Here is a 57,671-nt window from a genome sequence, read left to right on the forward strand (position 1 = left end):
TGACGTCAGGGACAGACCTCTGGTCTGTGCCGGTTCAGCCGCTGTAAGGGCCTCAAGCAGCACTGGGGCCTGGCGACGACACGCCACCGCATCAGCCAACTCGAGCCAACACGATGGGATCTCGCCGCCACTGCGGCCATGCACCACCAAGCGAAGAGCTGATCGCTGGAGAGAGCCGGGTTTCCGTAACAACCGCCACGGATCAAAACGAGCAGGCGCTGATGAAGTCAGACCGAAGCGATGAACACCTTCTGCATCATGCCCAGACAACGCCCACGGCCGAACGCCATCTCCCACCGCAGGCGTCACGAGCGGCCAACACCCAAGAGACGGTCGGAGCTCGATCGCGACCTGGCGGCGATGGCAAAAGTCTGGTGGATGATCCGCCAGGGCGCCGTGCGCATGCTTGGTGAAATCGGTCGTCAATACTGACCAGGACCCCCATGAATTGGGCGCTGCCATGCAGCCAGAAAGCGCCGCACTCACGTGTAGCGAAACAGACAAAATCGCGGGCTCGCACCCATTAGTCGTTTGGTGAGATCCGCTACCGAACGTCGCACCAGTCAGCCGCTAAAACCCCCCTGCAGCGCGCCTTTCCTTTTGAAGTGCTGCCCAACACGTCCTCAAAGAGACGTTTGCACTTCACCCGTCGATCCATGACCGTCAGCGCAGCCACCAGGGACTACCTGGAAGGGAAAAAGCTCAACAAAATCGAGCAGAATAAAGCCGAAAAGGATGGCCTTCTGGTTGGCAGCGAGATTGAACATTTCGCCCAAATCGGCTGGGAGCAAGTCGACGAAACCGATCTGCAATTGCGTCTGAAGTGGTACGGCATGTTCTGGCGCCCGAAAACACCAGGCAAGTTCATGCTGCGCCTGAGGGTGCCGAATGGTGTGCTGAGCAGCGATCAGCTGCGCGTTGTCGCTTCGATTGTGGAGCGCTACGGAGACAATGGCAGCTGTGACATCACCACACGTCAGAATCTGCAGCTGCGCGGAGTGCTGCTTTCTGATCTACCTGAAATTCTGAAACGCCTTCAGGAAGCCGGACTCAGCACGATTCAATCTGGGTTTGACAACCCTCGCAATGTCACCGGCAACCCACTCGCTGGCATCGATCCCACCGAAATCGTTGACACACGCCCATACACCCAAGCACTCAACGACTTTCTCACCAACCACGCCAAAGGGAACAGCAATTACTCCAACCTTCCTCGCAAATGGAATACGGCTGTCGCCGGGTCGAAGGATAATTTTCTACTTCACAACGACATCGTCTTCCATCCAGTCGAGCACAACGGCGAACTTGGCTTCGGGGTTTGGATCGGCGGCATCCTCTCCTCCCAGATGAATGCTTATGCCATCCCCCTCAACGCCTGGGTGAAGCCGGATCAGATCTGCGCCATGACCGATGCGGTGATCAGCATCTGGCGTGACAACGGCGAGCGCGACAAGCGTCCGAAAGGGCGTTTCCGCCTCTATCTCGACGCGGTGGGACTGGACGCCTTCCGGGCGATGGTGGAGGCGCGCTTCGGAGCTCTCACACCGGATCCCGGTTCGGTGTTGGATGCCGAACCACGCTCCCACTACGGCGTCCATCCCCAGAAACAAGAGGGATTCCACTTCGCCGGTCTGCACGTGCCCGTGGGCCGACTCACAGCGGATGACCTGCAGGATCTCGCCAGCGCCAGCCTCCGCTATGGCAACGGTGAGGTGCGACTCACAGAGGATCAGAACGTGATCCTTGTGGGCATCCCTACCGAACAGATCGGCGCCCTGGAATCAGACCCGATCGTGCAGCGCTTCCCTCTGGCTCCAGGCACCCTTGCGGCCGGCACCGTCTCTTGCACTGGCAACACCTACTGCGGTTTTGCCCTCACCAACACCAAGGATCAGGCCCTGGAAGCAGCCCGACGTCTCGACGCCGAGCTGGAACTTCCCGCCGAGCTGAAAATCCATTGGACAGGATGTCCGAATACCTGTGGCCAGGCCTACATGGGTGCCATTGGCCTCACAGGAACCAAAGCCAAGAACAGTCAGGGCGAGATGGGCGAGGGCTACACCCTGACCCTGGGGGGATCGCAGGGAGCGAATCCACAGATCGGCGAACTACACCGCAAGGCGATTCCGGCCGAGGAGATCCACTCGGTGCTCCGGGAGGTGCTGATCGAACAGTTCGGAGCCAAACCGCGCTCCTGAACCCAACTCCCTGAAGCAACGGCATCCGTGGCGCTGACCTTTTGAAGCCATGGATCAGGACCCATTCATCACCGTTCAATCTCACCCCTCCAGATCATGAGCACCTCACGCGATCTGTTCTCCCGCCTCGTCAATTGGTTCAGCACCAGCGGTCGGGATCGAGCACCGATCCTGCGTCCCGCCCATCAGCGCGACCTGTTTTCCAAGTTGATGAATCGCATCAGCGGCTGAGCTTGCTGCATCCCACAACATCCCCCAGAGAGATCAACGCCATGAGTGCCACTGCCTCACAAATGGACTATGTCCTGCCCAATGAACTCGTCGACGGCATGATTGCTGCCGGCGGCAAGAAAGCAGCTGTCAGCGTCAAGAACCTGCTGATTCGTGGTTTCTATTCCGGCGCGATTCTCGGCCTGGCCGTGATCCTTGCCCTCACCGTGGCAGCCCAGAGCAAGATGCCCTTCCTCGGCTCCCTGCTCTTCCCCTTTGGATTTGCCAGCATCGTGCTCTTTGGCATGGAACTGGTCACCGGCAACTTCGCCCTGTTGCCGATGTCCACCTGGGCGGGACGCAGCACCTGGAGCGCCACCTTCCGCAACTGGTTCTGGGTGTGGATTGGCAACTTCATCGGCACGGCCGTGGTGGCGCTGATCATGTGGGCCAGCCTCACCAGCGCCGGTCACGTGGCACCTTTAGCCGCCGCTGACGGCGGCAAGGGCTGGCAGGTGGTCGCCGCAACGATCATCAAACTCAACAAGCTGAATGTGGTCACCAAATACGAGGCCCTCGGCAGCACCGGACTCTTCCTCGCTTTCCTGCGCGGCGTGGTGGCGAACTGGTTGGTTTGCCTTGGCGTGACGATGGCCCTGGTGAGCAAGAGCGTGCCTGGAAAACTGTTGGCCTGCTGGCTACCGATCACCGCCTTCCAAACGATGGGTATGGAGCACATCGTGGTGAATCAATTCCTGCATACCGCTGGACCGCTGCTCGGCTCTGGGGTCAGCTTCGGTCAGGTCATCGTTTGGAACTGGATCCCAGTCACCCTGGGCAACATCGTCGGTGGCATGGTGTTCATCGGCATGCTCTTTTACAGCACCCATCGCACTCCTGTCGCGGATGTGCTGCCTCAGGAGCATGACGAGAAGCTCGAGCGGGAGCTCGCCGCCGAACTGGGGGCACGCTGATCCGAATGGCTGCCCGTGCAATTGATGAGGCCGCCCTCTGGGAGCGGCTGTCGCAATCGCGGAGGGTTCCTCTGGAACCCGACTGGCTGGGGGAGGCTTACTCCCCTGGCCTTTCGTCTTCACTCTGCAGTGCGATCAGTGAACAGCTCGGCATGCTCGGGCCGCGGGGATGGCCCGTGATCGAGGCGTTGATCCGCAGGCATGGCAACCGGCCGGATCTGGTGCACGCCGCTGGCCTGTGTCATCAGGCCCCCGCGCGCGACTGGCTGCTGAGTCAATTACGCGAGAAGGACTCTGACGCCGAATGCCCGGATCTCCCCCTGCTCGAAGCGCTCAGCTGCTGGGGAGCCGAACTCACGCTGACGGAACTGGAGCGAATCCTGGAAGCAGCCCCACAGGCCACGCGGCTAGCGGGTCTTGAGCTCCTGCGCTTCAAGGCCCATCAACTGAATGCCCACACGCTGCTTCAGCTGTGCGCTCCAGCCCTGGCCGATTGGCGGGACCCAGTCACCATTGCGGCGATCCGTCTCTTGCAGCGCCGAGATGAGCCCTGCATCAGCGATGCCCTCGCTGGCTTATGCCGCACGGGATCCGATGCCGCCGCCGCCGCTGCCCTCAAAGCTCTCGGCTGCATGGCCACCCCCCGAAGCCAGGAACTGCTGGGCACTCTGGTCGTCGAGTTATCGAGACCCCAGCGGCGAGACTTGGCCATGCGTCAGTTGCAGCAGCAATTTCGCAATCGGTAAAACAAGCCATAAAAAAGGGTCCGATCAAGTCGGACCCTGGCTTAGAGCTATCTCAATCCACAAGAAGATTGATCACCATTTTTTGTATGGGAGAAATTTGCCGCACATCGTGATCTTGACACGATCACCCTTGGGGTCCTCGACCTTATCAACATCAAGAGTGAAGTCAATCGCACTCATAATGCCGTCGCCAAACTTCTCTTGAATCACGTCTTTTAGAGGCATGCCATAAACCTGCATGATCTCGTAAAAGCGATAGATCAGCGGATCGGTTGGAATCACAGGATCAAGGCTGCCCTTGGTGGGGTAGTCCTGCAGAGCAGCGGTGATCGCAGGATCCAGGGAGAGCAAGGAAGCCAACTTGGCGGCTTCCTCCGCGGATGCTGTGGCCTGACCATAAAAAAGAGATGCAATCCACACCTCATCGAGACCCATAGCTGCCTCGAGGTCAGCAAAAGTCATGCCCTTCGCTTTTTTGGCAGCCATCAGGGTGGCCGTGACCGTGGCCTGAGATGGCGAGGCCAGTGAAGGAGTCAGAGCTGATGCGGTCATGCTGAAACAAATAATGGGAACTGCCTTAAGAACAGCATCTCCTGTGAGACGTCTCAGCAGCTCAATGAGCCTCTCCGAATCGGGAGCATCCAACTGAAGCATCGACTACAGAATCAAAGGATTTTGACCAGGATTTGGCAGCCGTTTTAACAGATTATTGGCAGCAATCCTTGCACTATGAATGCACCAATAAATCATGATGTCATGGCATTCGTCCGCCGCACACTCACGACAAGCTGGTCGACTATGGCCGCGACCATGAACAAGATCTGGAGACCAAGAGCAGCTAGCTCAAAGCAAAGCTTCCCCAACTTGATCGTTGAACGCCTCTATTACGCCGAGGGACGCCAGCATCCGGACCATCCCCTCCATGGCCTGCAAATCGGCCTTGCCCGTTGGTAGCGGTTGTTACCTCCAGAGGGTGAGGCAATCAAGAACGATCGCTCCATGACGGGCTTTCCACCGTGCCTCAGTCGGCCACCAGCACCCCTGAGCTCCGCCAACGCTTCAAAGAGCTGCTGCGCAAAGTTGGCAGCGGTGAGCACACCAGTCGTGGCTTGAGCCGCGGGGAAGCCGATGAAGCCCTCACTCTGATGCTTCAAGGGCATGCATCGGACACGCAAATCGGTGCCTTCCTGATCGCCCACAGGATCCGTCGTCCAGAACCCCAAGAACTGGCAGGGATGGTGGACACCTACCGACGCCTGGGCCCGCAACTGACCAGCGTGTCGGCTCAGCCAAAGCCGGTCTGCTTTGGCATGCCGTTCGATGGACGCACCCGCACAGCACCTCTGTACCCCCTGACCGCTCTGGTGCTCTGCGCTGCCGGTCAGCCGGTGGTCCTCCAAGCTGGCGCTCGCATGCCGGTGAAGTACGGCGTCACAGCCCTGGAACTGTTCCAAGGTCTGGGCCTGGATCTCCAGGGGCTGCCCCTGAACGCTGTGGCCTCTGGCTTCCAGCACCATGGCCTCGCCCTTATCCACCAGCCCGACCACTTCCCCCTCGCCGACAGCCTGATCCGTCATCGGGACGACCTGGGCAAACGACCACCGGTGGCCAGTGCCGAACTGCTCTGGACTGCCCACCACGGCGACCACCTGTTCGTGAGTGGTTTTGTGCACCCACCCACCGAAAGCCGCGCCTGGGAAACCCTGAGCCTGCTGGGGGAAGAGGATGTGATCACGGTGAAAGGGCTTGAAGGCAGCACAGACCTGCCGATCAGCCGGGCCTGCATCACGGCCCGCATGCGCCGCACAAAACCAGCGGAGCGGATGATCCTTCATCCGCGCGATCACGGTTGTTTCGGCCCCGACCAGGAGTGGACGAACCGGGAAGCCTGGACGGAGCAGGCCCACGCAGCCCTCCGCGGTGCTGGCCCTCTGGCGGCAGCCCTGCGCTGGAATGCCGGTTGCTACCTCTGGTTCTGCGGTGTCAGTGCAAGCCTCAGTGCCGGCCTGGAGCGCGCGGAACAGTGCTTGCAGAATGCAGAGGGCCAAACCATGCTCGAGTCTCTGATCCGTTGGCGCTCTGCTGTAGGAGGGTGAGATCCTCCGCAGCGCCCAGCCTTGCGTCGGCCTCCCGTTCCCACCCTGCTCAGCGCCTTTCTGACGCTGCTCAATGACCGGCTGGGTGAAAGCATCGTGTTTCCGCTCCTGCCGTTTCTGCTGGCGGGATTCAATGCCGATGGACGCACCCTGGGTTTGCTCGCCGGCAGCTATGCGCTCGCGCAGTTCACCGTCACACCGCTGATCGGCGCCCTGAGTGATCGCTTCGGTCGAAGGCCCGTGATCGCCACCTGTGTGAGCGGTTCGGTCTTAGGGCTCGGTTTGTTCGCGATCACGGTGAGCCTCGACTGGCCGATCGGATCGACCCTGCCGCTGATGCTTCTGTTCGCAGCGCGGCTGATCGATGGCATGAGTGGCGGCACTGCAGCCACGGCAGGAGCCGTGCTTGCGGATGTGACCCCACCGGAACGCCGAGCTCAGGCCTTCGGTCTGATCGGCGTGGCCTTCGGACTCGGTTTCATCATCGGACCGTTTCTCGGAGGGCAGCTGGCCCGCATCTCAGTCACCCTGCCGGTGTGGGTGGCCACAGGCTTCGCCGTGCTCAACCTGGTGGTGGTTCTACTGCTGCTGCCGGAGACCCACGCCCGTGATGCCCGCCGGGCAATGCCGCGAAAACGGGATCTCAACCCCTTTGCTCAGATCGCCAAGGTGATGGGCAACCCAGCGGTGGGACGTCTCTGTCTGAGCTTCTTTCTGTTCTTCCTGGCCTTTAACGGCTTCACGGCCATCCTGGTTCTCTACTTCAAGCAGCGGTTCAACTGGGGCCCTGAGCTGGCCACCACTGCTTTTCTGATCGTCGGAGTGGTCGCCACACTGGTGCAAGGCGGCCTGATCGGACCTCTGGTGAAACGACTCGGTGAGTGGCGTCTCACCCTGATCGGACTCGGACTGGTGATTGCAGGCTGCCTGCTGATTCCCGCCACGGATCCTGAGCAAGCCCAAGTCGGAGTGTTCAGTGCCGTGGCGATTCTGGCCACCGGCACAGGTCTGGTGACGCCAAGCTTGCGCAGCCTGGTGTCTCGACGCCTGGACAGCGAGGGCCAGGGTGCTGCTCTAGGCAGCCTTCAGGCTCTGCAGAGTCTGGGCAGTTTTCTCGGCCCCCCCGTGGCCGGACTCAGCTACGACTTGGTCGGTGCCGCCAGCCCTTTCCTGGGCGGTGCCATGGTCCTTGCCCTGGTCATCCTGCTGGTCAGCGGCAGCCCCCTACCCCGAAACACAGACCTGAACACAAGCTCTCCAGAACACAGTCGGGGCAAAGCGTGATTGCTACGTTGCGCGGGCAGCAGCCGCCTCTCCAGGCCCACCCATGTCCGCTCATCACCTGGCCCCGGAGCACTACATCAACCGGGAACTGAGCTGGATCGCCTTCAACGAACGAGTGCTGGAACTCGCCCTCGATGAACGAACACCCCTTCTGGAGCAGGCAAAATTCAGCGCGATTTTCAGCAACAACCTCGACGAATTCTTCATGGTGCGAGTCGCCTCCCTGAAGAGTCAGGTGGAGGCTGGTATCAGCAAACGCAGTGAGGATGGACTGACTCCCCTTGAGCAGCTGCATAAGATCCGCGAACGGCTGACGCCGGTCTTAGAGCAGCAACAAAAGCATTACCGCAGTCGACTGAAATCACAGCTGCGCGAGCATGGCGCCCACCTGCTCGATTACGAGCAGCTGAACAAGAAACAGCGCCTCTGGATCGACAACTTCTTCCAGACAGCAATCTTTCCGGTGCTCACGCCGCTGGCCGTGGATCCGGCCCATCCCTTCCCCTTCGTCAGCAACCTGAGCCTCAACGTCGCCGCCCTGATCCTCGATCCCCAGTCAGGCCAACGCCAACTGGCCAGGGTGAAGGTGCCCCAAAAGATCCTGCCCCGGTTCGTTGCGATCCCTACCGATCTCAGCGATTTGGAGCGTGAGCCCCTCCACACCGCCGTGCCCTTAGAGCAGGTGGTGGCCTTCAACCTCAGCCTTCTCTTCCCTGGCATGAAGATCGAAGGTCATTATTTCTTCCGCGTCACTCGAGACGCCGACTTGGAACTGCGTGATCTCGAGGCCGACGATCTCATGATCGCGATCGAGCAGGGCTTGCGCAAACGACGCATGGGTGGAGAGGTGGTACGCCTCGAGGTGGCCGATGAAATGCCCCAGGACGTAATCGACATGCTGATGGAAGGCATGTCTGTAGAAGAGGAAGACCTGTATCGAATCGGTGGTCCCCTGGGCCTCGATGACCTCTTTGGTCTGCTGGCAATCCCCCTGCCTCAACTCAAAGATCAGGGCCACAGCGGCCAGACCCCAGCGATTCTGTCCCGGGCCCAGCGCAGCATGCTCGAGGACGGCTCGATCAAGGAAGAGGAATTTGAAAGCATCTTCTCGGTGATCCGTCGGCGTGATGTGCTGCTGCACCACCCCTACGACCTGTTCTCCACCTCCGTGGAGGAATTCATCAATCAGGCCGCTGATGATCCACTGGTGATGGGGATCAAGATGACCCTCTATCGCACCTCCAAGGATTCACCGATCATCGCCGCCCTCATCCGTGCAGCCGAAAACGGAAAGCAGGTGATGGCTTTGGTGGAGCTGAAGGCCCGCTTCGATGAAGACAACAACATCCAGTGGGCCAAACACCTGGAGCGATGCGGCGTCCATGTGGTGTACGGGGTGATCGGCCTCAAAACCCACACCAAGATCGTGCTGGTCGTGCGCAAGGAGAAGGAGCGCCTGCGCAGCTACGTGCACATCGGTACTGGCAACTACAACTCCAAGACCTCGAAGCTTTACACCGATGTGGGGCTTCTCTCTGCCCGTCCGGAACTGGGCCAGGATCTGGTGGAACTATTCAACTATCTGACGGGCTTCTCGAAACAGCAAAGTTTCCGTCGCCTGCTCGTAGCCCCAGTGTCCCTGCGCAAGGGGATGGAACAACTGATTCGCCGGGAGATCGATCACGCCCGCGAGGGTCGCACCGGTCACATTCGGGCCAAGATGAATTCACTTGTGGATCCGGAGTTCGTCGCACTTCTCTATGAAGCCTCCCAAGCAGGGGTGCGCATTGAACTCATCATTCGCGGCATGTGCTGCCTACTTCCTGGACGAGAAGGTCTCAGTGAAACAATCAGTGTGGTGAGCATCCTGGGCCGCTTCCTCGAGCACTCCCGGATTTTCTGGTTCGCCAATGGCGGTGAGCCCGAGGTATTCATCGGCAGTGCGGATTGGATGCCCCGCAACCTCGACCGCAGGGTGGAGGCGGTGACCCCTGTCGAGGAGCCAGCCCTGCGCGAGCAACTGGAGCGCCTGCTCGCTCTCTACCTGGCGGACAACCAGGGTGCCTGGGACATGCAGAGCGATGGCAGTTTCCAGCGCCGCTTCGCCGACACTGAAAGCTGCAACTCCCAGCTGCAACTGATCGATCGTTGGCGGCAGGGAGTTCCCTCCGAAACAGCGCTCAAAGAAGCCAATGCAAACGATTCTTGATCTTCGTTACGACTGCTACAACATTGGCTGACAAAATAATCAGTTTCCTACAGGGAACAGAGGTCGCTTGAATTCAATATCTGCATCGCCAACAGAAGTGAGACGGCCAAGTATCAAACTCGTTCGAATGTCCTGAAAAGCTTCCAATTCATACAACGCACCCTCAGCTCATAGTGCTAAATTGCGCGCAAATCTAATCTCAGGAGGCCAGGGTGATGGGGATCCCTCTGGAATCTGCCGAAGGAGCACATCGCGCTTCTTCGTCAGAACCTGTATTGCCGAACACATCGCGTGTTCGCAATGCTGATCGTGCATCCAAACCAGCCCAAGGATCACGTCAGTCCCGCCAGGGCGGACGACTGTCCACTGATTCCATTGGCTATTACCTGAGCAGCATCGGCAGGATTCCTCTGCTCACGGCCGCCGAAGAAATCGAGCTTGCACACCACGTGCAGTCCATGAAGCAGCTGCTCGAGCTGCCTGAGCAAGAGCGCAGCCCACGCCAGAAGCATCAGATCCGCATGGGCAAACGCGCCCGGGATCGCATGATGGCGGCCAACCTGCGCCTCGTGGTGAGCGTCGCCAAGAAATACCAAAATCAGGGCCTGGAACTGCTGGACCTGGTTCAGGAAGGGGCGATCGGCTTAGAGCGGGCTGTCGACAAGTTCGATCCCGCCATGGGTTACAAATTTTCCACCTATGCCTACTGGTGGATCCGTCAAGGGATGACCCGGGCCATCGACAACAGCGCCCGCACCATTCGCCTGCCCATCCACATCAGCGAGAAGCTCTCGAAGATGCGGCGCATCTCCCGTGAGCTCTCCCATCGTTTCGGTCGCCAGCCCAATCGCCTAGAGCTGGCCCATGCCATGGGGATCGAACCACAGGATCTGGAAGACCTGATCGCCCAAAGCGCCCCCTGCGCCTCTCTCGACGCTCACGCCCGCGGCGAAGAAGATCGCAGCACCCTCGGTGAACTGATTCCCGATCCCAATGGCAGCGAGCCGATGGAGGGAATGGACCGCAGCATCCAGAAGGAGCATCTGGGCGGCTGGCTCTCCCAGCTGAATGAGCGGGAGCAGAAGATTCTCCGCCTTCGCTTTGGCCTTGATGGCCAAGAGCCCCTGACCCTTGCAGAGATTGGTCGTCAGATCAGCGTGTCCCGTGAACGGGTGCGCCAACTGGAGGCCAAGGCCATTCTCAAGCTGCGGCTCATGACCAACCACCAGCAGGCGGCCTGATTACACCCCTGCCCCTGCTGGTGATCGCCGCCTGGCTGGCCTGCGTGCTCGGCATGGCAGTGGTCGCCCGCAGGCTCTGGCCGGAGCGTCGAGAGCTGAGCCGGAAGATCGTGCACATCGGCACCGGTCCAGTCGTCCCTCTGGCCTGGTGGCTCGGGATTACGGCGGCCGTCGCGATTCCCATCGCACTGCTGGCCACCCTGGTGGCCTTGATCAATCACCGCTGGCGACTGCTGCCGGCCGTCGAGGACATCGAGCGCCACAGCTACGGCACCGTCGCCTATGGCCTTTCCATCAGCGTGCTGCTCATTGCGTTCTGGCCTGACCATGCCGATGCCGTCTGCGCCGGTGTGCTGGTGATGGCTTGCGCCGATGGTCTTGCCGGATTAATCGGTCGCGGCATTCCCTCCGCCAGTTGGCGTCTGTGGGGTCAGCGCAAGTCGATACTCGGAACCCTCACGATGGCCCTGGTCAGCCTGTTGGTGCTGATCGTGCTGGCAGCACTGACCTCGCCGTCTCCACCGCTAACCAGTTTGTTGATCATCGCGGGGCTGGCCACAGTGCTTGAACAACTCAGCTGGTGGGGCATCGACAACTTTTCTGTACCAGTGACTGTGGCCATCTGCTGGTGGAGCCTGAATCCCTAAACCCGCAACAGCCTCTCCCAGTGACGCTGCCAGTCCCCGTGGCTTCCAAGACCCACCACGAGCAGCTGTTCCCTAGGAAGCCGTTGCAATCCCGCCTGCCAGCTCGTGATTTGCTCTGCTTTCTCCATCCACAACGCCATCACATGGCCTTGGAGCCGGTCAGCATCCCAGTGCTGTTGAACAGCCATCCACTGCGTCCACTGCAACAAAGCGTCCAACTGGATCGGGCGAAAGCCCTTGAGTAACAACCCAGTTTCCTGCTCGAGCTCAAACAGACGCAGTGAATCCCCGAAACCAAAGAAGTGAAGAAACACCATAGGCCTCAGCTTCCCTAAGAGGTTTCCTCAACCTAGGCAATACGCAACGATGCGAAGTTCAGCCTGAACGAATTATTTAACTGGCGTACATCAACGAATTAATGATCAACAATCTTGGCACTCTCACGAGGAGAGTGCCAAAGGGCGACCTGCGGCCACCGCTGCTGCCAAACCATCAAGAAGTTGCTCTGTGGTGTCGATGCTGATGCAGGCATCTGTGACGCTCTGCCCGTAAGTCATGGCCGAACGGTCGGCATTGAGCTTCTGGCTGCCCTCCACGAGATGGCTTTCCAGCATCACGCCCATCAACTGGCCTGAACCCTGTCGCACCTGATCAGCAACTGCTGAGAGCACCTCTCCCTGACGACGGAAATCCTTGTTGGAATTGCCATGACTGCAATCCACCATCAAGCGGGCGGGGAGTCCGGCCTGCACCAGAGCCGCAGACGCCTCCTGCACAGCCTCCAGGTGGTAGTTCGTGCCCCGGCTGCCCCCACGCAGCACGAGATGACCGTCAGGATTTCCGGTGGTACTCACGATCGAGGCATGACCCTGACCGTTGATCCCGAGGAAATGGTGGGGCCTCGAGGCGGCCTGAATCGCATGGATTGCAATCGTGGCACTGCCATCGGTGCTGTTCTTGTAACCGACTGGCATCGAAAGGCCTGAAGCCATCTCCCGGTGGGTCTGACTTTCCGTCGTGCGTGCGCCAATCGCCGTCCAACTGATCAGATCAGCGATGTACTGGGGGACCACAGGGTCCAGCAGTTCCGTGGCTGCCGGCATACCGTCGCGGGACAGATCCAGCAGCAGCGAGCGTGCCATCCGCAAGCCTGTGTTGATGTCGTAGGAGCCATCGAGGTGCGGGTCATTGATCAACCCCTTCCAGCCAACGGTGGTGCGCGGCTTCTCGAAATACACCCGCATCACCACCTCCAACTGGTCGGCATGACGCTCCCGCAGAGGCGCAAGACGGCGGGCATACTCCCGGGCCGCGTCAACATCGTGAACCGAACAAGGGCCCACGATCACCAGCAGCCGCTGGTCCTCGCCCCGCAGGATTGCCTGGATACGTCCACGGGCCGCTGCAACCGTCTGGGTCGCCGCCGCATCGGTGGGCAAATCAGCGTGAAGCAGAGAGGGAGCCACAAGGGGGCGGGTCTCCACCACATGCAAATCGGAGGTGGTGGTGCTCATACCCCGCGCCGAGAAAAACCCAGATTACGGACAATCCCGGCAGCATCCGACACCAGGTCCGTTCACCCCAACAAGAAGAATGGATGCCAAGACCGCTGCCTGAGCCATCGCCATGCTGAGTGCCTACCGAGCCGCCGCCGCCGAACGCACCGCCCAGGGGATCCCTGCCCTGCCCCTAACAGCGGAGCAAACCCAGGCTCTCACCGGCCTACTCGAGGCACCCCCCGCAGGAGAGGAGAAGGAGCTGCTGCACCTGCTCAGTGAGCGCATCCCACCCGGCGTGGATGAGGCCGCCTACGTCAAAGCCTCCTGGCTCAGCGCGGTGGCCCAGGGCTCAGCCAGCAGTCCGCTGGTGACACCCCTTGAAGCCGTTCGCCTGCTGGGAACGATGGTCGGTGGCTACAACGTGGCAGCCCTGATCGAGCTGCTGCAGCACAGCGACAGCAGCCTGGCCGCCTGTGCCGCTGAGGGCCTGAGCCGCACCCTGCTCGTCTACGACGCTTACAACGAAGTGATGGAGCTTGCTGGCTCCAACCGCTTTGCCAAGCAAGTCGTTGACAGCTGGGCCGCCGCCGACTGGTTCACCTGCCGACCCCCCCTGGCAGAGGAGATCACTGTCACGGTGTTCAAGGTGGAAGGCGAAACCAACACCGACGACCTCTCTCCAGCGACCCACGCCACCACTCGACCAGACATCCCGCTGCACGCCCTGGCGATGCTGGAAACCAGGGATCCGGAAGGCCTGAGCACGATCGAGACGCTCAAGGCCAAGGGACACCCGGTGAGTTACGTGGGCGATGTGGTCGGCACCGGCAGCTCCCGCAAGAGCGCCATCAACTCCGTGCTCTGGCACACCGGCAACGACATCCCCCATGTGCCAAACAAGCGCGCCGGTGGGGTGATCCTGGGCGGAAAGATCGCCCCGATCTTTTTCAACACAGCCGAAGACTCGGGTGCTCTGCCGATCGAATGCGACGTCACCGCCCTCAACACCGGCGATGTGATCACGATCCGACCCCATGCAGGCACGATCGAGCGGGCGGCCGGGGAAGCCAATGCCGGTGAGATCATCGCCCGCTTCGAACTCAAGCCGAGCACGATCACTGATGAGGTGCGCGCCGGTGGGCGTATCCCCCTGATGATTGGTCGCGCGCTCACCGACAAGGTGCGCAACCAGCTCGGTCTGCCCCCGTCCGACCTGTTCATCCGTCCATCGGCACCGGTGGACTCCGGCAAAGGCTTCACCCTGGCCCAGAAGATGGTGGGCAAGGCCTGCGGCCTGCAGGGCGTGCGCCCAGGCACCAGCTGCGAGCCACTGATGACCACCGTGGGCAGTCAGGACACAACGGGTCCGATGACTCGCGACGAAATGAAGGAGCTGGCCTGCCTGGGCTTCTCCGCTGATCTGGTGATGCAGAGCTTCTGCCATACCGCCGCCTATCCCAAACCGGTGGATCTCCAGACCCAAAAGGAGCTGCCCGACTTCTTTGCCCAGCGGGGCGGCGTTGCCCTGCGCCCCGGCGACGGCATCATCCACAGCTGGCTCAACCGGATGCTTCTGCCCGACACCGTCGGCACCGGCGGTGACAGCCACACCCGCTTCCCTCTAGGAATCTCTTTCCCGGCCGGTTCCGGTCTAGTGGCCTTCGCCGCGGCCATCGGCGCCATGCCGCTCGACATGCCCGAATCCGTGCTGGTGCGCTTCAGTGGCTCCCTTCAGCCGGGGGTGACCCTGCGCGATGTCGTGAACGCAATCCCCTGGGTGGCAATCCAGAAGGGCCTGCTCACCGTGGAGAAAGCCAACAAGAAAAACCTGTTCAACGGCCGGATCATGGAAATCGAGGGTCTGCCCGATCTGAAGCTTGAGCAGGCCTTCGAACTCACCGATGCCTCGGCGGAGCGCTCCTGTGCCGGCTGCACGATCAAGCTCTCGGAGGCAACGGTCAGCGAATACCTCCGCAGCAACGTGGCGCTGCTTAAAAACATGATCGCCCGGGGCTACAGCGACGCCCGAACCCTGGCCCGTCGCATCAAGGCGATGGAAGCCTGGTTGGCCGATCCCCAGCTGCTGAGCGCCGACAGCGATGCCGAGTATGCCGAGGTGCTCGAGATCAACCTTGATGAGCTCACCGAACCCGTGGTCGCCTGCCCCAACGATCCCGACAACGTGAAGCTGCTCAGCGAGGTGGCCGGCGATGCCGTGCAGGAGGTGTTCATCGGATCCTGCATGACCAACATCGGCCACTACCGCGCCGCGGCCAAGGTGCTGGAGGGAGCCGGTCAAAACAAGGCGCGCCTCTGGGTATGTCCGCCCACCCGTATGGATGAGGACATGCTGAAACAAGAGGGCTATTACGCCACCTTCGAGGCAGCCGGCAGCCGCATGGAAATGCCCGGTTGTTCACTCTGCATGGGCAACCAGGCCCGTGTGGACGACAACACCACGGTGTTCTCCACCAGCACCCGCAACTTCAACAATCGACTGGGCAAAGGCGCCCAGGTGTATCTAGGCAGCGCCGAACTGGCCGCGGTCTGCGCCCAACTGGGCCGCATCCCAACCGCAGATGAATACCGCAACATCGCCGCCGAAAAGATCGATCCTCTCTCCACTGAGCTTTACCGCTACCTGAACTTTGACCAGATCTCTGGCTTCGAAGACGAAGGGCGTGTCGTGAGTGCCGACGACGAAGCGAAGGTGCTAGCGGGGGCTTGATCCCCCTGCTGGCACCCGCCTTGGTAGAACGCACCGCATGGTTGTTCTGAGCGAACCGAAGCAACGGCGGCACCAGCTGGGTTCCAGTCGCAGCATCCGCCGATTACTGGAGCGGCGCTGGTGGGTCGTGGTTCTGGCCTTGATGCTCACCGGGCTCGGGGCCGCTCTGACCGGGGTGCTGTTCAAGGCGGGTATCAAGCTTCTGGGCAGCTGGCGACTGGAGCTTCTGGCCGACCTGCCCGCCTGGGCGGTCCTCCCAGGCCTCGGCGCCGTCGGCGGCCTGATCTCAGGCCTGATGGTTGCCAATCTGGCGCCGGCCGCCGGCGGATCCGGCATCACCCACATCATGGGCTTCCTCAAACATCGGGCCGTACCGATGGGCCTGCAGGTGGGATTAGTGAAGCTGATCGCAGGCATCGTGGCGATCGGCAGCGGTTTTCCCCTTGGCCCCGAAGGCCCCTCCGTGCAAATGGGGGGATCGGTCGCCTGGCAAATGGCCCGATGGCTCAAGGCCCCGGTGGCCTTCCGACGCGTGATCGTGGCCGCCGGCGGTGGGGCCGGTATCGCAGCGGTGTTTAGCGCCCCGATCGGCGGCTTTGTCTACGCAGTGGAGGAACTGCTGCATTCCGCCCGCCCGGTGGTGCTGCTGCTGGTGATCGTGACCACCTTCTGGGCCGATGCCTGGGCCGACGTCCTTGGCCTGGCCGGACTCAGTCCCAGCAGCGGAGGGCTTGACGCCACCGAAGGCTTTCAACTCGAACGGGAGTACACGCCTCTGGTGAATTTTCTACCGATCGATCTTGGTTATCTGATCGCGCTGGGGGTGGTCGTCGGAGTGCTCGCAGAGCTGTATTGCCGCTATGTGCTCGCCATGCAACGCAAAGGCAACGCCTGGTTTGGAGACCGGCTTGTGCTGCGCATGGTGATCAGTGGCGGAGTGCTCGGAAGCGTGTATGCCTTTCTGCCTGAACCCTTTCACAACCTGGAGGGCCTCCAGCATCTGATCGCCGATGGCAGCGCCGACATCCCGATGGCGCTTGGGACCTTCACCGTGTTGTTCTTCAGCACAGGGCTGGCAGCCGCCTCTGGAGCTCCTGGCGGCCTGTTCTTTCCCATGCTCACCCTGGGAGGGTCCATTGGCCTGGCCTGCGGTATCTGGGTGGAAGCGCTCACTGGGCATGTGCCCAGCACTTACGTCTTTGCCGGCATGGGCGCCTTCGTGGCCAGCTGCTCGCGCACGCCGATCACAGCGATGTTTCTGGCCTTCGCGCTCACCAAAGATCTTCTGATCCTCAAGCCAATTCTGGTGGCCTGCCTGGCCAGCTTTCTGATCGCGCGGCTCTTTGATCACCGCTCGATCTACGAACGCCAACTGGGAATGGAACTGCAGGTGGAGGACCACCTGGCCGCTAAACGAGAGCGCCGAGGCGGCATCCACCACGCCTGGGATGGGTCGGTCCGACGCCGGGCCTTTCAGCCTCCCCCACCACCGCAGCCTGCGATTCAACCTTCAGATGACCCTGCAGGATGATGGGGTATCCCGGACGCCCTCCTGAACCAGGAAACCCTGCTGTTTGATCCGGCAGTGCCGGAACCAGGCGCCCTGCGGACGGTGCTGGCCTTTCCGAGCACCTACACGGTGGGCATCACCAGCCTCGGTTATCAGATCGTCTGGGCCACCCTGGCGATGCGCCCCGATCTGGACGTCCGCCGCCTGTTCACCGATCAGGGAGATCCACCGCACCGACACTGCGACCTCTTTGGTCTTTCCCTGAGCTGGGAGCTAGACGGACCGGTGCTGCTCGATCTGCTCGAACAGCAGCGGATTCCTATCTGGAGTGCTGATCGCAGCGACAACGATCCGCTGGTGTTCGGCGGTGGGCCGGTGCTCACCGCCAACCCAGAGCCCCTGGCGCCTTTTTTTGATGTGGTGCTGCTTGGTGATGGAGAGGAGCTACTGCCAGCCTTCATCGATGCGCTCCAGAGCGTGAGAGATCAACCCCGGGCGCAACAGCTGCGCCACCTGGCCCGGATCCCAGGCATCTACGTGCCTGCGCTCTATGCACCCCGCTACGACCCGGATGGCTGCCTGCGGTCGATCGAGCCGATCGAAGCAGACTGCCCCGAGCGAATCGCCAAACAGACCTGGCGGGGCAACAGCCTCAGCCACTCCACGGTGATTACACCGGAAGCGGCCTGGCCAGACATTCACATGGTGGAGGTGGTACGTAGCTGTCCGGAACTGTGTCGCTTCTGCCTCGCCAGCTACCTGACCCTGCCCTTCCGCACCCCCTCCTTGGATGACGGCCTGATTCCAGCTGTGGAGAAAGGACTCACCGCCACCCGACGCCTAGGACTTCTCGGCGCCTCCGTCACCCAACACCCCCAGTTCAGCGAACTGCTGCATTGGCTTGGCCAAGACCGCTTCGAGGATCTGCGCGTCAGCGTCAGTTCAGTGCGGGCCGCCACGGTGACACCGGATCTCGCCCAGGGGCTAGCCCGTCGTGGCAGTAAGTCGCTCACGATCGCGATCGAAAGCGGCAGTGAACGGATGCGCGGAGTCGTGAATAAGAAACTGAGCACCAGCGAAATCGAAGCAGCAGCGCGGCATGCCAAGCAGGGAGGCCTGAGCGGTCTCAAGCTCTATGGCATGGTCGGGCTACCAGCTGAAGAGGAGAGCGATGTGGAAGACACCGCCTCTCTGCTGCTGGATCTCAAGAAAGCCACTCCGGGGCTGCGCCTGACCCTGGGTGTCAGCACCTTCGTCCCGAAGGCGCACACCCCTTTCCAGTGGCAAGGCGTGCGACCGGAGGCTGAAAAACGACTCAAGCTTCTGGCGAAACGGCTCAAGCCAAAGGGGATTGAGCTGCGACCGGAAAGCTACGGATGGAGCGTGATTCAAGCCCTGCTCTCCCGCAGCGATCGTCGGCTCGCTCCGGTGATCGCCGCCGTGCGCGGGTCGCAGGACAGCCTGGGGGGTTGGAAGAAGGCCTACCGGGCAGCACGGGCAGGGGAGCTGCCATCAACCACCAGCGCTGGAGTCACCCTGCCCGTTCCCCCGCCCTGGGAGCAGGTGGTTCATGACGTTTGGGATGAACAGATGGTTCTGCCCTGGACCCATCTCGACGCCCCCCTCAGCGCGTCGACCCTGGCGGCCCATCAGCGGCAGGCACTGGATCTGGCCTAAGCATCATCCGCAACCCGGCCAGCAGAATCCAGCCGGCGATGTTGAGCCGACTGTCAAAGAACGGCATATCGGTGCCATGCAGCACCACCAGGATCAAGACCGACGCCCACCAGGCCCGATCGAAGAGGGTGCGCAGCCCCCTCCGAAGACTGGTGATCAACAGAGCCAAAACAAAACCGATGAGGAGCATGGCCACCGGTAGGCCATGGCTCAGAGCGAGCTCCAGGGGAAGGTTGTGGGCATGGCCGTGCCACTTGCCGGTCCGCAAGGGGTAGAGAACGGAGAAGGCAGCTGCCCCCCAGCCCAGCCAGGGACGTTCCCCGATCAGCTGCAAAGCAACTCCCCATTGACTGAGACGGGTGGAAGCCAGCGCCCGCTCCGCCGCATGGCGACTATCGGTGAGCCGAGACCAGATCGCTTCAGGCACAAGGGCCCGGGCCGGCTGCTGAAACGCTGATGGCACCCCTGGCAGCACAGCCAGCAGCAGTGGAAACAGAGCCAGCAGCAACAGCGGTAGCAACCAGAACCAGCTCTGAGCTCCCAGCACGATTGGAACAGCCAGCACCAACGCTCCCCAGGCATTACGGGAATCGGTGAGCAGCAGAGCGGCCACCTGGGCGGTCGCGAGGAGGATGGCCAGGGCCCGCCGCTCTGGTTTCAACCCCGGCTGCACAAAAGCTGCAAGCGCAAAGGGCCAGACCAAAGCCAGCCAAGCCCCGGCGATATTGGCGTAATCGAACAACCCGGACAGACGTCCGCTCGGTTCACCCCCCGGGGTCACAAACCAGATGATCAGGCCGTTGAACAACTGCCAAGGACCCTGCCAACCCCACCAGATCTGGCCCAGACCGGTCACGAGCACTGGCACGGTTCCCGCCACCAGCCAAAGGGCGGTACGCCGGCGTCCGCCGGTATCGGAGACATAGGGCTGAAAGCCCCAGAACCCCCAGAAGAAAGGAAGCCAATTGGCAAGTCCAGCCCAGGCCAGCGGTCCTGAATAGGCGCGCAAACATCCGCTGACCATCAGCACCGCGGCCAGGATCAGGGGCAGCGTCCAGGGATCGCTCCAGCCGTTGCGCTCCCGACGCAGACTGCCGATCAGCAGCGCTGGGAAGAGCAGCAGGCTCCCTAACAGCGCAGAGGAAGGCAGCAGAACAACACCCAACTGAAAGAGCAGCCAGCCGCTGGGGGCTGCCTGCCGCGGCCGCTCAGTGGCCAAGGCTCTCACCAGAACACGGACCGGACTCACGCGAACACCGCAGTGCGGCCGCGATAGACCATCACCTGACGACGCAGATGCAGTCGCAGCGCCCTGGCGAGAGCCAGGCGTTCGGTATCACGACCCTTGCGGATCAGATCCTCCACCTCATCGCGATGGCTCACATGCGCGATGGTTTGCTCGATGATCGGGCCGTCATCGAGATCTTCGGTGACGTAGTGAGCCGTGGCGCCGATCAGCTTCACACCTCGCTCCCAGGCCCGGTGGTAGGGCTGAGCACCCTTGAACGCGGGCAGGAAGGAATGGTGAATGTTGATGACGGTGGGGAACTCGGCAAGGAAGTCTGCACTGAGGACCTGCATGTACTTAGCGAGCACCGCTAGTTCAATCCGATGCTCCTGAAGCAGCGACAAGATCGTCTGTTCTGCCTCGGCTTTGCGCTCCTTCTCCACAGGAACACACAGGAACGGCACACCGAAGTCCTTGCAGAGGGGCTCAAGATCGGGATGGTTGGCGATCACCAGGGGCACCTGCATCGGCAGCTCGCCGCTTCGGGCACGCCAGAGCAGATCCAAGAGACAGTGACTCTGCTTGCTGGCAAAGATCGCCACCCGGGGATGCTCATCAGAAAAGTGAAGCTGCGCCTCACCACCGAGGCGTTCTGCCAGGGCCGCAGCCGCCGGTGCAATCGCCTGGCGCGGTAACCCGAAACCGTCCAGCCCCCATTCAATCCGGCTGAGAAAGAGGCCTGCACCGGCATCGGTGTGGTGATCGGCGTGGCGAATGTTGCCGCCATTGGCCGCGACCCATCCAGCCAACTCGCTCACCAGGGCCGGTCGATCCGGACAGATCACCTGAAGAATCACCGATGGGGATGACACGGCTCACCAACGTGGAAGCATCGATTCTGACCCTGTGCGATCACGGTTAAAGTCCTCGGGTCTTCCCTGGAATCCCAATGCTGAGCGCCATGCGTCGCCTCGCTGCGTTCTGCCTCTGCCTCGTCCTCTGCTTTGGCCTTGCGGCCTGCAGCGGCGGCGCGAAGGCCAAGCCCGCCACCATCAGCCCCGAGGAGATGGCCGTGATCCGCCGTCAGGCAGAGGGATTCACCAGTGCCCAGGAGCGACTGCCTGAACTGGCAGCGCTCGTGAACAAGCGCGACTGGACCTTCACCCGCAACCTGATCCATGGGCCCATGCAGGAAGTCGGCCGCGAAATGCTGTACATCAATCAGCGTCTGCTGCCAGGCGACCGGGCAGAAGCCAATGAGCTGGCTACGTCCCTTAAGGACGCCCTGGCGAACCTTGACGAAGCAGCCCGACTCCAGGACGGTGTGAAGCTCCAGAAGGCCTATGTGGAAGTCGCCACCGGCTTCTCCAACTACGCCAAGGTGATCCCCGCCCAAGCCCTCAGCTGAGCGCCTCAGTCACTGTCATCGGAGCCGGAGCCGTTGGGGCCGGCTGCGCCTGGCGCCTCGCCAAGGCCGGTCATTCCGTCACCCTGATCGATCCCAGCCTCAGCTCTCCACCCCCCTCCGGAGAGCGTTCAGGTCCGCTCGACAGCGGCACCGTCGCGTCCCTGGGAATCCTGATGGGACTGGTCTTCAGGCGATCCAGTGGTCGCGCCTGGCGCCTGCGGCGACGCAGCATGGAACTCTGGCCGCAATGGGCAGAGGAGCTCGGTGACCAAGAGCAGCCACTTCAGCTCCAGACACCTTTGGTGCAAGTGGCCGCCACCGAAGAAGAAGGCTTGCGGATGCAAGCGCTTGCCAAGGAGCGTCAGAGTTCAGGGCTGCGTTTCCTTAGCCAGGAGCACCTGCAGCGGCATCATCCCGACTGGCCTGGCGGAGAGCATGGAGCCCTCCACTCCGTCCAGGATGGACGCATTGATCCCCTAGCGCTCCTGAAGGCCCTGCGGAAGCAGCTGACTCGGCTCGATGTGACCCTGATCAGCGAAGCGGTGACGAGAATCCGCCGCGCTCAACCATCGCCTGCGCTGATCGGGAAACCCTGGACTCTGGAGCTTCAAAGCAGTGGGTTGCTCGAAGCCGAGCAGGTGGTGGTCTGCAGTGCCCTGGCCGCCCAACCGTTACTGGCAGAACTGGGCCATCAGCGTGCGATGGAACCGGTCCTAGGCCAAGTGCTGGACCTGGAGCTGGCGGAAGCAAGCGCACCCTGCTCCCCCTGGCCGGCAGTGCTGGTCTGCCAGGGCATCAATCTGGTGCGGCAGGGTGCATCGGCGAACGGTCGTCAACGACTTTGGCTGGGAGCAACCCTGGAGCCAGGAACCCAGGCCGATCCGCAAGCCCTGAATCAACTGCTCTCCCTGCAAGGCCAGGCTCCCGCCTGGTTGCAGCGGGCAACCGTCGTCCAGCACTGGCAAGGGCTTCGAGCCCGACCGATCGATCGGCCTGCACCACTCCTGGAGGTGCTCGAACCAGGCCTGATCCTGGCCAGTGGCCACTACCGAAACGGTGTGCTGCTGGCTCCGGCAACAGCGGAGTGGGTCTGCGAACAGATCACAACCCGATGATGACAAGAGCCTTACAGGCTCTTAAAAGCCAACCCGAAAAGGTCTGCATAGGGTCCGGTTATGGAGTGTTGCTCCATGCCTCTTTGCCCTTGGTGTCCATGCAATCCACACCCTTGCGCCGCGCTCTGACCGCCGCTGCTGGCGTGACTGCCACCTTCGCCCTCGCCTCCTGTTCCTTCGGTGGCAGTGGCGGAGGTGATCAGGTCAAAGGCAACCTCAACGGCGCCGGTGCCTCCTTCCCAGCAGCCATCTACACCCGTTGGTTCCAGGAGCTGGCCCCCCAGGGCGTGAACGTGAACTACCAGTCGGTCGGATCCGGCGCCGGTGTGCGGCAATTCACCGCGGGCACCGTGGACTTCGGTGCTTCCGACAAACCAATGAAAGCGGAGGAGATTGCCCAGGTGAAGCGGGGTGTGCTGCAAATCCCGATGACCGCTGGTGCCATTGCCGTGGCTTACAACCTCAAGGGCTGCGACCTGAAACTGAGCCAAGAGCAGTTGGCTGGCATCTTCCTGGGCAAGATCAGCAACTTCAAGGAGCTCGGTTGCGCCGATCAGGCCATCACCGTGGTGCGCCGTTCCGATGGATCCGGCACCACCTACAACTTCACCAAGCACCTCTCCGCCATTAGTGAAGCCTGGAAGAACGGCCCAGGTGCAAACAAATCGATCAAATGGCCCACGGGTGTCGGGGCCAAAGGCAATGAAGGGGTGGCAGCCCAGCTGAACCAGATCCAGGGCGGCATCGGCTATGTGGAATCGGCCTATGTGAAGGGCAATCTGCAAGCTGCCGCTCTCACCAATGCCTCTGGCGAGCTGGTGAAGCCCACCAACGAGACCGAAAGCCTGGCTCTCGATTCCATCGATCTCGGCCCCGATCTGATCGGTGGTAATCCCAATCCACCCAAGGGTTACCCGATCGTCACCTTCACTTGGATCCTGGCTTACAAAACCGGGAATGCCGACAAGACCGATCGCCTGAAGAAGACCTTCGACTTCATGCTCTCGGACACAGCCCAGAGCCAGGCCCCATCCCTCGGTTATGTGAGCCTGCCCGCAGGGGTCGTGGAGAAGGCCAAGGCTGCTGTGTCTGAGATCAGCCAGTGATCCTCTGAAACCGATCCGTCTGATGCGTCAGACAGCAAAAAGGGGGCCTTAGGGCCCCCTTTCTTGATGGCGCAGATCGAGCGAACGACGCTCAGGCGGCAATCACTTCGATTCAGTGAATTCCGCGTCAATCACATCGTCACCAGCATCGCTGCTGGATCCGGCGGCACCGGCAGCACCATCAGCACCTGGGGCTGCAGCGCCATCAGCACCGGCCTGCTGGTAAACGGAGGCACCCAAGGCATAGAGCTCCTGCTGCAGTTGCTCCAGCAGAGACTTCATCGCGTCGAAGTCCTCCTTCTCGGTGGCCTCCTTGAGCTGGGTGCGCTTCTCCTCCACCTTGGCCTTAGCGGCATCGTCAACCTTGTCACCGAGTTCGCCCAGTTGCTTCTCGGCCTGGTAGACGAGGGTCTCGGCCTGGTTCTTCAGGTCGATTTTTTCGCGCTTTTCCTTATCGGCGCTGGCGTTGGCCTCGGCATCCTTGACCATCTTGTCGACCTCGGAATCACTGAGGGTGGAGGCACCGGTGATTGAGATGGACTGCTCCTTGCCGCTGCCCTTGTCCTTAGCGGTGACGCTGAGGATGCCGTTGGCGTCGATGTCAAAGGTCACCTCGATCTGAGGCACGCCACGGGGGGCGGGGGGGATGCCATCAAGACGGAAGGTTCCAAGTGACTTGTTATCGGAAGCCATCTCGCGCTCGCCCTGGAGCACGTGAATCTCCACGTTGGTCTGCCCATCCACAGCTGTGGAGTAGGTCTCCGACTTCTTGGTGGGAACCGTGGTGTTGCGGGAGATCATCTTGGTCATCACACCGCCGAGGGTCTCAACACCCAGGGAGAGGGGAGTGACGTCCAACAGAAGGATGTCCTTGACCTCTCCGGCGAGCACACCGCCTTGAATGGCGGCACCAACAGCCACCACCTCGTCGGGGTTCACCGTCTGGTTGGGATCCTTACCGGTGATCCGCTTCACCAGCTCGAGCACAGCGGGGATCCGAGTGGAACCACCCACCATCACGATCTCGTCGAGCTCGCCAGCGGAGAGCTTGGCGTCCTTGAGGGCCTGCTCCACCGGCACGCGGCAGCGATCGATCAACTTGGAAGCCAGTTCCTCGAACTTGGCGCGGGTCAGGGTGAGGTCGAGGTGCTTCGGACCCTCAGGGGTCGCCGTGATGAACGGCAGGTTGATCTCGCTCTGCGTGGCACTGGAGAGCTCGATCTTGGCCTTCTCAGCCGCCTCGGTGAGACGCTGCAGAGCTTGCTTGTCCTGACGCAGATCAATGCCTTCGTTGGCCTTGAAGCTGTCAGCCAGGTGATCAACGATCACTTTGTCGAAATCGTCACCACCGAGGTGGGTGTCACCGGAGGTGGAGAGCACCTCAAAGACCCCATCGCCAACTTCAAGGACGGAGACATCAAAGGTGCCGCCGCCGAGGTCGAAGACCAGGATGCGCTCGTTGCTCTTCTTGTCGAGGCCGTAGGCAAGCGCAGCTGCCGTGGGCTCGTTGATGATGCGCAGCACCTCGAGGCCGGCGATCTTGCCGGCATCCTTGGTGGCCTGACGCTGGGAATCGTTGAAGTAAGCGGGAACGGTGATCACCGCTTGCGTGACGGTCTCCCCCAGGTATTTGCCGGCATCTTCAGCAAGCTTGCGAAGCACCTGTGCGCTCACCTCCTCAGGGGCGAACTGCTTGTCAAGCACCGGGCACTTGACCTTGACGTTGGAACCAGCCTTTTCAACGGTGTAGCTGACTTCCTTCGACTCTTCGTTGACCTCATCGACACGACGGCCAATGAAACGCTTGACCGAATAAAACGTGTTATCGGGATTCATGACCGCCTGGCGCTTGGCGATCTGACCAACGAGCTGGTCCTGATTCTTCGTGTAGGCGACCACGGAGGGGGTAGTGCGGAACCCCTCGGCATTGGCAATCACGGTGGGCTTGCCACCCTCCATCACAGAAACACAGCTGTTTGTGGTGCCGAGGTCAATACCAACAACCTTGCCCATGGGATCCCACCTCCTCGATTGAGTCCGTCTTGAACTTCTGCATCCTCAGCAATGGGGCCTCCTACAGGCGAGGTGTGGTTCCCGAACAGTTGGCCAGGCAGGCTGGGGAGTCAGCGCGCAGACCCGTTCATGACCAGCCCCGGGACCATCGGCGCCAGCACCGGTCTGGTGGGCCTTCTCGGCGATCCGGTGCATCACTCACTCTCCCCTGCAATGCACAACGCTGCTCTGCAGGCGATGGGGCTCGATTGGGTGTTTCTGGCCCTACCGACCCCTGCTGACCAGCTAGGCACCGTGACCCAGGGGCTTGAGGCGATCGGCTGCCGCGGCCTGAACGTGACCATTCCCCACAAGCAAACCGTTGCCGGCCTCTGCCGGGAACTCAGCCCCCTGGCCCAGAGAGTCGGTGCCGTCAATGTCCTGGTGCCGCACGCCGATGGTGGCTGGTTTGGCACCAACACCGACGTTGAAGGCTTCTACAGCCCCCTGCAGGAAGCTGAATCCGACTGGAGCGAGCGCCGAGCTCTGGTGCTGGGCTGCGGTGGAAGCGCCCGCGCAGTGGTGGCAGGACTGACCGAACTCGGCTGCACCCGGATCCAGATCGTCGGTCGTCGCCAGACGGTGCTGGAGGACGTGATGGCAGCCTGCGGGAGCTGGTCCCCTCAACTGGAAACGCTCCTCTGGAGTGACGACGAGATCCTCAACGATGCGCTGGAGCACAGCGATGTTGTGGTGAACACCACCCCTGTGGGAATGGCCTCTCCTTCAAAACCGGAGGCCGCTGAAGCAAGCCCTCTGAGCACCCACCAGATCGATCGCCTGAAACCGGGGAGCTGGATGGTCGACATCATCTACACACCCAGGCCAACTCGCTTGCTCCAACTGGCGGCAGCCCAGGGCTGTCAGACCCTGGACGGTCTGGAAATGCTGGTGCGACAGGGGGCAGCCGCCCTGCGCCTCTGGTCCGGTCGCCAGGACGTTCCAGTCGGGATCATGCGAGAGGCCGCCCTGGCACAACTGACCCCTCAGGCCTGACCGCCTAGCGTCAGCCCAGCCATAACCGCCGCATGTCCATCCCCGTCTGGCAGCGACTGCTCGGCCTGCTGGTTTACGTGCTGCCCTGGAGTGATGCCATCCCCTTTGGCAGCCATCTGATGGGTCAGTTCCCCTGGCTGCAATGGCTCACCCTGCCGGCACTGCCGCTTGTGCTGCTGGAGCGGGGAATCCCCTTCGGCAACCTGCTGATCTTCTTCCTGTTGTTTTTGGCCGTTGTTCGCAACAGCAACGTGCCTTACTTCATCCGCTTCAACACGCTCCAGGCCCTGTTGGTGGACATCGTCGTGGTGCTGCTGGGCTATGCCTTCGCAATCCTGCTGCAGCCCCTAGGTGGCGGCCTGATGCTGCGAACCCTCTCCAGCACGGTGGTGATCGCCGTGCTCGCCGTGGTGATCTTTGCAGTGATCGAATGCCTGCGGGGACGGGAACCGGATCTACCTGGTCTCAGTCAGGCGGTACGCATGCAGCTCTACTGAGCTGTCAACCCCCCAGGCGTTAAGTTGGTGAATCCGTCGCTCACCCTGGTGAGCCTTCAGTCCCCGTCGGATCGGATTCCATGACCCAGCAGCCCTACTACGAGACCATGTACATCCTCCGCCCGGATATTCCGGAAGAGGAAGTCGAGTCCCATCTCACCAAGTATCGGGACATCCTTGTGGAAGCCGGGGCCGAAGTGCTGGACAACCAGATGCGCGGCAAGCGCCGCCTGGCCTACACGATTGCCAAGCACAAGGAAGGGATCTACGTGCAGCTCAGCCACAACGGTGATGGCCAGCAGGTGGCCGTGCTGGAAAAGGCGATGCGCCTGAGCGAAGACGTGATCCGCTACCTCACCGTGAAGCAAGAAGGCCCTCTGCCCGCACCCCGGGTGATGCCTGGCAGCGAAGCGGCGAGCGCAGAGCCTCAGGCAGCGGAACAGGAAACCGCAACCGCCAACGCCTGAAGCCGGTTCCTAAAACAGCGGGATTGATGCAGCCATGGCACGGCGATAATGTCCGGCCATGGCTGAACAATCGGACCCCTATCAAGCACCCTTCCCTGTCTGGAGAGCTCTCAATGAGCCCAGCGAGGAAGAAACAACCGATGTGAATCAACTCCGGCAGCGCGTGCAGGAGTTGGAGGCCAGGGTTGAAGAGTATGAAGCCCTGCTTGAGGAACTGCCCGCTTTGTTCGAACGCAAGTTCCAGCAACGGCTGGAACCGCTTCTGGAGCGGTATCGACTGCTGGCCAGTGCCCAGGACCTGAACACCACCAAGACGCCGCCCCTCCTCAAAGCAGCCCTGCGCTGGAGACAACGCAACCATCGCGAAGTCCCGGAAAGGGCTGCCTGAACGTCAGCGGCGGCGAGCAGCAGCCCAGAGCCTGATCGGCAGCCCCCACACGTAGATGAAGCCCTCGGCGGCGCGGTGATCGAATTGATCGTCGCTGCCATAGGAGGCCATGGCCGGCACATAGAGGCTGCTGGTCTCCGAGGCTCTGCCGATCACGATCGCGTTGCCCTTATGCAGGCGCAGACGCACCACCCCATTGACGTGTTGCTGGGTGCGATCCATAAAGCCATCCAGGGCTTCTTTGAGCGGACCGAACCAGAGCCCCTGATAGATCAGATCAGCCCATTGCATCTCCAGCTGTCGCTTGGTGCGAAGCACATCCGCAGCCAAGGTGAGGCTCTCGAGTTCCTGGTGGGCCTGAATCAGCAGTAACAGCCCCGGGGTCTCATAGATCTCCCGGCTCTTGATGCCCACCACCCGGTTTTCAATCATGTCGAGACGGCCGATGCCGTGACGGCCAGCCAGACGGTTGGCCTCACGAATCAGGGCCACAGGATCGAGGCGCTGGCCATTGATGCTGACGGGATTGCCCGCTTCAAAAACGATCTCGATCTCCTCGGCCTGGTCGGGGGCATCACTGATCGAGGCGGTCATGGCAAACACCTCCTCAGGAGGCGGCACCATCGGATCCTCGAGCGGTCCAGCCTCGATGCTGCGACCCAACAGATTCAGATCGATCGAGTAAGGGGATTTCTTACTGACAGGAGCCGGAATCCCGCAACGCTCTCCGTAGGCAATCGTCTCCTCGCGGCTCATGCCCCACTCTCGAGCGGGCGTCAGCACCTTCAGATCCGGAGCCAGGGCGGCGATGGCCACATCAAAGCGCACCTGGTCATTGCCCTTACCGGTGCAACCGTGAGCCACGGCATCGGCACCTACTTCGCGAGCCACCTCCACGAGACGGCGGGCAATCAGCGGCCGGGCCAGCGCTGTGGAGAGGGGATAGCGACCTTCGTAGAGCGCATTGGCACGGATCGCAGGGAAGGCAAATTCACGAATAAAAGGCTCGATCAGATCGCCCACCAGCGACTGGCTGGCGCCTGCCTCAAGGGCCTTGAGACGAATGGGCTCCAACTCATCGCCCTGACCTAGATCCGCGGCGAAGGTGATCACCTCCTCCACACCCCACTCCTGCTTCAGATAGGGAATGCAGACACTGGTATCGACCCCACCGGAATAGGCGAGCACCACTTTCTTCGCGCGCCCCATTAACTGGACTCCTGATCACGATCGTCTGATTCTCCCTCCCCGTCGGTCCAGCCCAGCAAGAGCCACACCGCAAGCACCACAGGAGGACCGAACACCAACACCAGCAGTCCTGGCCAGGCGAGGGGCACAGGATCTGGATGGGTCGCACCCCAGAGCCTTAATGCAGCGCTGATGAACAGCGCCAGCAGCCAGACCCCAAGCAACGAGCTCAGCTTGAGGGGCACGCTTTGAGGGGCAAGGTGGACATCAACGCTGTCTCCTATGATGACGGATTGGACTGATTGGACTTGTCCTCAGCGATGAGCAGCGCCCTCGACAGCATCAACCCGGCTCTGACCCGCTACGGGCGCAAGGAGCCCGCACCGGTGCTGCCCCTGCGTGAGGAACCCGATCTGCTGAGCTGGCTAGAAACCAGCGGTCGGCTGGTGGAAGACGAGGAGTCGACCTCACCGGAAGTGAGCACGGTGGAAGAGGAAGAACTCTCCGCACTGATGGGCGAGAAAGAGGACTACAACGCCGCTGACGAGCAGAGCGAAGAGAACTGGGAAGACTGATCCCACAGGCCTGAACCGCCCTAATCTCGGCGCGCCCGAACGCCCCTGCCTTGAGCGACTCCCTGGCGCCGAGATCCAGTTCAGACGGACGCATTGCAGCGACGGTTCTGGCCGTCGTTGTGTTCAGCATCGCCTTTGCAGCCGATCGTTGGATCCCCAATAGCCTGCTGAGCCTGCCGCTACTGGTGGCCAGCCTGATCGCGGCCGCGACAACGGCCTGGGGAGTGCCGCAGCTGCGGGCCCTAAAAATGGGGCAAGTGATTCGGGAAGACGGACCCGAGGCCCATCAACGCAAAGGCGGAACACCAACCATGGGTGGCTTGCTGGTGGTGCCGGTCGGGGTGATCGTCGGCTCCCTCAGTGCCGTGGGCGAGGAAAGCGGTCCACGGCTTCTGGCGGTTGCAGCGGTCACCCTCGCTTACATGGTCATCGGCGGAATCGATGACTGGCGCAGCCTCACACGACAGACGAACAAAGGACTGACGGCACGAGGCAAGCTGCTGCTGCAGGGCCTGACAGCGATTCTTTTCCTTGCCCTTGCAGGATCCCAGGGCTGGATCAGCAGCAGCGTTGCCCTGCCCTTTGCTCTGACCCTGTCTCTGGGATGGCTGATCTGGCCCCTCGCCCTGTTTGTGTTCCTGGCGGAAAGCAATGCCACGAACCTCACCGATGGCCTCGATGGACTGGCCTCCGGCTGTGGAGCTTTGGTGTTTACAGGGCTTGCCCTGCAGCTGATGTTGCGTGGCAACAGTGGTGATCCAGCCCTGGCTGGCTTCTGCATGGCCATGGCTGGAGCCTGGCTGGGCTTTCTCGCCCACAACCGCAACCCGGCAAGACTGTTCATGGGCGACACCGGGTCCTTGGCGATGGGAGCTTCCCTCAGCGCCGTGGCGCTGCTCAGCAACAGCCTCTGGCCTCTTCTGGTGATGGGAGGTGTGTTCCTAGCGGAATCCCTCTCCGTAATCCTTCAGGTTTGGGTGTTCAAGGCCACCAAAGGCCCCGATGGCGTAGGCCGTCGCGTGTTCCGAATGGCACCGCTACATCACCATTTCGAACTGGGTGGCTGGAGCGAACAGACGGTGGTGCGCAGCTTCTGGCTGATCAATGCAGGCCTCGTGCTGCTGGGGCTGCTCTTCCTTCCTCTTCCATAAAGGGAAGGAAGACCCCTGAATCCATCTGACACGATACCGTTACTTTCACGTTACGGTTTCGTATCGGGTTGAAGAAGTTTCCGTTCTTCGGAGAGCATGAAACTCAACCCCGAGTCATCGACCCTGGACGCATTGCCATGGCCTATTTCACCTGGAAGGAAGCTGGACTTACCAGCGATTGCCCCAGCCTCCAAGCCATGGCGGCCCGCTTCGAAGAAGCCGCGAGCCTGATGCGACGGATGGCCGGGGAAGGATTCCAGCTGGAACGTTCCGCCGGAGAGGCAAGGATCACTCATCCCCAGGCGGAGGTGTTCGATGCCTGGGGGTTCATCAATGAGGAATCGCCGGAACGGCAACTCACCTTGATTCCGGATCAACCCGATTGAGCCAACCGGCCTCACGGTCTGCCGGCCTCACTGTCTCCCGACCTCACTGTCGCCGGAGCGCACCGACAATCCAAACCACAAGAAACGCGAGCGACGAAACACCCAGATAGATCAGAGCCCACTTCTGCATGGTGGCGATCTCCCAGCCGAACAACAGACCATCCGCCGCATCGCCAGCCGTAGAAAACGCAAAGACGACAGGCATGGCCGGTGGAGCGCGAAGATCACCCCATGCTGCCCTGTCCATGACGATGACCCTGTTTCCAAAAACGGTGATGCTGCTGGGTAGCGGCGAACTGGGGAAAGAAGTGGTGATCGCTGCCCAGCGCCTCGGATGCCGGGTGATCGCCTGCGATCGCTATGCCAACGCTCCCGCGATGCAGGTTGCGGATGCGGCGGAGGTGTTCGCCATGACCGACCCTGAGCTGCTGCAAACGGTGGTGCGACGTCATCAACCGGATGTGGTGATTCCGGAAATCGAAGCCCTGGCCGTGGATGCCCTCCAGGCCCTGGAGGATGACGGCATCCGGGTGATCCCTACGGCACGGGCGACGGCAGTCACCATGAACCGGGACCGGATCCGAGACCTGGCGGCTGGCCCCCTGGGACTGCGCACCGCGCGTTTCGCCTATTCCGCGAACCTCGAAGAACTGAGAAAGGCTGCGGAACCATTGGGTTGGCCCGTGGTGGTGAAGCCAGTGATGAGCTCCTCCGGCAAAGGGCAAAGCGTGGTGCACAGTGCCGATGAACTGGACGCGGCCTGGCAAGCAGCGGTTTCAGGAGCCCGCGGAAGCGCTGAGCGGGTGATCGTGGAGGAATTCCTTCGCTTCGAGCTGGAAATCACACTGCTCACGATTCGTCAGAGCGATGGCACCACCCTGTTCTGCCCACCGATCGGTCACGAACAGAGCGGTGGTGACTATCAATGCAGCTGGCAGCCCGCCGCCCTCAGGGCCGGACAACTGGAACAAGCCCAAGCCATGGCGCGCAGCGTTACCGACAACCTGGGCGGTGCGGGACTGTTTGGAGTGGAGTTCTTCCTCTGCGGCGATGAGGTGATCTTTTCGGAGCTCTCGCCACGCCCGCATGACACTGGCCTGGTGACACTGATCAGCCAGAACCTGAGTGAGTTCGAACTGCATCTACGCGCCGTGCTCGGTTTACCGATCCCAACGATCCGCTGCGAACAACCCTCAGCCAGCCGCGTGATCCTGGCGAATGAGCACCTGAACCAAGTGCGTTACGCAGGACTGACAGAGGCCTTGCAGGAGAACAACACCGAAGTGCTGCTGTTTGGAAAACCCGATGCACGCCCTGGCCGGCGCATGGGGGTCGCCCTCGCACAGGGATCAGATCTGAACGAAGCCCGCAGCAAGGCAGACCGAGCGGCTGACCGGATTCAGGTGCTAGGCGCCTAGCGACGCTGAAGAAAGCGATAGTGCTGGAGCCCTTCCAGCACACCAGACACTTTGGAGCGACTGGCAAAGAACACGCGCTGCTGCTGACGGAAGCCCTCCAGGCAAGGGTCATGTTCGGCAGGCACCACCGTGGCAGGCAGACCACGCACCAGTTCGGCATCGCCCTGCTGACTGGCCACCACCAAAATCCGATCGAGGGGCAGTTGCCAGCGAAGAGCGAGGAAACGGATCGCTTCACTGCGAGAAGCCCGCAGTGGCAACACATCCAGAAACCAGTGGCAGCGTAGGTAGGGACGCGCCGCCTGGCGACGTTGGCGCAGGCGCTGACGCACCAACGGCAGAATCGCCTCGCCGGGTTGTCGAAGCAAGTAGCTGACCTTGAAGGGGCCCTGCTGGGCTGAATCCTGCAACTCCAGATGGGCACCGAGATCGGAAAGACTTCGTTCCACCTCCTCTCGCTGCCAGTCCACCGCAATCCGCGCAGCCCACTGGGGATCGGCTTCGAGATCCTCTCCGTAGGCGATCTCCGTGCCTGCCCGGGTGATCCACACACTGGGCGACGGCAGGTGCAGCTCAGCAAAACGGTGACGGGCCGCGGCCAGCGAACGACCGCTGAGAATCCCAAAACTGCCAGCCCCGACCCCTGGCCCACTGGCCTCTAACTGCTGCCGAAGCAGCTGAAGAGCGTCAGCATCGGGCTGCTCGAGGCTGCTGTCGAGATCCAACAGCAGCAACCGATCACCAAGCGGACGCCTCTCAGGGCTGGTGGTTCGGGCTGCAACTGGGGATGCAGCCGCATGGACCCGCTGCTGCATCAAGGCCAGATAGCGGCAGACGTGGGCATCCCAGCTGAAATGACGACTGACCGCCTCAATGCCGTTGTCGCGCCAGCGACGCCAGCGCTCCGGATCCGAGCTGGCCCGTTCCAGACCATCCTGAAGCGCCTCCAGGTCGGTCACATCGACCAGCAAACCGTTATCGCAACGCGCCAGGATGTCGCGCGGTCCGCCGTCATCAGTCGCCACCATCGGCAACCCACAGGCCGCGGCCTCCAAAAGGGTGAGCCCGAAGGGTTCCGTGAGCGCCGGATTCACAAACAAACCGCGACGACGAGCCGCCCAGCGATACACGGCTGGAATCTGCGCGCGCTGATGCTGTTTGGGATAGGCAACCTTGCCGTAGAGGTCGTAACGGTCCACCAGGTCGAACACCTGCTGAAACACCTCTCGCTGCTGTTTCTCGAGTTGACGGGGATCCTCTCGACAGCCGAGCACGAGCACCAGATTGTGGCGTTGCCGCAACACCGCAGAACGACCGAACGCCTCTACCAGTGCCGGAATGTTCTTGCGACGAACCGCCCTGGAAATCGCCAGCAGGGGAGGGAGTTCCGGTTCCCTGAGAAAGGACGCCAAAAGACCATCCACCACAGGAGCTTCCCCTGGCGTGGCATCGGGATGGAACCGCTGGGAGTCCACTCCCGGCGGCACCACCTGAGCCTGTTCGGCCTGGAAGCGGCCGTAACGGGCATATTGCTCATCCGCCTCCTGGCGGGTGCTGGTGATCACCAGATCGGCATGGGCCAGGGCGAGCTCCTCGGCATCGATGCGCCGACTGATTGCAAACGCCTGCTCGATTTGTTCGTGATCCCCACCAGCGGCAAGCAAGCGACGCAATTTCTCGCGACCGAGGGAATGGCCGGTGAAGACCAGAGGGATGCCAAGCCTGCGACTGACCAGGGCTCCCACGTATCCGGCATCGGCGTAATGGGCGTGAATCCAATCCGGTCGATGCTGAGGATGCTGGAGACGGGTCACCAACTGATCAGCCAGCTCGTCGAGATGCGGCCAGAGCAATTCTTTGCGCAGATAGCGGCGTGGTCCGAAAGGAAAGCGCAGGATCGAAGCCCCCGGCGCGATCAGTTCCTCGCTTCGGGCGTAATCAGCGGAGACGCGCCGGTCCTGAATCAGGCGAGTGACAACCTCAACCCGCTCCACTTCCGGACGAGCGGCCAGGCCCCTGGCCAGTTCGAGCACGTAGAGGGTCTGACCGCCAGTGTCGGCATCACGGCCAAGCTCAAGATCATGCGACCGAAACAGTCCGTGCAGGTGCAGATGCAACAGCTTCAAACCCACACTCACCCCCGACGCACAACAGAGCAATCAAGCGATTGCCTTGGTTAAGAGATAAGGGCGGCAATCAAGCAAAAAACTGAAAAGAATCTGAGAGATTCGCCATTGATCACCCTCACAACCGCGAAACCGCTCTGCCTGCAAGGGGATTAGAGCAAAAGCTCAGGAGAACGACGCAACAACTACATGAGGAAATGCAAACAGATCAGGGGTTGATGAAAAGCAGCCACCTGTCTTAAAGGGCTTCTACAAACCGCTGGTCACATCCACCAGTGGTCGAGCGGAACTGCCCCAGCGACCAGCGCTGAAGGTGAACGTGGTCGACACGCCCAACTGCTCGTGAATCCACGCAAGGATCAGGGGCCCAAGCACTGGTGGGTCCGCTTGATCGGCAGGGGCCCAAAGATTGAAATGGTCACCCCCTGAAACAAGCACCAGCCGATGACCACGAGCCATCGGCTGGCCACGACGCAAAGGGGTGACCGCTTCAGGATCCGGAGGCACCACCCAGTCACTGGTGCCACTCACAAACAGGGCCTTGGCCTGAGCGGAGGGCGCAGTGGTTTCGTCGAACAGCAGCATCAGCGGGGGGCTCACGGCCACCACGGTCGTCACTCGGGGATCGGCAAGGGACCCTTGCTCCGCCCCCGTAAGCCAGCTGCACTGAAGGATCCAACTGAGGTTGCGTTCCGGATCGCGAGGATCCTGACAACGGTCCTTGAGTTTGCGACTCGTGGTGCCCAGGCCCCCAAGCTGCAGGGCGGACACGGCCCCCCAGGAATGGCCGACCACCGCCACAGCACTGGTGTTGAGTGCCGTGCCAGGCAACAGGGATCCGGCTTCGATGCCATCAAGCAGTGCCTGAACGTCCAGCGGTCGCAGTCGTAACTCCTCTGGACCAGGTGGGGGCTGATCCCCGAGGAGCATTGCTTTCTGCTGTTGGGAATCGCTGCCGGGATGGCGAGGCAGCAGCACGGTGTAGCCCTGGGAAGCAAGCAAACGGCCCCAACCCTCAAAGCTGGCAGGTTCGTCCCAGAGGCCATGAGAAATCACCACCAGGCGACCATTGGCCGCTCCCGTGGGCTTCACCACCGTGAGGCTGATCGGCTGAGGGCGGTGAACCACCGACAGGCTGAGCTGCTCACGGGTCCAACCGGTTGCGGCCGATGCCAGCAGCGAGGACGGTGCCGGCACTGCCGGAGTTCCCTGCTGCACCAGCTGGCGCGCATCATCCCAGTTGTTCTGAAGCCTCTGGGCGTAGAACGCGAGAGCCTGAAGATTGAGTGTGATGCTCTCGCCAGGCATGTTCTGCAACAACCCGAGCACGGTGGGTTGGCCGTCCCGGTAAGTCGCCGCCAGCGCATCGCTGACCATGCGACCACTCGTGTCGATGGGCAATCCCTCCACCTCCACCAACTCCGAAGCAGCCACTAAGGCTTGCTCAAGCAGAGGATGGCCGACCATTTGCTCAGCGACGCCTCCGGTCTGTTCCGGCAGTGGTGCCGTAAGCAGCTGATTGAGCAGGCGCAGCACCGCACCCTCGCCGGCGCGATCGAGCTCCTGCAGATCCGGATTCGCCTGGATCAGTTCCGCAGCCGTTCGCACCTGAGCGATGTCCAGGGTGATCGTCATCTCCATCACCGGCAGACGTAGCTGGAGGCGATCCACTGCCTCAGCAGGGAGAGGGGCCAAGCCCATGCCGCCGAAACAGCAGGCCACCCCAGCAGCCATGGAAAGCAGGGGCTGTTGAATCCAGCTCTGTTTCATGCGACCCGTTTTCATGCAGCCCTTTTTCATGCAGCCCTTTTTCATGCAGCCCTTTTTCATGCAGCAGTGGCCATCTCTTGGGCGGGATGTTGCTCGAGCACCTTGCGTAGATAACGACCGGTGTGACTGCTGGGGTGCTGGGCCACCTCCTCAGGGGTCCCGCAGGCGACGATCTGCCCGCCCTTGTCACCCCCTTCTGGACCCAGATCAATGATCCAGTCGGAACAACGGATCACATCGAGATTGTGTTCGATGCAGATGATCGAATTGCCCTTATCCACCAGTCGCTGCATCACATCCATCAACTTGTGCACGTCGTAGAAGCTCAGACCGGTCGTGGGCTCATCGATCAAATAGAGCGTTTTGCCGGTGGCACGGCGTGAAAGTTCGGTGGCCAGCTTCACCCGCTGTGCTTCGCCGCCGGAGAGGGTTGGTGCCGGCTGACCGAGCTTCACGTAGCCGAGACCCACATCCACCAAGGTGCGCAGCCGATCCGCCGCCTGGGGAATGGCTGAGAAGACATCAGCCGCCTGCTCGACGGTCATCTCAAGCACATCAGCAATGGTGTGGCCCTTGTAGGTGACCTGCAGGGTCTCGCGATTGAAGCGAGCCCCTTTGCAGACATCACATTGCACATACACATCAGGGAGGAAATTCATCTCAATCACGTTCACCCCCTGACCGCGGCATGCCTCGCAGCGACCACCCTTGACATTGAAACTGAACTGACCGACCTGATAGCCACGGGCCTTCGCCTCCACCGTGGCCGCAAACACCTGACGGATCGGATCGAAGGCACCGGTGTAGGTGGCCGGATTAGAGCGGGGCGTGCGACCGATCGGCGACTGGTCGATGACGATCACCTTGTCGATCGACTTAAGACCGCGCAGTTCTCCCAAACCCTGCGGGAACGGCACCTTATGACCGAGACCGTGCTCCAGGGCGGGGTGCAGCAGTTCATTGACCAGGGTGCTCTTACCGCTGCCGCTCACCCCGGTGACCGACACCAGACGACCAAGGGGAAACTCCACGCTCAGACCTTTGAGGTTGTTGCGGGCGCAATCGAGCAGCTTGAGGCTTCGGCTACCAGCGTTGCGCCGCTCCGCTGGCGTGGGAATGCTGCGGCGGCCACTGAGATACGCCCCCGTGAGCGACTGCTCCGCAGAGAGCAGATCGTCCAACGAACCCTCCGCCACGATGTGGCCCCCATGCACTCCAGCTCCAGGGCCGATATCCACCAAATGATCCGCCGCACGGATCGTGTCTTCGTCGTGTTCCACCACCACCAGGGTGTTCCCCAGATCGCGCAGACGCTCCAAGGTGGCCAACAGGCGGTCGTTGTCACGCTGGTGCAAACCGATGCTCGGTTCATCCAGCACGTAAAGCACACCGGTGAGACCGGCGCCGATCTGAGTGGCGAGACGAATCCGCTGGGCCTCTCCGCCGGAGAGGGTCATCGCCGGGCGATCGAGGCTCAGGTAATCGAGCCCCACATCCAGCAGGAAACGCAGGCGCATGCGGATCTCCCGCAGCACCAGATCACCGATCTGAATCTGACGAGATGAGAGCAGGGGTTCATCGCCATCGGCAGCGCCGACACCCATGAGTCGTTCAATGCGTTCCAGGGTCTGACCAACGCTCACAGCGGTCAGCTCAGTGATCCGGAACGGACCCACGCGCACCGCCAGAGCCTCCGGACGCAGCCGTTGACCAGCGCAAGTCGCGCAAGGCACCAGCTCGAGATATTTCTCCAACTTCTGACGTTGGGCCTCGCCACTGGCATCCCGCAGCTGACGCTCAAGGATTGGCAGGATCCCCTCGAAGGGCCTCTGGTAGCCGGCGCTCTTGCGATAGCGGCTGTCGGCCTGGATCAGGATCGGCTCGTGGCTGCCGTTGAGCAGCACATCCCGTTGGTCGTCATTGAGCTCCTGCCAAGGGGTTTTGATCTCAAACCCGAAGGCCTCCCCAACTGAATAGAGAAGGGAGAAGTAATAGCTGTTGTCCTTCTCTGCCCAAGGAGCAACGGCGGCATACACCGGCAGTGAGGGATCGGGCACCACCCGCTCCGGGGTGAATTTGCGCAGGTGTCCGATGCCGTGGCAGTCCTCGCACGCGCCGTAGGGACTGTTGAAGGAGAACAGGCGGGGAGAAAGCTCCTCAAACACAGCGCCGTGTTCCGGACAAGCGAAGTTCTCGGAGTAGAGCCGCTCCCGTTCCATGCCATCAGGAAGCTCCTCGTCCTTCTTGGGCACCACCTCCACCACCGCTAGGCCATCTCCGCGTTTGAGGGCCGTGCGCAGTGAGTCGGTAAGACGTTCCTGGATCCCCTCACGGGCCACCAAACGGTCCACCACCACATCAATGCTGTGGCTGTGGTTCTTGTCGAGTTCGATGTTGTCGGAGAGCTCGCGCACCTCACCATTGATGCGAACCCGTGCAAAGCCCTCGGCCGCAAGGCCACTGATCAGCTTGCTGTGGGTGCCCTTCTTGCCGCGCACCACTGGAGAGAGCAGCTGATAGCGGGTGCCCTCCGGGAGGGTGAGGATCTGATCGACCATTTCGTCGATGGTCTGAGGGCGGATCGGTCGATCGCACTGGGGACAGTGAGGTTCACCGGCACGACCGAACAGGAGACGCAGATAGTCCTGGATCTCCGTAACCGTGCCCACCGTGGAGCGAGGGTTGTGGCTGGTGGATTTCTGATCAATCGAGATTGCTGGCGAAAGCCCCTCGATCGCATCGACGTCGGGCTTGTCCACCTGACCGAGGAACTGCCGGGCGTAAGCGGACAGGCTCTCGACGTAACGGCGCTGTCCTTCCGCAAAGATCGTGTCAAAAGCCAGAGAGCTCTTGCCGCTTCCGCTCACACCGGTGAACACCACCAGCTTGTTGCGCGGAATCGTGACGTCGACGTTCTTGAGGTTGTGCTGACGGGCGCCGCGCACACGGATCACGTCCTCGAGAGAGCCGCCGCTGAGGTTGACCGGAACCGCAGCCTTCATCGGCAGATCCTTAGAGGGCATCAGAGTCTACGGAGATGAATCCAACTCAGGCGGCTCGTTGCTCCAGCAAGCTGGCCGCATAGGCACGCGCTTCGTTCAGATCACCACCGGCGAGCTCCGCCAATTCCTGCTGTCGGGCCTGAGTGTCCCGCAGGTGGGACACTCGCGAGCGGGTCACACCAGCATCCACCGCTTTACTGACGCGGAAGTGATGGTCAGCAGCAGCGGCCACCAATGGCTGATGCGTCACGCAGAACACCTGGCGGTGACGCGACAACCGTCGCAAAAGATCCGCCATTGCACCGCTGACGCGGCCACTCACACCGGAATCGATCTCGTCAAACAGCAGCGTGCTGGACCCATCGACATCAGCCAGGCAGGTCTTAAGGGCCAGCAGAAAGCGCGACATCTCTCCACCAGAAGCCACCTCGCCCAGCGGCGCCAGGGGCTGGCCGGGGTTGGCTGAAAAGAGAAAGCGAATCGCATCCGCCCCGGATTCGGAAGGGTCGGCCGGATCGACAGCCACCTGAAAGCGAACATTGGCCAGACCCATGGGGCGCAGATAAGCCAAGAGGTCCTCCTCCAGCTGATGGGCCACTCCCTTGCGCAGAGCGGTCAGCTGTTGATTGACCTCATCCCGACGCTGACGAGCCGCGGCTTCCTGTTGCTCTAGGGCGTGGACAACGGCTTCCGCTCCTCCGGGCTCGAAGCTCTCGCGCAAGCCATCACGCAGCACGCAGAGCTCCGCCAGATCCTTGCCATGACGCCGCTCCAGGCGTTTGAGCAAAGCCAAGCGCTCCTGCAGATCACTGAGCCGGGCGGGGTCACTCTCCAGGGCAGCTCCATAGGTCTCCAGATCACGGATGAGATCCCGCAACCCCGCCTCCAGATCCAAACAGCGGTCACCCAGACCCTGGAGGGAGGCATCCAGCTGGGCCATCTGCTGCAGTTCATGGCAACAGACCAGCAGATGATCCACAGCGGAGGGCGCCTGATCGGCACCGTCCTGAAGGCGCCCGATCAAAACGGCAAGCCCCTCCTGGAGGCGCACGCCATGGACCAGTCGATCCTGTTCAGCAGTGAGAAGGGCGATCTCATTGGGATCATCCAGAGCCGCAGCCTCCAGTTCCTCCAGCAGGGCCTGATGATGCTCGCGCTCCCGCTCGAGCCGTTCCCGATCCTCGCGGGCTCTCTCGAGAGTGCGCTGCTGATCGCGCCATTGCTGCCAAGCGCGACGCACCTCAACCAAAGGTTCCTCAAGAGCGATGGAACCCAGTTGGTCGAGCCATTGGCGCTGCAAACCCGGTCGAGCTAGCTGCTGGGTCTGACCCTGAACCGTGAGATCGATCAACATCGGCCGAAGGGAGAGCACCTGCTGACGATTCACGGCCACGCCATTAAGGCGAAAGCGGCTGCTAAGGCGATCGTCCTGCCGACGCCAATCGCGACTGATCAGGAGCTCCTCCTCCTCATCGAGAGGCAGCTCCTGCTCTTCCAACCAGGTGAGCATCGTGGGCTGCAAAGAAAAACGGGCTTCGATAGAGGCCCGCTCCCGGTCGTGGGGCACCAAACGCTGAGCCGCCGGACCCTGCAGGCCACCGAGCACAGCATCGAGGGCATCCAAAAGGATTGACTTACCTGCTCCCGTCTCTCCTGTGAGCACGGTGAAGCCCCGCTCAAAATCGAGCTCCAGGCGGTCGATCAGGGCGATGTTCTGGAGGCGCAGCCCGGTCAGCACGACAGCTCCCGGTGGTCGCGTTGACCGTAGCGGCTGCCCAGCTCGTTTAGAAGGGGTGCACTGGCGTCGCCGGCCGTGATGAATCAGGAACTCGGAGATTTCATCGAGGCCTCAGGGCTGATGGAGTACGACCCTGCCGCGATCACCCGGATCTACGCGGGGCATCCCAACCGTCTGCTCAAACGCCTCTGGCAGACCCTGGTGCCCATCGGACTCCTGCTACTGGGCATCGGTTTCGACTGGCTCTTTCAACTGCTGAAGAGCCCGGAACGGGCGAGGCAACGGGCCGGGGAATGCGCCGAACTGCTCGTGGATCTGGGACCGGCCTTTATCAAGGCAGGGCAGGCTCTTTCCACCCGACCAGACATCGTTCCTCCGGTGCTTCTCGAGGAACTCGCCCAACTGCAGGACCAGCTCCCAGGATTCTCCAGCGAGCTGGCGATGGCCTGCATCGAAGAGGACCTGGGAGCACCGGTTGACACCATCTTCGCGACCCTCGAACGGGAGCCGATCTCCGCGGCCTCGCTCGGTCAGGTGCATCGGGGGGTACTGAAGGGAGGACAGCGGGTGGCTGTGAAAGTGCAACGGCCAGGACTGCGGGAACAGATCACCCTCGACCTCTACATCGTCCGCAACATCGCTGCCTGGCTCAACAGCAACATCGGGCTGATCCGCAGCGATCTGGTGGCCCTGATCGATGAACTGGGCCGGAGAGTCTTCGAGGAGATGGACTACCTCAACGAAGCGCAAAACGCCGAGACCTTCCGCGATCTCCACAGCCACAACCCGCGCATCGCCGTACCGCGCATCTACAGGGAAGCCACCAGTCGCCGGGTGCTCACCATGGAGTGGATCGATGGTGTGAAGCTCACCAATCTCGAGGCTGTGCGGGCCATGGGAATCGATCCCGATGACATGGTCGAGGTGGGGGTCAACTGCAGCCTCCAGCAGCTACTGGAACATGGTTTTTTCCATGCCGATCCCCATCCTGGGAATCTGCTCGCTCTTCAAGACGGACGGCTCTGCTACCTCGATTTCGGAATGATGAGCGAGGTGAGCCGAGAGTCGCGAACGGGGTTGATCCAGGCCGTGGTGCATCTGGTGAACCGCAACTTCAGCAAGCTCTCCAAGGATTTCGTGACCCTGGGCTTTCTGGCGGAAGACGTGAATCTCGAACCGATCGTTCCAGCCTTCGAGAGCGTGTTCAGCCAGGCCTTGGAGATGGGAGTCAACCGGATGGACTTCAAGAGCGTCACCGATGACATGTCGGGAGTGATGTATCGCTTCCCCTTCCGGGTGCCGCCCTACTACGCCCTAATCATTCGCTCCCTGGTGACCCTGGAGGGAATCGCCCTAAGCGTCGATCCTGAGTTCAAGATCCTCGGTGCCGCCTATCCCTACTTCGCCCGACGATTGATGGAGGACCCGGATCCGCAGCTGCGTCAGAGCCTCAAAGAAATGCTGTTTGACGGCGATGCGTTCCGTTGGGCACGCCTGGAGAATCTGATGGCCAGTGCCGCCAGTCAAGCCCAGCTGGATCTCGACACCCTGCTGGATCAGGTGCTCGATTTCCTGTTCTCCCCCAACGGCGGCATGCTGCGCAACCAACTGGTGGAGGCGGTGATCGATCGCATCGACAGTTTTGGATGGCTAGCAATGCGTCGGATTGGCCGCCAGCTTCCCCGGCCCCTTCAACCACCAGCTCTGATGATGCAATCCGACTGGAACGACAACGAGATGCTGGATCTCGAACCGATCCGGCAACTGCTGAGCGTGCTTCAGCAACTACCGGGATTCCGTCCGGAACTTCTGCTCAGTCGTTTACCCCGCTTACTTCGAGAACCCGATGCACGCCGGATGGGTTTCAAGGTGGCCAAAGGGTTGGCCGAACGAGGAGTTGTCCGCCTTGTGAAGGTCGCCGCCGGAGTCCCTGCCTAGATTCCGCTGGCTAGGACCTGCCGATGCTTCGTTTCACCTCCGACCAATCACGGCGACGCGCTGTACTCGCCCTGACGACGGGTCTTGGCATCGGTCTCGGCAGCCTGTTAGCACCCGCCCACGCCGCCAAGGATGTGGCCTTCGTCAGCGGTGCCTTTCGGCGTTCGATTTCGGTAGCGGATCTTGCATACCTGGCTGACACGGGCAAACCCCGCGGTCTGCTGGCCGACATCCTGCGCCTCAGCCGTCAGGACCCTGAGGCTGTCGCCAAGCTCCTGAACCAAAAGCTCGATCTGCCCCTCGTGCTCACCAGTCGACTGATGTCGACCCGGATCGGCGATGTGATCATCCAACGGGTGGCGAAAATCATCTATCCACTGATGGTGCCTGCCCCGTCCGTGAGCGTGCCGGCCATTCGCGCCGGAGTGATCAACGGACTGCAAAAAGGCAGTGGTGGATTGAATGCGATCAAGTTTCTGGAGGCCTACCCGGCCGAGATCATGGAGGTGAACATCCCTGCCCTGATGGCCGTGATCGAAAAGGCGGAATCGATCGCAGGGCTGGTGAAATTCTTCTCCGAATCCCCCCTCGATGGACTCAAGGAAGCCAAGCCCTGAATCCATCCAACCCATGAGCCAGGGCCCAGCCGCATAGATTCCTTGGGTCCTTTGCGTTGTGCCGGTGTCTCTGCTCCAGAAGCTGCGCAGGCGTCTGACCACAGGTCCTGTGATGCAGGACTGGCCAGGCCTGATCGAGGCCTACAGGAGCTGGCTCCCCGTCAGTGACGCTACGCCTGTCATCACCCTGAGGGAGGGAGCCACCCCCCTGATTCCCGTGCCTTCAGTCAGCGAGCGGATCGGCCGCGGCGTGAAGGTCTACGTGAAGTACGACGGTCTGAACCCAACGGGATCCTTCAAGGACCGGGGCATGACCATGGCGATCAGCAAAGCCAAGGAAGCAGGCTGCGAAGCAGTGATCTGCGCCAGCACCGGCAACACATCCGCTGCAGCTGCCGCCTACGCCCGCCGGGCCGGCATGCGGGCGTTTGTGCTGATTCCCGATGGCTACGTGGCCCAGGGAAAACTGGCTCAGGCCTTGGTCTACGGCGCCGAGGTTCTAGCAATCCGTGGAAACTTCGATCGCGCCCTCGACATCGTGCGTGAAGTCTCCGACCGCTATCCGGTCACCCTGGTGAATTCGGTGAATCCCTACAGGCTCCAAGGACAGAAGACAGCTGCCTTCGAAGTGATCGAAGCCCTGGGTGATGCTCCGGACTGGCTGTGTATTCCCATGGGTAATGCGGGCAATATCACCGCCTACTGGATGGGGTTCCAGGAGTACCACCAAGCTGGTCGCAGCCGCAGGCTGCCCCGAATGATGGGGTTCCAGGCCAGTGGATCCGCCCCACTCGTCAACGAGACCACGGTGGAAGATCCAGAAACGATTGCCACAGCGATCCGGATCGGTAATCCAGTGAACCGGGAGAAAGCGATCGCAGCCCGTCAGGCCAGCAATGGCGCCTTCCTGGACGTCACCGATGCCGAAATCGTGGCCGCCTACAAACTGCTGGGAGGGCAAGAAGGTGTGTTCTGCGAACCCGCCAGCGCCGCATCCGTCGCCGGTCTACTGAAGCGGAAGGATGAGGTGCCGAGCGGAGCCACTGTGGTGTGTGTGCTCACAGGCAATGGCCTCAAGGATCCCGATTGCGCGATCCAGAACAACGATGCCTCCTTCCACACGGATCTCGATCCAGACCTGGGCACGGTGGCCAAGGTCATGGGGTTCTGAAAACAGAGCGAAATCTCCCCCCTCTAAGAGGGGGTTTTTTTATGAGTCAGCACCGCAACCAGCCAGCAAACTGCCTGCGGAAGACGGCTGCCAACCGTTTCCAGAACCCGTGGAAAACCCTGGCAAACAAGCCTCATCGACCAACGGCATCGTCTCCACAGCCTGTGCAATCTGTGCAGAACGGTCATTTCTCCAGGTCAGCCTCGTCTCTCTCCCCAGGGCTGTGAACTGAAGATCGCCCATGAGGCAGGCGCTCTGGGCCTTTTTCCACGCTTTCCCCAGCACCGACTACGGCTGTTTGGATTGGTTTTAAAAAAGATCTAATCCTTAATCCGGATCAGGAACAAACCAGATCCAATGCCATTGCACTTCTCCCGAGCCTGTGAAACCGTGGGAGGCCATTCAGAATCAACGGTCCAGACGTTGACGCCATGAAACTGGTCTGTTCCCAGGCTGAACTCAACGCCGCTCTGCAGCTGGTCAGTCGCGCTGTCGCGTCCCGCCCGACCCATCCGGTGTTGGCCAATGTGCTGCTCACGGCCGATGCCGGAACAGGTCGGCTGAGCCTCACCGGGTTTGATCTCAATCTCGGCATTCAGACGTCCCTGGCTGCCTCTGTTGACAGCAGTGGAGCCGTCACCCTGCCCGCCAGGCTCCTGGGGGAGATCGTTTCGCGGCTCTCGAATGAATCTCCAGTAACCCTGGCGTCGGATGAGGCGGGGGAACAGGTGGAGCTCACCAGCCTCAGCGGCAGCTATCAGATGCGTGGCATGCCCGCTGATGAATTCCCCGAGCTGCCGCTCGTTGAGAACGGCACAGCCCTGCGATTGGATTCGGCGGCCCTCGTGCGAGCCCTGCGGGCCACCCTCTTCGCCAGCAGCGGTGATGAAGCCAAGCAGCTGTTGACCGGCGTGCATCTCCGCTTTGAGGGGCGCCATCTTGAGGCTGCCTCCACGGATGGTCACCGACTGGCGGTGCTGGCGGTGCCCGATGCCCTTCAGGAGGATCAGGACGAGCTCGCGGTGACCTTGCCCGCCCGCTCCCTGCGGGAGGTCGAGCGCTTGGTGGCGGGTTGGAAGGGGGACGACCCTGTGACCCTTTTTTATGACCGGGGGCAGGTTGTGGTGCTTGCCGCAGATCAAATGGTGACCAGTCGCACCTTGGAGGGCACCTATCCCAACTATCGGCAGCTGATTCCCGAAAGCTTCAGCAGGGTGCTCGAACTGGATCGCCGAGGCTTCATCGCCGCTCTTGAACGGGTGGCTGTCCTGGCCGATCAGCACAACAACGTGGTGCGAATCGCCAGTGACCCCAGCTCCGGTCTCGTGCAGATCAGCGCAGATGTTCAGGATGTCGGCAGTGGTTCTGAGTCTTTGGCTGCCGAGTTGAGTGGTGAAGCTGTGCAGATCGCCTTCAACGTCCGTTATGTGCTGGATGGTTTGAAAGCCATGGAGGGTGATCGGATCCGTCTTCGTTGCAATGCCCCCACCACGCCGGCTGTCCTCTCGGCCGCCGATGATGAATCCAGCTTCACCTACCTGGTGATGCCTGTTCAGATCCGCAACTGAGTCCTTGTCACGTCCCGATCAGATCCTGCTGAGCGATCTGCTGCGGCATCGGGTCCGTTGCGATCAGGGCCTCGATCACGGCCCCGGAGTGATGGCCTGGATGCATCCACCGGTGCATCGGTTGCTGGGTTGGGTCAGTCGTCCATCAGCGCTGCGCACCACTCGAGCGGTTTGGCGTCTTGATCAATGGCGCGGGCTCAGTGAGCAGGAGGCCTTTGTCAAAGGTCCCCCGGCAGAGGCTGACCTCGCCACGCTTGAGCGTCTTCCCACGTTGATGGAGGCTGATCTGCTCGATCGCCACGGAGAACGGCTGGGCAGCATTGCTGATTTGGCTGTCGTACCGGCCACCGGTCAGATCCTCCACTACCTCGTGTGCAGGAGTGATCCACGGTTGCCCGGCAGCAGTCGCTGGCGTCTGAGTCCCGATCGGATCGTGGATCAGCAGCCTGGTCAGGTCACCACGGCGCTCCGGGAACTGGATGAATTGCCCTTGGCCCGAGCCAGCGTTCGTCAGGATTTCCTGCGGCGCTCCCGCCACTGGCGCGAACAGCTGCAGCAGATGGGTGATCGCGCCGGTGAACGGCTCGAAGGTTGGTTGGAGGAGCCCCCCTGGGAGGGCTCTGGGGGCGACTTTGATACGGAAGTGGACGACCACGACCAGGAGCGTTCTCAAGCTCGATGGTCTGATGCATCGTCTTGGGAGGAAGAGGATTGGGGGGATACCTGGGCTGACGAACAACCGGTGCGTCCTGACTCCCCCTCATCACGACGGCGGGATGACGATCCCGATCCCTGGATCTGATCCCGCCGTCGGCAACACTGGGAGAAGCTGACATCCCGTTTGTGGCTTCGTCTCCTGCTTCGGCGCAGTCGTTTGATGTGTCCGCCGCTCTCCGTCAGGAGGGATTGACCGAGGAGGACTACCGCGAAATCCAGCGCCGTCTTGGACGGGACCCGAATCGGGCGGAGTTGGGCATGTTCGGTGTGATGTGGTCGGAACACTGCTGTTACCGCAATTCCAGGCCGTTGTTGCGGGGATTCCCCACGGAAGGACCGCGCATTCTTGTGGGGCCTGGTGAAAACGCAGGTGTCGTGGATCTCGGTGACGGACACCGTCTCGCCTTCAAGATCGAGAGTCACAATCACCCGTCGGCGGTGGAACCGTTCCAGGGAGCGGCGACCGGCGTGGGCGGCATCCTGCGGGACATCTTCACCATGGGGGCCCGTCCGATTGCCTTGCTCAACGCGCTCCGCTTCGGACCTCTGGACGAGCCGAGCAATCGGGGCCTGCTTGAGGGTGTGGTCGCCGGCATTGCCCATTACGGCAACTGTGTCGGCGTTCCCACCGTTGGCGGGGAGGTGGCCTTTGATCCCTCCTACAGCGGCAATCCCCTCGTGAATGCCATGGCACTCGGTCTGATGGAGACCGATGACATCGTCAAATCCGGGGCCATGGGTGTTGGTAATCCCGTGGTTTATGTGGGCAGCACCACCGGTCGCGATGGCATGGGTGGGGCCAGCTTTGCCAGTGCGGAACTGAGTGCTGCTTCTTTGGATGACCGACCCGCTGTTCAGGTGGGCGATCCCTTTTTGGAGAAGGGATTGATCGAGGCCTGTTTGGAGGCTTTCAAAAGTGGAGATGTGGTTGCTGCTCAGGACATGGGTGCGGCTGGTCTGACCTGCAGCTGCTCGGAAATGGCAGCCAAGGGAGATGTGGGTGTGGAGCTGGATCTTGATCGCGTGCCCGCCAGGGAGGAGGGAATGACCGCCTACGAATATCTGCTGTCGGAATCCCAGGAGCGGATGTTGTTCGTGGTGCGTGCCGGGCGGGAGGAAGCGTTGATGGAACGCTTCCGCCGCTGGGGCCTGCAGGCGGCTGTGGTCGGTCGTGTTCTTGAGGAGCCCGTGGTTCGGGTGCTCCAGCACGGTGCCGTGGCGGCGGAGATTCCGGCCCGCGCGCTGGCGGAGGACACCCCGATCAATACGCATACCTTGATCGCGGAACCCCCTCTGGACATACAGCAGCATTGGCGTTGGACCGAGACCGATCTGCCCGCAGCGGACCCAGGCCACGACTGGGGAGAGGATCTGCTCCGTTTGTTGGATGACCCAACCATCGCCAGCAAACGTTGGGTCTATCGCCAGTACGACCAGCAGGTGTTGGCCAATACCGTCATTCCTGCCGGTGGCGCCGATGCAGCTGTTGTGCGCCTTCGACCGCAGCAGGGGGATGGCTCTCTATCGGCTGTGGAGCGGGGCGTGGCCGCCACGGTGGATTGCCCCAACCGTTGGGTCGCCCTGGACCCGGAGCGTGGAGCCATGGCAGCCGTTGCGGAAGCAGCCCGCAATCTCAGCTGTGTTGGTGCCGAACCACTCGCCGTCACCGACAACCTCAACTTCCCTTCACCGGAAACCGACCGTGGTTACTGGCAACTCGCCATGGCCTGCCGCGGTCTCTCGGAAGCCTGTAGGCAGCTCAACACTCCCGTCACCGGTGGCAACGTGTCTCTCTACAACGAGACCCGAAGCGACGATGGCACGCTCCGACCGATTCATCCGACCCCGGTCGTGGGCATGGTCGGTCTGGTGGAGACCATCGCTTCGGTGATCGGTCTGGGTTGGCGCCGTTCCGGGGATCCCCTGTTTCTCCTGGGTGTCGCCCCTGATGAAGCCAATGACGATCGATTAGGCCTGGCTGGCAGCGCTTATCAGGGGGTGATTCATGGCCTGCTCAGCGGCCGGCCGCCGCGGCCTGATCTTGCCCTTGAGGCTCGTGTGCAGGCCCTCGTGCGTGCCGGGGCAGCTTCCGGTCTGCTCGCTTCAGCCCATGACTGCAGCGATGGTGGTTTGGCTGTGGCTCTGGCTGAGAGTTGTTTAGCGGTTGGTCTCGGTGCACAGATTGATCTGTCCGCTTGCGCTGCGCGGCCGGAACGTCTCCTCTTTGCCGAAGGTGGTGCGCGGATCGTGATCTCTGTGAAGGCTGAATGTCTGTCGGCCTGGACGGCTTTGTTGGCGGGTCCTGAAGGTCGGGACGTGCCGGTCACGACCCTGGGAACCGTGACGGATCAGCAGCGACTGACCCTCAGCATCGGTGATCAGCGCATGATCGATACCCCTGTTGAGGCCTTGGTTCAGGCCCATGAGCAGGCCTTGCCCCGCCGGATGGAGGCGTGAGGGCGTGAGGCACAATCAGAAGGAACTCTGAAGACGAGGCGCCCTGTGCATCAGTTTGCGGCTGAGCGTCCCGATCGAATGGAGGAGGCCTGCGGCGTTTATGCCGTGCTCGCGGCTGATCAGCCCGTGGCCAACCTCACCTATTTCGGCCTTTACTCCCTTCAACATCGCGGTCAGGAATCAGCTGGGATCGCTGTCTTCAATCAGGGCAAGGTGCGCCTGCATAAGGACATGGGTCTGGTCAGCCAGGTGTTTGACCAGGATGTGCTCGCTCGTATGCCCGGCCATCTCGCCGTTGGCCATAACCGCTATTCCACCACCGGTAGCAGCCGCGTCTGCAATGCCCAACCTGTGGTGCTGATGACCCGCCTTGGTCCGTTTGCCTTGGCCCACAACGGCAATCTGGTCAATGCCGCTGAGTTACGGGAGCGGGTTGACGATGGTGCTGCCGAATTCACGTCAACGACTGATTCAGAGCTGATCGCTCTGGCGATTCAGCAGGCTGTCGAGCGTGGGCTCGATTGGGAGCCGGCCATTCGCGAGGCCGCGGCCCTCTGCCGAGGCGCCTTCAGCCTCGTGATTGGCACATCAGATGCTCTCTTCGCGTTGCGCGATGGTTACGGCATTCGGCCACTCGTGTTTGGCCGTTTAGGTGAGGCCGCCGATGGTCACTGGGTGGTGAGCAGTGAAACATGCGGTCTGGACATCATTGGAGCTAGTTATGAAGATGATGTGAAACCTGGTGAGATTGTTCGTTTTTGTTGTGGTGATCTAGAGCCTAAACGTGATCACTGGGTCGAGGCATCGACGCGGATGTGTGTGTTTGAAATGATTTATTTTGCTCGCCCTGATAGTCGTTTCTTTGGGGAATCTCTCTACAGCTACCGGCAGCGAATTGGCCGGATTCTTGCTAAGGAATCGGCTGTCGAAGCCGATCTCGTGATTGGTGTTCCTGACTCGGGAATCCCCGCTGCAATTGGCTACTCCCAGGAGAGTGGTATCGCCTTTGCTGATGGACTGATCAAGAATCGCTATGTCGGTCGAACCTTTATTCAACCGACTCAGGCGATGCGTGAAGCGGGAATCCGCGTGAAGCTCAATCCTTTGCCTGATGTGCTGTCTGGCAAGCGTGTTGTGGTGATTGATGACTCAATCGTGCGTGGTACGACCAGCCGAAAATTGGTGCAGGCCCTTCGCGATGCCGGTGCCACGGAGGTCCATATGCGCATTAGCTCTCCCCCGGTGACCCATCCCTGTTTCTATGGCATTGACACCGACACTCAGGATCAGCTGATTGCAGCTCGCCTCACGATCGAGGAGATCACCGCTCACCTCAAGGTGGATTCGTTGGCCTATCTGAGTAAGGAGGGCATGGTGGAGGCCGCCAAGGCCAATTCCGAGCATTTCTGCACGGCTTGTTTTGATGGTGCCTATCCAATTCCCATGGATCAAAGCGTCAGCTCCAGCAAGTTGATGTTGGAGCCCTCGGGTGTGGCTGCGGTTAACAGGGCTCAGGCCTGATCGCTGATGATTGGAATTAAATCCACAAGCGTTTCCTCTGCTTTCAGAGGAAGCTGCAGTCCCTGGTCTGTTGCAATGTCGGCTGAGAGCAAACGGCCATGACGGCCTTGGCTGGAGACCACCCCCAGCAGCGTGTCAGCGGAACTGATCGCCACCACTCGATCGTTTGGCTCCTGGTCCTCATGAAGCTTGATCACTACATCGCCCAGGTCACCACGCCTGCAGAGGCGTAGCTCATTCAAGGGCTGTCGGATCAACCGTCCCCTCTGGGTGGCAAGGATCAAATCGCTCTCTGACTGCTCATCCAGACTCAGGGCACCGATCAGTTGCTCCTCGGGCAGCAGACGCATGGCGATGGGTCCTTGAGCCAGCTTGCCCATCAGCGGCAGGGTGCTCTCATCGACTGGCAACTGCAGCACCCTTCCCAGGTTTGACACCAGAGCCACCGTTCCTCCGTCTTTGCAGATCAGAGCTGTTTGCAGGCTCACGCCATCCTTGAGTTTGAGGATCGTCGCTGCTCGTCCTGAGAGGTCCTGCAGGTCTTCAAGGGGCAGCCGCTTGAAGCGTCCGTCCGTGCTCAGCAGCCCCAGAGACAGGTTGGAGTCTGACTGTCCGGCGTCCGGCAGTCGCAGCAAACTGACCAGCGGATCGCCTTCCAGAGCGGTGGGCAGGAATCGTTCCAGGGAGCCTGGCTGCTGTCCGGCGAATTCCCAGCGCAGGAGAGCAATGCGACCGGTCGCGGAGAGGGCCAGCAATCGTGGTGCCGATGTGACGGGCAGGATCAGTCGTGCCGGTGCTGGTTCATCGCCCAGGGGAGCGGCTTCCTGTAGGTGCAACCGTCCGAGGAGCTGGGGGCTGATCACCTTCACCTGACCATCGGCCTGGATCAGTAGGCGGGCATCCCCCGGGAGGGCTTCAAGGGCCTGCTGACGCTGAAGCTCTGCGGTTGGTCGTTGATTTGCCGCCCGTTCTGCCAGCAGGTGATCGCCCCCTTCAATCAAGCGGGTGCGTCGCGGTGTTGCGAAGCGCTTTTTCAGTTGTTTGAGCTCGGCCACCAGGGTATCCAGTAGCTCGTCCCGCTCCTGCAGCAATCGTTGGAGACGGCTGCGTTCCTGACGGAGGTCGTTCGCTTCCTGGCGCAGGCTTTCCTGTTCCAAGCCTGTGAGTCTGCGCAGCGGCATTGCCAGTACAGCATCGGCCTGTCGCTCGCTCAGGCTGAGATGCACCATCAAGCTGGCCCGGGCGCTGGCGGCGTCGCGGGCTTTCTGGATCATCTCGATCACCTCTTGCAGCGCATTGAGGGCGCTGATTAGACCCTCCACCACTTCCAACCGGTCCTCTGTTTTGCGCAGCGCATGGCTGGTGCGCCGGATCAGGGTCTGCTCTCGGTAATCAAGGAAGGTTTGCAGCAACTGCCTCAAGGACAGCTGCTGGGGCTGACCATCCACCAGGGCGAGCAGGATGGCGCCGAAGTTGCTCTGCAGGGATGTGCGTCGTTGCAGGTCCTGGAGGACTTTTTCAGGATCTGCATCCCGCCTGAGTTCCACTACGACGCGCATGCCGTCTCGGTCGCTCTCATCGCGGATATCGGCAATGCCGCCGATGCGGCCATCGTTCACCTGCTCTGCCAGTTTTTCGATCCAGCCAGCCTTGCTCAGTTGGAACGGCAGCTCAGTAATCACCACCGCATTGCGCTTATGCCGACCTTTGCCAGGTTGCACCTCTTCAATGTGAGCGACACCCCGCATGGGAATGCTGCCCCGACCGTTCAGGTAGGTCTCGCGTACACCACTTCCCAGCAGCACTTCTCCGCCGGTCGGGAAGTCTGGCCCTGGAACCAGCTCTAGGAGTTTGGCATCGCTCAGTTCGGGTTTGCGCACCAGTGCCACCAGGGCATCCACCACTTCACCCAGGTTGTGAGGGGGGATGTTGGTGGCCATGCCCACGGCGATGCCGGCACAACCGTTCAGCAGCAGAAAGGGAAGCTGGGCAGGGAGAACCGTGGGTTCTTGTTGGGATCCGTCAAAGTTGGCCGCGAAATCAACGGTGTCATCACCGATTTCGTCCAGCAGCCCCTCATGGGCGATCGGTGCAAGCCGCGTTTCCGTGTAACGCATGGCTGCCGGGGGATCGTCATCGACGGATCCGAAGTTGCCGTGGCCATCCAGCAGTGGATGACGACTGGAGAAGGTCTGCACCAGGCGCACAAGCGCGTCATAGACCGCCTGATCTCCATGGGGGTGGTACTTGCCCAGCACATCCCCAACCACCCGAGCGCATTTCCGGTAAGGCCGGTCTGGGGTCAGCCCCAGTTCGTGCATCGCGTACAGGATGCGTCGCTGAACCGGTTTGAGGCCATCGCGGGCATCGGGCAGTGCCCGACCCACGATCACGCTCATGGCGTATTCGAGATATGAGCGCTGCATCTCTTGATGCAGGGCGATCGGTTGAACGCGCTCCTCGGCCATCCGGATCGGGAATTCTGAGGGCGGAAGGGGCTCAGCCTACAGATCTCTGAGGGATTGATCAGGCGATTCAGCGTCCGCTGCTGGGATCGGCATTGGCTTCCGCCCGTTCGACAGCGTCTTTAAGGGTCGAGCTGGAGAGGAGCGTGCTCGTGGCCTGGCGCAGATTCAGACCCCAGAGCTGTTGTTTTTGATGGGCCGGCAGCACGTAATTGGGATCTTCCGCCAGGGCCTGACGGGCCAGGGTCAGGGCCTCATCACTGCCGGGTGACTGGCTGTTAAGGGCGGCGGCCAGCGCCAGCATCGGTTCTGCGTTGCGTTTGATGTTCAGCACCCGCCGCCAGCGCTGGATTGCCTCGCGGGTGTTGCCCATCTCAAACAGCACCAGTGCCTGGTTGTTCACCGCTTCCCAGAAGGTGGGTTTGAGTGATGACGCTTTTTCAAAAGCCTTCAGTGCAGACCTGTAGTCGGTCTGCATGATCCGGGCGTTCCCCAGGTCGAAATAGGCGCCAGGGTTGTTGGGATCGAGCTTCAGCCCTTCATCCAGCAGCGGAATCGCGTCATCTGGCCTGTTGTCCCGAAGGGCTAGAGATGCTTCTGCGAACCAGAGGCCGGCCTTCTTGGGGTTTAGTTGTTTGGCCCGTGCGAGAGATTCGGCGGCCTGATTCAGTTGCTCGCTGCGCAGCTGGGCTTCCGCCAGAACCGACCAAAGTCGTTCATCGTTCGGTTGCAGACGCACGGCGAGGGCAGCCAGACGGGCGGCTTCCTCGGGTTGTCCGAGCTTGAGAAGTTGCGCAGCGGTGCGTCCGATGCCAATGCCGGAACCCTCCAGTTCTTGGCTGCTGGGTAGATACACCGTGGGAACAAGTGCCCTCGAGGCAGGTGGCAGCATCACGCTGGCCAGGCCCATCAATGCCGCTGCACACCAGGTCGCTCTGCCGACGCGCTGACCCTGCCGCCCCATCACTGTGCCTCAGATCCGTTCAGGTTAGGCGGGCTCTCCACAGCCGTCGCTGCCGCGTTTCGTCTCCACATCCAGGGTTTGATCCGGCGCAGTGCCGATCCCTGCAATTTGTCTCCCCAGGTGACGTCATCCCAGCTGAGTGCCTGTTGGCGCGTCAGGCTGAGCACCCAGGGTCGCGGTTGCACATCGGGATCCTCACTGCTGGGGATCGAGCCTTGATTCCAAGGACAGACCTCCTGGCAGATGTCGCACCCGGCCACCCAGGGTCCGAGGGAGCTGCTGATCGCCTTTGGCAGTTCCGTCGTTCGGTTCTCGATGGTGTGATACGCCAGACAGAGTCGTGAATCGACGACAAAAGGTTCGCGAATTGCTGCGGTTGGACAGGCCTCCATGCAGCGTGTGCAGCGACCGCAGAGGGGCTTGGCTGCCTGGTCTGGATCCAGCTCCAAGGTGGTGAGTAGATGGCCGATCACCATCCAGGAGCCCCGCTGTTGATGGATCAGGTTGCTGTGCTTCCCGATCCAGCCCAGACCGGCTTCCTCAGCCCAGGCTTTGTCTAGTAGCGGTTCAGCATCCACACAGGCTCTCCAGCCCACGCCGGGATGCTGGGCTTCCAGCCAGCGACCCAGGCGTTTCAGTCGTTGGCTGACCACGCGGTGATAATCCCTTCCCCAGGCGTATCGGGCGATCGCCAGGGCTCCCTGTTCCCGGTTGGAAGCCACGTGGTAGTTGAGACCCACCGCAAGCAGGCTTCTGGCCCCTTCCAGCAACCGATCCGCAGCTAGACGCCGCGGTGCGGCCATCCAGCCCATCTCTGCCTGGTGGCCTGCTTCCAGCCAGCGTTGGAGGGCGGCTGTGCGCAGCTGCAGTCGGGCGCTACCCGGCAGTCGAGCGATGCCGACAGGATCGAACCCCTGGAGGCGCGCCTGCTGTTTCAGGGCCCTGCTGAGCTGGCACAGATCGGTGTCATGCGACACGGAAATCGACCGTAAAGTTGGGCACCTTTTGGCATCTTGCCGTGTCCGCTTCCGCTTCGGGTTCCTCCTCCAACCTGCGCCTCGCGCCGGTGCTGCGTTGGCTCGGTCTCACCCTGGTGGTTCTGCTCGCTCTGCAGATCTCCGTTGTGCTCAGCGGTGCGGATTGGTCTGAGCCGGCTTTTCAGCAGCTGTTGATCGAGCGGCTGGTCAGCCAAGCACCGATGGGTTTTGTCGGTTTGCTGTTGATGCTGATCGGTTCCCGTCTGGATCATCCCGGTGCTGAGCGCACCGTGATCCGTTGGGTCGTCTGCGTTCTTTCCGCTCTGCTCACGGTGGTCATGATCGCGGTGGTTCCCATGGCGATCAGCGGCAATCAGACCCTTTCCGGTCAAGCGGACCAGACCCTTCAGCAGCGTCGCGGTCAGCTCGAGATGGCCCGTCAGCAAGGCAAGAATCCCGACAACGTCAAAATGCTCGGCGACCAACTGGCCCAGGCCGGTCAGCTCCCAGCTGGGGCGAGCGATGAAGAGAAAACCAAGGCGGCTCAGCGCTTTATCGATGGTCAGCTTCAGCAGATGGACGACCAGATCCAGCAGGCGGAGCGTCAGCGCAACCTTGCGGTGAATCAGCGCCGTTATGGCGGCACCGTCAGTGCTGTGGTGCTAGCTATCGCCTTCGTTCTTCTTGCCTTTGCAGCCGTTCTCTGAACGGCTTTTCTGACTGATCCTCTGGCCGCTGGTTAGGTTGGACAGACCTCGTCGACTCCAGGACCGGGACGTTTCTTGGTGCAGTCCAACCCCAGACCTGATCTGCCGCTCAGCGCCAGACTTCAACAGGATCTCAAGAATGACCTGATTGCTGGCTTGCTGGTGGTGATTCCGCTTGCCACCACGATCTGGCTGGCGACCACGGTGAGTCGCTTCGTTCTGGCCTTTCTCACGTCGATTCCGAAGCAGTTCAATCCCTTCATCACCCTCAATCCGCTGCTTCAGGACCTGATCAACCTGGCTTTGGGGCTCACGGTTCCTCTGTTGGGCATCCTCCTGATCGGTTTGATGGCCCGCAACATCGTCGGCCGTTGGCTGCTCGAGTTCGGGGAGGGAACCCTGTCGAGGATTCCCCTGGCTGGATCGGTCTACAAAACCCTCAAACAGCTGCTGGAGACGTTTCTTCGTGACAACTCCAAGCGCTTTCGTCGGGTCGTGCTGGTGGAGTATCCCCGGGAGGGTCTGTTTAGCGTCGGTTTTGTGACTGGGATCGTTGGCCCCTCTCTGCAAGCGGAGCTTGATCAGCCCTTGCTGAGCGTGTTCATTCCCACGGCGCCCAACCCCACCACCGGGTGGTACACCCTGGTGCCGGAGAGCTCCGTCCGTGATCTGAATATTTCCGTGGAGGATGCCTTCCGCACGATTATCTCGGCTGGGATCGTCAATCCCGATGAACGGGAAGCACCGGTGAATCGCAGTTTCTCCAGTTTGATCTCCCAATTGCGGGCCTCCGTGACGCCCTCTTCAAGCACCTCCGAAGCCTGACGCTTGCGTCTGCCGTTCCTCTTTCGCGAATCCTCCATGCAGTCCCGATCCCTGGCCCGAGAGCTGGCTCTTCTGGTGCTTGGTCAACTTCCTGACCGTGAGGTGAAAGCAATT

At 61.4% G+C, this 57,671-nt stretch carries 52 protein-coding genes (2 of these 52 only partly in view); 35 read left to right on the plus strand and 17 right to left on the minus strand.

Translation table 11 applies throughout. The annotated features are described in order from the left end of the window. Positions 1-192, minus strand: partial view of a CbiX/SirB N-terminal domain-containing protein gene (locus CWE17_RS04070; protein WP_240789236.1) — the 5' portion only. 462 nt of this gene lie to the left of the window's left edge; 192 of the gene's 654 nt are visible here — the first part of the coding sequence; the start codon lies at positions 190-192; the stop codon falls past the left edge of the window. Positions 193-258: 66 nt separating this feature from the next. Here CWE17_RS04070 and CWE17_RS12215 point away from each other — a divergent pair, with 66 nt between their 5' ends. From CWE17_RS12215 to CWE17_RS04090, 5 genes are all read left to right on the plus strand, one after another. Next, positions 259-432 carry a hypothetical protein gene (locus CWE17_RS12215; protein ID WP_164498739.1) on the plus strand — a complete coding sequence of 58 codons (174 nt, stop codon included), beginning with the start codon at positions 259-261 and terminating at the stop codon, positions 430-432. Between the two features lie 224 nt (positions 433-656). Further along, positions 657-2,198 carry a ferredoxin--nitrite reductase gene (locus tag CWE17_RS04075; RefSeq protein WP_131455074.1) on the plus strand — a complete coding sequence of 514 codons (1,542 nt, stop codon included), beginning with the start codon at positions 657-659 and terminating at the stop codon, positions 2,196-2,198. A gap of 96 nt (positions 2,199-2,294) precedes the next feature. Then, positions 2,295-2,429, plus strand: a complete 135-nt coding sequence (locus tag CWE17_RS04080; protein ID WP_131455075.1) for a ferredoxin--nitrite reductase — start codon at positions 2,295-2,297, stop codon at positions 2,427-2,429. A 62-nt stretch (positions 2,430-2,491) separates the two neighbouring features. Further along, positions 2,492-3,382, plus strand: a complete 891-nt coding sequence (locus tag CWE17_RS04085; protein WP_131455234.1) for a formate/nitrite transporter family protein — start codon at positions 2,492-2,494, stop codon at positions 3,380-3,382. Positions 3,383-3,387: 5 nt separating this feature from the next. Further along, positions 3,388-4,128, plus strand: a complete 741-nt coding sequence (locus CWE17_RS04090) for a HEAT repeat domain-containing protein (protein WP_131455076.1) — start codon at positions 3,388-3,390, stop codon at positions 4,126-4,128. A 72-nt stretch (positions 4,129-4,200) separates the two neighbouring features. On the opposite strand, the gene cynS is transcribed toward CWE17_RS04090, so the two are convergent. Beyond that, a complete protein-coding gene (gene cynS, locus CWE17_RS04095; protein WP_206338354.1) occupies positions 4,201-4,680 on the minus strand; it encodes a cyanase in 480 nt (159 codons plus the stop codon). A gap of 204 nt (positions 4,681-4,884) precedes the next feature. Between cynS and CWE17_RS12125 the strand changes: the two genes are divergently transcribed. The 6 genes from CWE17_RS12125 (at position 4,885) to CWE17_RS04125 (ending at position 11,605) form a co-directional block, all read left to right on the plus strand. After that, the gene (locus CWE17_RS12125) at positions 4,885-5,082 is read left to right on the plus strand and encodes a hypothetical protein (RefSeq protein ID WP_131455077.1); all 198 of its coding nucleotides are present in this window, start codon (positions 4,885-4,887) and stop codon (positions 5,080-5,082) included. A 62-nt stretch (positions 5,083-5,144) separates the two neighbouring features. Then, positions 5,145-6,224 carry an anthranilate phosphoribosyltransferase family protein gene (locus CWE17_RS04105; protein WP_131455078.1) on the plus strand — a complete coding sequence of 360 codons (1,080 nt, stop codon included), beginning with the start codon at positions 5,145-5,147 and terminating at the stop codon, positions 6,222-6,224. 21 nt (positions 6,225-6,245) lie between these two features. Further along, a complete protein-coding gene (locus tag CWE17_RS04110; protein WP_131455079.1) occupies positions 6,246-7,508 on the plus strand; it encodes an MFS transporter in 1,263 nt (420 codons plus the stop codon). 43 nt (positions 7,509-7,551) lie between these two features. Further along, positions 7,552-9,717: a polyphosphate kinase 1 gene (ppk1, locus tag CWE17_RS04115; RefSeq protein ID WP_131455080.1), complete on the plus strand. Its 2,166-nt coding sequence runs from the start codon at positions 7,552-7,554 to the stop codon at positions 9,715-9,717. 215 nt (positions 9,718-9,932) lie between these two features. Then, a complete protein-coding gene (locus CWE17_RS04120) occupies positions 9,933-10,958 on the plus strand; it encodes an RpoD/SigA family RNA polymerase sigma factor (protein WP_131455081.1) in 1,026 nt (341 codons plus the stop codon). 53 nt (positions 10,959-11,011) lie between these two features. Further along, complete coding sequence (locus CWE17_RS04125) at positions 11,012-11,605, plus strand: diacylglycerol/polyprenol kinase family protein (protein WP_131455236.1); 594 nt, start codon at positions 11,012-11,014, stop codon at positions 11,603-11,605. Here the strand turns inward: CWE17_RS04125 and CWE17_RS04130 are convergent. Together CWE17_RS04130 and CWE17_RS04135 are read right to left on the minus strand one after the other, a co-directional pair. After that, positions 11,602-11,922, minus strand: coding sequence for a hypothetical protein (locus tag CWE17_RS04130; protein ID WP_131455082.1), 321 nt, complete (start codon positions 11,920-11,922; stop codon positions 11,602-11,604). The two genes, CWE17_RS04125 and CWE17_RS04130, sit on opposite strands and share 4 nt — an antisense overlap. A gap of 123 nt (positions 11,923-12,045) precedes the next feature. Then, positions 12,046-13,119, minus strand: a complete 1,074-nt coding sequence (locus CWE17_RS04135) for a 3-deoxy-7-phosphoheptulonate synthase (protein WP_131455083.1) — start codon at positions 13,117-13,119, stop codon at positions 12,046-12,048. 112 nt (positions 13,120-13,231) lie between these two features. Between CWE17_RS04135 and acnB the strand changes: the two genes are divergently transcribed. The 3 genes from acnB to CWE17_RS04150 all read left to right on the plus strand — a co-directional run bounded on the left by acnB (position 13,232) and on the right by CWE17_RS04150 (position 19,019). Continuing rightward, positions 13,232-15,832: a bifunctional aconitate hydratase 2/2-methylisocitrate dehydratase gene (gene acnB / locus CWE17_RS04140; protein ID WP_131455084.1), complete on the plus strand. Its 2,601-nt coding sequence runs from the start codon at positions 13,232-13,234 to the stop codon at positions 15,830-15,832. Between the two features lie 37 nt (positions 15,833-15,869). Next, complete coding sequence (locus CWE17_RS04145) at positions 15,870-17,363, plus strand: ClC family H(+)/Cl(-) exchange transporter (RefSeq protein WP_131455085.1); 1,494 nt, start codon at positions 15,870-15,872, stop codon at positions 17,361-17,363. 81 nt (positions 17,364-17,444) lie between these two features. Then, entirely contained in the window at positions 17,445-19,019 is a 1,575-nt protein-coding gene (locus CWE17_RS04150) for a radical SAM protein (protein ID WP_131455237.1), read from the plus strand. On the opposite strand, the gene CWE17_RS04155 is transcribed toward CWE17_RS04150, so the two are convergent. Continuing rightward, positions 18,967-20,238 carry an O-antigen ligase gene (locus tag CWE17_RS04155; RefSeq protein WP_240789237.1) on the minus strand — a complete coding sequence of 424 codons (1,272 nt, stop codon included), beginning with the start codon at positions 20,236-20,238 and terminating at the stop codon, positions 18,967-18,969. The genes CWE17_RS04150 and CWE17_RS04155 overlap by 53 nt on opposite strands. A gap of 26 nt (positions 20,239-20,264) precedes the next feature. After that, entirely contained in the window at positions 20,265-21,119 is an 855-nt protein-coding gene (gene purU, locus CWE17_RS04160) for a formyltetrahydrofolate deformylase (protein WP_131455086.1), read from the minus strand. A 77-nt stretch (positions 21,120-21,196) separates the two neighbouring features. On the opposite strand from purU, the gene psbQ reads away from it, so the two are divergent. The 3 genes from psbQ (at position 21,197) to pstS (ending at position 23,876) form a co-directional block, all read left to right on the plus strand. Next, entirely contained in the window at positions 21,197-21,655 is a 459-nt protein-coding gene (gene psbQ, locus CWE17_RS04165; protein ID WP_131455087.1) for a photosystem II protein PsbQ, read from the plus strand. A gap of 17 nt (positions 21,656-21,672) precedes the next feature. Next, positions 21,673-22,770, plus strand: coding sequence for an NAD(P)/FAD-dependent oxidoreductase (locus tag CWE17_RS04170; RefSeq protein ID WP_370318270.1), 1,098 nt, complete (start codon positions 21,673-21,675; stop codon positions 22,768-22,770). Positions 22,771-22,868: 98 nt separating this feature from the next. Further along, on the plus strand, positions 22,869-23,876 hold the full coding sequence (gene pstS / locus CWE17_RS04175; protein WP_131455089.1) for a phosphate ABC transporter substrate-binding protein PstS: 1,008 nt from the start codon (positions 22,869-22,871) through the stop codon (positions 23,874-23,876). Between the two features lie 102 nt (positions 23,877-23,978). On the opposite strand, the gene dnaK is transcribed toward pstS, so the two are convergent. Then, a complete protein-coding gene (gene dnaK / locus CWE17_RS04180; protein ID WP_131455090.1) occupies positions 23,979-25,889 on the minus strand; it encodes a molecular chaperone DnaK in 1,911 nt (636 codons plus the stop codon). A gap of 129 nt (positions 25,890-26,018) precedes the next feature. Between dnaK and CWE17_RS04185 the strand changes: the two genes are divergently transcribed. From CWE17_RS04185 to CWE17_RS04200, 4 genes are all read left to right on the plus strand, one after another. Next, positions 26,019-26,924, plus strand: coding sequence for a shikimate dehydrogenase (locus tag CWE17_RS04185; protein WP_131455091.1), 906 nt, complete (start codon positions 26,019-26,021; stop codon positions 26,922-26,924). Positions 26,925-26,956: 32 nt separating this feature from the next. After that, on the plus strand, positions 26,957-27,421 hold the full coding sequence (locus CWE17_RS04190; protein ID WP_131455092.1) for a Tic20 family protein: 465 nt from the start codon (positions 26,957-26,959) through the stop codon (positions 27,419-27,421). A gap of 80 nt (positions 27,422-27,501) precedes the next feature. Continuing rightward, on the plus strand, positions 27,502-27,888 hold the full coding sequence (gene rpsF / locus CWE17_RS04195) for a 30S ribosomal protein S6 (protein WP_131455093.1): 387 nt from the start codon (positions 27,502-27,504) through the stop codon (positions 27,886-27,888). A 58-nt stretch (positions 27,889-27,946) separates the two neighbouring features. Then, the gene (locus CWE17_RS04200; protein WP_131455094.1) at positions 27,947-28,276 is read left to right on the plus strand and encodes a hypothetical protein; all 330 of its coding nucleotides are present in this window, start codon (positions 27,947-27,949) and stop codon (positions 28,274-28,276) included. A gap of 3 nt (positions 28,277-28,279) precedes the next feature. Here CWE17_RS04200 and CWE17_RS04205 read toward each other — a convergent pair whose 3' ends face one another. Further along, positions 28,280-29,485: an argininosuccinate synthase gene (locus CWE17_RS04205; protein ID WP_131455095.1), complete on the minus strand. Its 1,206-nt coding sequence runs from the start codon at positions 29,483-29,485 to the stop codon at positions 28,280-28,282. Beyond that, positions 29,485-29,709: a hypothetical protein gene (locus CWE17_RS04210; RefSeq protein WP_131455096.1), complete on the minus strand. Its 225-nt coding sequence runs from the start codon at positions 29,707-29,709 to the stop codon at positions 29,485-29,487. Before CWE17_RS04210 ends, CWE17_RS04205 begins: the two co-directional genes overlap by 1 nt. A 75-nt stretch (positions 29,710-29,784) precedes the next feature. On the opposite strand from CWE17_RS04210, the gene CWE17_RS04215 reads away from it, so the two are divergent. From CWE17_RS04215 to CWE17_RS04225, 3 genes are all read left to right on the plus strand, one after another. Further along, the gene (locus CWE17_RS04215) at positions 29,785-30,039 is read left to right on the plus strand and encodes a DUF3134 family protein (protein WP_131455097.1); all 255 of its coding nucleotides are present in this window, start codon (positions 29,785-29,787) and stop codon (positions 30,037-30,039) included. Positions 30,040-30,089: 50 nt separating this feature from the next. Then, the gene (mraY, locus tag CWE17_RS04220; RefSeq protein WP_131455098.1) at positions 30,090-31,190 is read left to right on the plus strand and encodes a phospho-N-acetylmuramoyl-pentapeptide-transferase; all 1,101 of its coding nucleotides are present in this window, start codon (positions 30,090-30,092) and stop codon (positions 31,188-31,190) included. 137 nt (positions 31,191-31,327) lie between these two features. Next, entirely contained in the window at positions 31,328-31,576 is a 249-nt protein-coding gene (locus tag CWE17_RS04225) for a hypothetical protein (RefSeq protein ID WP_131455099.1), read from the plus strand. A gap of 43 nt (positions 31,577-31,619) precedes the next feature. Here the strand turns inward: CWE17_RS04225 and CWE17_RS04230 are convergent, their stop codons facing one another. Further along, positions 31,620-31,781, minus strand: coding sequence for a cytochrome B6 (locus CWE17_RS04230; protein WP_131455100.1), 162 nt, complete (start codon positions 31,779-31,781; stop codon positions 31,620-31,622). 46 nt (positions 31,782-31,827) lie between these two features. Here CWE17_RS04230 and purT point away from each other — a divergent pair, with 46 nt between their 5' ends. Then, positions 31,828-32,994, plus strand: coding sequence for a formate-dependent phosphoribosylglycinamide formyltransferase (gene purT, locus CWE17_RS04235; RefSeq protein WP_131455239.1), 1,167 nt, complete (start codon positions 31,828-31,830; stop codon positions 32,992-32,994). Here the strand turns inward: purT and CWE17_RS04240 are convergent. The 4 genes from CWE17_RS04240 to recN form a co-directional block, all read right to left on the minus strand. Continuing rightward, positions 32,991-35,126, minus strand: a complete 2,136-nt coding sequence (locus CWE17_RS04240) for an HAD family hydrolase (RefSeq protein ID WP_131455101.1) — start codon at positions 35,124-35,126, stop codon at positions 32,991-32,993. The two genes, purT and CWE17_RS04240, sit on opposite strands and share 4 nt — an antisense overlap. 243 nt (positions 35,127-35,369) lie before the next feature. Further along, positions 35,370-36,890: an alpha/beta hydrolase gene (locus tag CWE17_RS04245; RefSeq protein WP_240789238.1), complete on the minus strand. Its 1,521-nt coding sequence runs from the start codon at positions 36,888-36,890 to the stop codon at positions 35,370-35,372. A gap of 56 nt (positions 36,891-36,946) precedes the next feature. Beyond that, entirely contained in the window at positions 36,947-39,892 is a 2,946-nt protein-coding gene (gene uvrA / locus CWE17_RS04250; RefSeq protein WP_185190386.1) for an excinuclease ABC subunit UvrA, read from the minus strand. Positions 39,893-39,938: 46 nt separating this feature from the next. Next, positions 39,939-41,630, minus strand: a complete 1,692-nt coding sequence (gene recN / locus CWE17_RS04255) for a DNA repair protein RecN (RefSeq protein ID WP_131455103.1) — start codon at positions 41,628-41,630, stop codon at positions 39,939-39,941. Between the two features lie 78 nt (positions 41,631-41,708). Here recN and CWE17_RS04260 point away from each other — a divergent pair, with 78 nt between their 5' ends. From CWE17_RS04260 to purF, 7 genes are all read left to right on the plus strand, one after another. After that, entirely contained in the window at positions 41,709-43,568 is a 1,860-nt protein-coding gene (locus tag CWE17_RS04260) for an AarF/ABC1/UbiB kinase family protein (RefSeq protein WP_131455104.1), read from the plus strand. 23 nt (positions 43,569-43,591) lie between these two features. Continuing rightward, positions 43,592-44,185: an alpha/beta hydrolase gene (locus CWE17_RS04265; protein ID WP_131455105.1), complete on the plus strand. Its 594-nt coding sequence runs from the start codon at positions 43,592-43,594 to the stop codon at positions 44,183-44,185. A gap of 112 nt (positions 44,186-44,297) precedes the next feature. Beyond that, positions 44,298-45,356: a threonine synthase gene (gene thrC, locus CWE17_RS04270; protein ID WP_131455241.1), complete on the plus strand. Its 1,059-nt coding sequence runs from the start codon at positions 44,298-44,300 to the stop codon at positions 45,354-45,356. A gap of 431 nt (positions 45,357-45,787) precedes the next feature. After that, entirely contained in the window at positions 45,788-46,924 is a 1,137-nt protein-coding gene (gene dnaN / locus CWE17_RS04275) for a DNA polymerase III subunit beta (RefSeq protein WP_131455106.1), read from the plus strand. A 4-nt stretch (positions 46,925-46,928) separates the two neighbouring features. Next, positions 46,929-47,726 (plus strand): RNA methyltransferase, encoded by a 798-nt coding sequence (locus CWE17_RS04280; RefSeq protein WP_131455107.1) that lies wholly within the window; start codon positions 46,929-46,931, stop codon positions 47,724-47,726. A 41-nt stretch (positions 47,727-47,767) separates the two neighbouring features. Next, a complete protein-coding gene (purL, locus tag CWE17_RS04285) occupies positions 47,768-50,098 on the plus strand; it encodes a phosphoribosylformylglycinamidine synthase subunit PurL (protein WP_131455108.1) in 2,331 nt (776 codons plus the stop codon). Positions 50,099-50,176: 78 nt separating this feature from the next. Further along, positions 50,177-51,619, plus strand: coding sequence for an amidophosphoribosyltransferase (gene purF, locus CWE17_RS04290; RefSeq protein WP_240789239.1), 1,443 nt, complete (start codon positions 50,177-50,179; stop codon positions 51,617-51,619). On the opposite strand, the gene CWE17_RS04295 is transcribed toward purF, so the two are convergent. The 3 genes from CWE17_RS04295 to queG form a co-directional block, all read right to left on the minus strand. Further along, positions 51,610-54,087: a DNA topoisomerase (ATP-hydrolyzing) subunit A gene (locus CWE17_RS04295; protein ID WP_131455110.1), complete on the minus strand. Its 2,478-nt coding sequence runs from the start codon at positions 54,085-54,087 to the stop codon at positions 51,610-51,612. The two genes, purF and CWE17_RS04295, sit on opposite strands and share 10 nt — an antisense overlap. A 67-nt stretch (positions 54,088-54,154) precedes the next feature. After that, positions 54,155-55,048 (minus strand): tetratricopeptide repeat protein, encoded by an 894-nt coding sequence (locus CWE17_RS04300; RefSeq protein ID WP_131455111.1) that lies wholly within the window; start codon positions 55,046-55,048, stop codon positions 54,155-54,157. Next, positions 55,048-56,025: a tRNA epoxyqueuosine(34) reductase QueG gene (gene queG / locus CWE17_RS04305; protein ID WP_131455112.1), complete on the minus strand. Its 978-nt coding sequence runs from the start codon at positions 56,023-56,025 to the stop codon at positions 55,048-55,050. The genes CWE17_RS04300 and queG overlap by 1 nt, the downstream gene beginning before the upstream one ends. A gap of 41 nt (positions 56,026-56,066) precedes the next feature. Here queG and CWE17_RS04310 point away from each other — a divergent pair, with 41 nt between their 5' ends. From CWE17_RS04310 to nusB, 3 genes are all read left to right on the plus strand, one after another. Next, positions 56,067-56,732, plus strand: a complete 666-nt coding sequence (locus CWE17_RS04310; RefSeq protein ID WP_240789240.1) for an HpsJ family protein — start codon at positions 56,067-56,069, stop codon at positions 56,730-56,732. 75 nt (positions 56,733-56,807) lie between these two features. Next, positions 56,808-57,557: a DUF502 domain-containing protein gene (locus tag CWE17_RS04315; protein ID WP_131455114.1), complete on the plus strand. Its 750-nt coding sequence runs from the start codon at positions 56,808-56,810 to the stop codon at positions 57,555-57,557. Between the two features lie 36 nt (positions 57,558-57,593). Further along, positions 57,594-57,671: the beginning of a transcription antitermination factor NusB gene (gene nusB / locus CWE17_RS04320; protein WP_131455115.1), read on the plus strand. 576 nt of this gene lie beyond the right edge of the window; 78 of the gene's 654 nt are visible here — the first part of the coding sequence; it begins with the start codon at positions 57,594-57,596; its stop codon lies off the right edge, out of view.

This window comes from Synechococcus sp. BS56D (assembly GCF_004332405.1).
GTDB lineage: Bacteria > Cyanobacteriota > Cyanobacteriia > PCC-6307 > Cyanobiaceae > Synechococcus_C.

Bases quoted from the DNA above. Each gene is read 5' to 3' on its own strand.
- thrC (WP_131455241.1), top strand. From the start codon at position 44,298: ATGCAGGACTGGCCAGGCCTGATCGAGGCCTACAGGAGCTGGCTCCCC.
- CWE17_RS04130 (WP_131455082.1), bottom strand. From the start codon at position 11,922: ATGGTGTTTCTTCACTTCTTTGGTTTCGGGGATTCACTGCGTCTGTTT.
- CWE17_RS04080 (WP_131455075.1), top strand. From the start codon at position 2,295: ATGAGCACCTCACGCGATCTGTTCTCCCGCCTCGTCAATTGGTTCAGC.
- purF (WP_240789239.1), top strand. From the start codon at position 50,177: ATGGAGGAGGCCTGCGGCGTTTATGCCGTGCTCGCGGCTGATCAGCCC.
- CWE17_RS04205 (WP_131455095.1), bottom strand. From the start codon at position 29,485: ATGGGGCGCGCGAAGAAAGTGGTGCTCGCCTATTCCGGTGGGGTCGAT.
- CWE17_RS04225 (WP_131455099.1), top strand. From the start codon at position 31,328: ATGGCCTATTTCACCTGGAAGGAAGCTGGACTTACCAGCGATTGCCCC.
- acnB (WP_131455084.1), top strand. From the start codon at position 13,232: ATGCTGAGTGCCTACCGAGCCGCCGCCGCCGAACGCACCGCCCAGGGG.
- CWE17_RS04085 (WP_131455234.1), top strand. From the start codon at position 2,492: ATGGACTATGTCCTGCCCAATGAACTCGTCGACGGCATGATTGCTGCC.
- CWE17_RS04125 (WP_131455236.1), top strand. From the start codon at position 11,012: ATGGCAGTGGTCGCCCGCAGGCTCTGGCCGGAGCGTCGAGAGCTGAGC.
- CWE17_RS04215 (WP_131455097.1), top strand. From the start codon at position 29,785: ATGAGCAGCGCCCTCGACAGCATCAACCCGGCTCTGACCCGCTACGGG.
- purT (WP_131455239.1), top strand. From the start codon at position 31,828: ATGACCCTGTTTCCAAAAACGGTGATGCTGCTGGGTAGCGGCGAACTG.
- dnaN (WP_131455106.1), top strand. From the start codon at position 45,788: ATGAAACTGGTCTGTTCCCAGGCTGAACTCAACGCCGCTCTGCAGCTG.
- dnaK (WP_131455090.1), bottom strand. From the start codon at position 25,889: ATGGGCAAGGTTGTTGGTATTGACCTCGGCACCACAAACAGCTGTGTT.
- CWE17_RS04295 (WP_131455110.1), bottom strand. From the start codon at position 54,087: ATGGCCGAGGAGCGCGTTCAACCGATCGCCCTGCATCAAGAGATGCAG.
- cynS (WP_206338354.1), bottom strand. From the start codon at position 4,680: ATGACCGCATCAGCTCTGACTCCTTCACTGGCCTCGCCATCTCAGGCC.
- CWE17_RS04260 (WP_131455104.1), top strand. From the start codon at position 41,709: ATGAATCAGGAACTCGGAGATTTCATCGAGGCCTCAGGGCTGATGGAG.
- CWE17_RS04075 (WP_131455074.1), top strand. From the start codon at position 657: ATGACCGTCAGCGCAGCCACCAGGGACTACCTGGAAGGGAAAAAGCTC.
- CWE17_RS04300 (WP_131455111.1), bottom strand. From the start codon at position 55,048: ATGGGGCGGCAGGGTCAGCGCGTCGGCAGAGCGACCTGGTGTGCAGCG.
- CWE17_RS04245 (WP_240789238.1), bottom strand. From the start codon at position 36,890: ATGAAACAGAGCTGGATTCAACAGCCCCTGCTTTCCATGGCTGCTGGG.
- pstS (WP_131455089.1), top strand. From the start codon at position 22,869: ATGCAATCCACACCCTTGCGCCGCGCTCTGACCGCCGCTGCTGGCGTG.
- CWE17_RS04090 (WP_131455076.1), top strand. From the start codon at position 3,388: ATGGCTGCCCGTGCAATTGATGAGGCCGCCCTCTGGGAGCGGCTGTCG.
- CWE17_RS04265 (WP_131455105.1), top strand. From the start codon at position 43,592: ATGCTTCGTTTCACCTCCGACCAATCACGGCGACGCGCTGTACTCGCC.
- ppk1 (WP_131455080.1), top strand. From the start codon at position 7,552: ATGTCCGCTCATCACCTGGCCCCGGAGCACTACATCAACCGGGAACTG.
- CWE17_RS04230 (WP_131455100.1), bottom strand. From the start codon at position 31,781: ATGCCTGTCGTCTTTGCGTTTTCTACGGCTGGCGATGCGGCGGATGGT.
- CWE17_RS12125 (WP_131455077.1), top strand. From the start codon at position 4,885: ATGGCATTCGTCCGCCGCACACTCACGACAAGCTGGTCGACTATGGCC.
- uvrA (WP_185190386.1), bottom strand. From the start codon at position 39,892: ATGAAGGCTGCGGTTCCGGTCAACCTCAGCGGCGGCTCTCTCGAGGAC.
- CWE17_RS04200 (WP_131455094.1), top strand. From the start codon at position 27,947: ATGGCTGAACAATCGGACCCCTATCAAGCACCCTTCCCTGTCTGGAGA.
- psbQ (WP_131455087.1), top strand. From the start codon at position 21,197: ATGCTGAGCGCCATGCGTCGCCTCGCTGCGTTCTGCCTCTGCCTCGTC.
- rpsF (WP_131455093.1), top strand. From the start codon at position 27,502: ATGACCCAGCAGCCCTACTACGAGACCATGTACATCCTCCGCCCGGAT.
- CWE17_RS12215 (WP_164498739.1), top strand. From the start codon at position 259: ATGCCCAGACAACGCCCACGGCCGAACGCCATCTCCCACCGCAGGCGT.
- CWE17_RS04135 (WP_131455083.1), bottom strand. From the start codon at position 13,119: ATGAGCACCACCACCTCCGATTTGCATGTGGTGGAGACCCGCCCCCTT.
- CWE17_RS04185 (WP_131455091.1), top strand. From the start codon at position 26,019: ATGACCAGCCCCGGGACCATCGGCGCCAGCACCGGTCTGGTGGGCCTT.
- CWE17_RS04190 (WP_131455092.1), top strand. From the start codon at position 26,957: ATGTCCATCCCCGTCTGGCAGCGACTGCTCGGCCTGCTGGTTTACGTG.
- CWE17_RS04145 (WP_131455085.1), top strand. From the start codon at position 15,870: ATGGTTGTTCTGAGCGAACCGAAGCAACGGCGGCACCAGCTGGGTTCC.
- CWE17_RS04120 (WP_131455081.1), top strand. From the start codon at position 9,933: ATGGGGATCCCTCTGGAATCTGCCGAAGGAGCACATCGCGCTTCTTCG.